This is a genomic window from Streptomyces sp. NPDC039480 (assembly GCF_055597165.1).
This window is the reverse complement of the sequence record NZ_JBVITX010000001.1, coordinates 457597-514530: the sequence shown is the minus strand read 5'-3', so window position 1 is coordinate 514530 and position 56934 is coordinate 457597. Positions and strand designations below refer to the sequence as shown.

General features: G+C 71.6%; 49 protein-coding genes and 1 tRNA gene (2 of these 50 cut by a window edge). 24 read left to right on the top strand and 26 right to left on the bottom strand.

Features of this window, described 5'->3' with window-relative positions:
• Window positions 1-211: the 5' portion of a DUF5133 domain-containing protein gene (locus tag ACZ56E_RS02010; protein ID WP_471209860.1), read on the bottom strand. It extends 17 nt beyond the left edge of the window; only the first 211 of its 228 coding nucleotides appear in the window; it begins with the start codon at window positions 209-211; the stop codon falls past the left edge of the window.
• 126 nt (window positions 212-337) lie between these two features.
• On the opposite strand from ACZ56E_RS02010, the gene ACZ56E_RS02005 reads away from it, so the two are divergent.
• From ACZ56E_RS02005 to ACZ56E_RS01990, 4 genes are all read left to right on the top strand, one after another.
• Complete coding sequence (locus ACZ56E_RS02005) at window positions 338-859, top strand: DUF6328 family protein (RefSeq protein ID WP_471211479.1); 522 nt, start codon at window positions 338-340, stop codon at window positions 857-859.
• 201 nt (window positions 860-1060) lie between these two features.
• Window positions 1061-1765, top strand: coding sequence for a HemK2/MTQ2 family protein methyltransferase (locus ACZ56E_RS02000; RefSeq protein WP_471209858.1), 705 nt, complete (start codon window positions 1061-1063; stop codon window positions 1763-1765).
• Entirely contained in the window at window positions 1749-2015 is a 267-nt protein-coding gene (locus tag ACZ56E_RS01995) for a CDGSH iron-sulfur domain-containing protein (RefSeq protein WP_468604015.1), read from the top strand. Before ACZ56E_RS02000 ends, ACZ56E_RS01995 begins: the two co-directional genes overlap by 17 nt.
• Window positions 2012-3064, top strand: a complete 1053-nt coding sequence (locus ACZ56E_RS01990) for an iron-containing redox enzyme family protein (RefSeq protein WP_471209855.1) — start codon at window positions 2012-2014, stop codon at window positions 3062-3064. The genes ACZ56E_RS01995 and ACZ56E_RS01990 overlap by 4 nt, the downstream gene beginning before the upstream one ends.
• A 3-nt stretch (window positions 3065-3067) precedes the next feature.
• Here ACZ56E_RS01990 and ACZ56E_RS01985 read toward each other — a convergent pair whose 3' ends face one another.
• The 4 genes from ACZ56E_RS01985 to ACZ56E_RS01970 all read right to left on the bottom strand — a co-directional run bounded on the left by ACZ56E_RS01985 (window position 3068) and on the right by ACZ56E_RS01970 (window position 5810).
• Window positions 3068-3769 (bottom strand): DUF6766 family protein, encoded by a 702-nt coding sequence (locus tag ACZ56E_RS01985; RefSeq protein WP_471209852.1) that lies wholly within the window; start codon window positions 3767-3769, stop codon window positions 3068-3070.
• 83 nt (window positions 3770-3852) lie between these two features.
• A complete protein-coding gene (locus ACZ56E_RS01980; protein WP_471209850.1) occupies window positions 3853-4257 on the bottom strand; it encodes a hypothetical protein in 405 nt (134 codons plus the stop codon).
• 172 nt (window positions 4258-4429) lie between these two features.
• Entirely contained in the window at window positions 4430-4843 is a 414-nt protein-coding gene (locus ACZ56E_RS01975; protein WP_471209847.1) for a hypothetical protein, read from the bottom strand.
• Between the two features lies 1 nt (window position 4844).
• On the bottom strand, window positions 4845-5810 hold the full coding sequence (locus tag ACZ56E_RS01970) for an LLM class F420-dependent oxidoreductase (RefSeq protein WP_468604005.1): 966 nt from the start codon (window positions 5808-5810) through the stop codon (window positions 4845-4847).
• Window positions 5811-5942: 132 nt separating this feature from the next.
• Here ACZ56E_RS01970 and ACZ56E_RS01965 point away from each other — a divergent pair, with 132 nt between their 5' ends.
• The 3 genes from ACZ56E_RS01965 to ACZ56E_RS01955 all read left to right on the top strand — a co-directional run bounded on the left by ACZ56E_RS01965 (window position 5943) and on the right by ACZ56E_RS01955 (window position 8667).
• On the top strand, window positions 5943-7079 hold the full coding sequence (locus tag ACZ56E_RS01965; protein WP_471209845.1) for a glutamate--cysteine ligase 2: 1137 nt from the start codon (window positions 5943-5945) through the stop codon (window positions 7077-7079).
• 98 nt (window positions 7080-7177) lie between these two features.
• Entirely contained in the window at window positions 7178-7804 is a 627-nt protein-coding gene (locus ACZ56E_RS01960; protein WP_471209842.1) for a TetR/AcrR family transcriptional regulator, read from the top strand.
• Window positions 7801-8667 (top strand): alpha/beta fold hydrolase, encoded by an 867-nt coding sequence (locus tag ACZ56E_RS01955; protein WP_471209839.1) that lies wholly within the window; start codon window positions 7801-7803, stop codon window positions 8665-8667. Before ACZ56E_RS01960 ends, ACZ56E_RS01955 begins: the two co-directional genes overlap by 4 nt.
• A gap of 587 nt (window positions 8668-9254) precedes the next feature.
• Here ACZ56E_RS01955 and ACZ56E_RS01950 read toward each other — a convergent pair.
• From ACZ56E_RS01950 to ACZ56E_RS01930, 5 genes are all read right to left on the bottom strand, one after another.
• On the bottom strand, window positions 9255-9572 hold the full coding sequence (locus tag ACZ56E_RS01950) for an SCO5918 family protein (protein WP_471211477.1): 318 nt from the start codon (window positions 9570-9572) through the stop codon (window positions 9255-9257).
• 76 nt (window positions 9573-9648) lie between these two features.
• Complete coding sequence (locus tag ACZ56E_RS01945; RefSeq protein ID WP_471209837.1) at window positions 9649-9933, bottom strand: CBS domain-containing protein; 285 nt, start codon at window positions 9931-9933, stop codon at window positions 9649-9651.
• A gap of 61 nt (window positions 9934-9994) precedes the next feature.
• Window positions 9995-11479 carry a DEAD/DEAH box helicase gene (locus ACZ56E_RS01940; protein WP_471209834.1) on the bottom strand — a complete coding sequence of 495 codons (1485 nt, stop codon included), beginning with the start codon at window positions 11477-11479 and terminating at the stop codon, window positions 9995-9997.
• 181 nt (window positions 11480-11660) lie between these two features.
• The gene (locus ACZ56E_RS01935) at window positions 11661-11864 is read right to left on the bottom strand and encodes a cold-shock protein (protein ID WP_042169227.1); all 204 of its coding nucleotides are present in this window, start codon (window positions 11862-11864) and stop codon (window positions 11661-11663) included.
• A gap of 316 nt (window positions 11865-12180) precedes the next feature.
• Window positions 12181-14031, bottom strand: a complete 1851-nt coding sequence (locus ACZ56E_RS01930) for an APC family permease (RefSeq protein ID WP_471209830.1) — start codon at window positions 14029-14031, stop codon at window positions 12181-12183.
• Between the two features lie 288 nt (window positions 14032-14319).
• On the opposite strand from ACZ56E_RS01930, the gene ACZ56E_RS01925 reads away from it, so the two are divergent.
• From ACZ56E_RS01925 to ACZ56E_RS01895, 7 genes are all read left to right on the top strand, one after another.
• On the top strand, window positions 14320-15474 hold the full coding sequence (locus tag ACZ56E_RS01925) for an aminotransferase class V-fold PLP-dependent enzyme (protein ID WP_471209827.1): 1155 nt from the start codon (window positions 14320-14322) through the stop codon (window positions 15472-15474).
• Between the two features lie 449 nt (window positions 15475-15923).
• Window positions 15924-17267, top strand: a complete 1344-nt coding sequence (locus ACZ56E_RS01920) for an ATP-binding protein (protein WP_471209824.1) — start codon at window positions 15924-15926, stop codon at window positions 17265-17267.
• Between the two features lie 2 nt (window positions 17268-17269).
• Window positions 17270-17686, top strand: coding sequence for a roadblock/LC7 domain-containing protein (locus ACZ56E_RS01915; RefSeq protein ID WP_468603987.1), 417 nt, complete (start codon window positions 17270-17272; stop codon window positions 17684-17686).
• Window positions 17683-18039: a DUF742 domain-containing protein gene (locus ACZ56E_RS01910; protein ID WP_398298970.1), complete on the top strand. Its 357-nt coding sequence runs from the start codon at window positions 17683-17685 to the stop codon at window positions 18037-18039. Before ACZ56E_RS01915 ends, ACZ56E_RS01910 begins: the two co-directional genes overlap by 4 nt.
• A complete protein-coding gene (locus tag ACZ56E_RS01905; protein ID WP_468603984.1) occupies window positions 18017-18628 on the top strand; it encodes a GTP-binding protein in 612 nt (203 codons plus the stop codon). Before ACZ56E_RS01910 ends, ACZ56E_RS01905 begins: the two co-directional genes overlap by 23 nt.
• Window positions 18625-19833 (top strand): cytochrome P450 family protein, encoded by a 1209-nt coding sequence (locus ACZ56E_RS01900; protein WP_471209820.1) that lies wholly within the window; start codon window positions 18625-18627, stop codon window positions 19831-19833. Before ACZ56E_RS01905 ends, ACZ56E_RS01900 begins: the two co-directional genes overlap by 4 nt.
• A 13-nt stretch (window positions 19834-19846) precedes the next feature.
• The gene (locus tag ACZ56E_RS01895) at window positions 19847-21079 is read left to right on the top strand and encodes a cytochrome P450 family protein (RefSeq protein ID WP_471209817.1); all 1233 of its coding nucleotides are present in this window, start codon (window positions 19847-19849) and stop codon (window positions 21077-21079) included.
• Window positions 21080-21125: 46 nt separating this feature from the next.
• Here ACZ56E_RS01895 and ACZ56E_RS01890 read toward each other — a convergent pair whose 3' ends face one another.
• The 3 genes from ACZ56E_RS01890 to ACZ56E_RS01880 all read right to left on the bottom strand — a co-directional run bounded on the left by ACZ56E_RS01890 (window position 21126) and on the right by ACZ56E_RS01880 (window position 24958).
• A complete protein-coding gene (locus ACZ56E_RS01890) occupies window positions 21126-22439 on the bottom strand; it encodes a cation:proton antiporter (RefSeq protein WP_471209814.1) in 1314 nt (437 codons plus the stop codon).
• A 111-nt stretch (window positions 22440-22550) separates the two neighbouring features.
• Complete coding sequence (locus ACZ56E_RS01885) at window positions 22551-23825, bottom strand: MFS transporter (protein ID WP_471209811.1); 1275 nt, start codon at window positions 23823-23825, stop codon at window positions 22551-22553.
• Window positions 23826-24109: 284 nt separating this feature from the next.
• Complete coding sequence (locus ACZ56E_RS01880; RefSeq protein ID WP_471209810.1) at window positions 24110-24958, bottom strand: hypothetical protein; 849 nt, start codon at window positions 24956-24958, stop codon at window positions 24110-24112.
• Between the two features lie 385 nt (window positions 24959-25343).
• On the opposite strand from ACZ56E_RS01880, the gene ACZ56E_RS01875 reads away from it, so the two are divergent.
• A complete protein-coding gene (locus ACZ56E_RS01875) occupies window positions 25344-26150 on the top strand; it encodes an SDR family NAD(P)-dependent oxidoreductase (protein ID WP_471209808.1) in 807 nt (268 codons plus the stop codon).
• Window positions 26151-26237: 87 nt separating this feature from the next.
• Here ACZ56E_RS01875 and ACZ56E_RS01870 read toward each other — a convergent pair whose 3' ends face one another.
• On the bottom strand, window positions 26238-28427 hold the full coding sequence (locus tag ACZ56E_RS01870) for a hypothetical protein (RefSeq protein WP_471209806.1): 2190 nt from the start codon (window positions 28425-28427) through the stop codon (window positions 26238-26240).
• 212 nt (window positions 28428-28639) lie between these two features.
• Here ACZ56E_RS01870 and ACZ56E_RS01865 point away from each other — a divergent pair, with 212 nt between their 5' ends.
• Both ACZ56E_RS01865 and ACZ56E_RS01860 read left to right on the top strand, forming a co-directional pair.
• On the top strand, window positions 28640-28942 hold the full coding sequence (locus tag ACZ56E_RS01865; RefSeq protein WP_471209803.1) for a trypco2 family protein: 303 nt from the start codon (window positions 28640-28642) through the stop codon (window positions 28940-28942).
• Window positions 28943-28981: 39 nt separating this feature from the next.
• On the top strand, window positions 28982-32581 hold the full coding sequence (locus tag ACZ56E_RS01860) for an ATP-binding protein (protein ID WP_471209800.1): 3600 nt from the start codon (window positions 28982-28984) through the stop codon (window positions 32579-32581).
• A 127-nt stretch (window positions 32582-32708) separates the two neighbouring features.
• On the opposite strand, the gene ACZ56E_RS01855 is transcribed toward ACZ56E_RS01860, so the two are convergent.
• Window positions 32709-32782: transfer RNA gene (locus tag ACZ56E_RS01855), tRNA-Pro, on the bottom strand.
• 107 nt (window positions 32783-32889) lie between these two features.
• On the opposite strand from ACZ56E_RS01855, the gene ACZ56E_RS01850 reads away from it, so the two are divergent.
• Window positions 32890-33411 carry a DUF309 domain-containing protein gene (locus tag ACZ56E_RS01850; protein WP_471209797.1) on the top strand — a complete coding sequence of 174 codons (522 nt, stop codon included), beginning with the start codon at window positions 32890-32892 and terminating at the stop codon, window positions 33409-33411.
• Between the two features lie 115 nt (window positions 33412-33526).
• Window positions 33527-35617: a DHA2 family efflux MFS transporter permease subunit gene (locus ACZ56E_RS01845; protein WP_471209794.1), complete on the top strand. Its 2091-nt coding sequence runs from the start codon at window positions 33527-33529 to the stop codon at window positions 35615-35617.
• Window positions 35618-35795: 178 nt separating this feature from the next.
• Here the strand turns inward: ACZ56E_RS01845 and ACZ56E_RS01840 are convergent, their stop codons facing one another.
• The 3 genes from ACZ56E_RS01840 to ACZ56E_RS01830 form a co-directional block, all read right to left on the bottom strand.
• A complete protein-coding gene (locus ACZ56E_RS01840; RefSeq protein WP_471209791.1) occupies window positions 35796-37313 on the bottom strand; it encodes a long-chain-fatty-acid--CoA ligase in 1518 nt (505 codons plus the stop codon).
• Between the two features lie 1196 nt (window positions 37314-38509).
• The gene (locus tag ACZ56E_RS01835; RefSeq protein WP_471209788.1) at window positions 38510-39697 is read right to left on the bottom strand and encodes a thiolase family protein; all 1188 of its coding nucleotides are present in this window, start codon (window positions 39695-39697) and stop codon (window positions 38510-38512) included.
• A gap of 114 nt (window positions 39698-39811) precedes the next feature.
• Window positions 39812-40315 (bottom strand): MarR family winged helix-turn-helix transcriptional regulator, encoded by a 504-nt coding sequence (locus ACZ56E_RS01830; RefSeq protein WP_471209786.1) that lies wholly within the window; start codon window positions 40313-40315, stop codon window positions 39812-39814.
• A 91-nt stretch (window positions 40316-40406) separates the two neighbouring features.
• Here ACZ56E_RS01830 and gap point away from each other — a divergent pair, with 91 nt between their 5' ends.
• Window positions 40407-41411 carry a type I glyceraldehyde-3-phosphate dehydrogenase gene (gene gap / locus ACZ56E_RS01825; RefSeq protein ID WP_471209783.1) on the top strand — a complete coding sequence of 335 codons (1005 nt, stop codon included), beginning with the start codon at window positions 40407-40409 and terminating at the stop codon, window positions 41409-41411.
• Between the two features lie 36 nt (window positions 41412-41447).
• Here the strand turns inward: gap and ACZ56E_RS01820 are convergent, their stop codons facing one another.
• Genes ACZ56E_RS01820 through ACZ56E_RS01810 form a run of 3 tightly spaced genes read right to left on the bottom strand, consistent with a single transcriptional unit; the run spans window position 41448 to window position 45540 of the window.
• Entirely contained in the window at window positions 41448-42668 is a 1221-nt protein-coding gene (locus ACZ56E_RS01820; protein WP_471209780.1) for an NAD(P)/FAD-dependent oxidoreductase, read from the bottom strand.
• The gene (locus ACZ56E_RS01815; RefSeq protein WP_471209777.1) at window positions 42665-44080 is read right to left on the bottom strand and encodes an FAD-dependent oxidoreductase; all 1416 of its coding nucleotides are present in this window, start codon (window positions 44078-44080) and stop codon (window positions 42665-42667) included. Before ACZ56E_RS01815 ends, ACZ56E_RS01820 begins: the two co-directional genes overlap by 4 nt.
• A complete protein-coding gene (locus tag ACZ56E_RS01810; RefSeq protein ID WP_471209774.1) occupies window positions 44080-45540 on the bottom strand; it encodes an FGGY family carbohydrate kinase in 1461 nt (486 codons plus the stop codon). The genes ACZ56E_RS01815 and ACZ56E_RS01810 overlap by 1 nt, the downstream gene beginning before the upstream one ends.
• A gap of 258 nt (window positions 45541-45798) precedes the next feature.
• On the opposite strand from ACZ56E_RS01810, the gene ACZ56E_RS01805 reads away from it, so the two are divergent.
• Complete coding sequence (locus ACZ56E_RS01805) at window positions 45799-46791, top strand: hypothetical protein (RefSeq protein WP_468603952.1); 993 nt, start codon at window positions 45799-45801, stop codon at window positions 46789-46791.
• A gap of 44 nt (window positions 46792-46835) precedes the next feature.
• Complete coding sequence (locus tag ACZ56E_RS01800) at window positions 46836-48362, top strand: amino acid permease (RefSeq protein ID WP_471209770.1); 1527 nt, start codon at window positions 46836-46838, stop codon at window positions 48360-48362.
• Window position 48363: 1 nt separating this feature from the next.
• Here the strand turns inward: ACZ56E_RS01800 and ACZ56E_RS01795 are convergent, their stop codons facing one another.
• The 3 genes from ACZ56E_RS01795 to ACZ56E_RS01785 all read right to left on the bottom strand — a co-directional run bounded on the left by ACZ56E_RS01795 (window position 48364) and on the right by ACZ56E_RS01785 (window position 51196).
• Window positions 48364-48921, bottom strand: a complete 558-nt coding sequence (locus ACZ56E_RS01795; RefSeq protein WP_471209767.1) for a GNAT family N-acetyltransferase — start codon at window positions 48919-48921, stop codon at window positions 48364-48366.
• A gap of 34 nt (window positions 48922-48955) precedes the next feature.
• Window positions 48956-49687: an SDR family oxidoreductase gene (locus ACZ56E_RS01790; protein WP_471209764.1), complete on the bottom strand. Its 732-nt coding sequence runs from the start codon at window positions 49685-49687 to the stop codon at window positions 48956-48958.
• Window positions 49688-49825: 138 nt separating this feature from the next.
• A complete protein-coding gene (locus tag ACZ56E_RS01785; protein WP_468603946.1) occupies window positions 49826-51196 on the bottom strand; it encodes a radical SAM protein in 1371 nt (456 codons plus the stop codon).
• A 225-nt stretch (window positions 51197-51421) separates the two neighbouring features.
• Here ACZ56E_RS01785 and ACZ56E_RS01780 point away from each other — a divergent pair, with 225 nt between their 5' ends.
• The gene (locus ACZ56E_RS01780) at window positions 51422-53218 is read left to right on the top strand and encodes a translation initiation factor 2 (RefSeq protein ID WP_471209761.1); all 1797 of its coding nucleotides are present in this window, start codon (window positions 51422-51424) and stop codon (window positions 53216-53218) included.
• A gap of 23 nt (window positions 53219-53241) precedes the next feature.
• Here ACZ56E_RS01780 and ACZ56E_RS01775 read toward each other — a convergent pair whose 3' ends face one another.
• A complete protein-coding gene (locus tag ACZ56E_RS01775) occupies window positions 53242-54300 on the bottom strand; it encodes a helix-turn-helix domain-containing protein (protein WP_471209758.1) in 1059 nt (352 codons plus the stop codon).
• A 216-nt stretch (window positions 54301-54516) separates the two neighbouring features.
• Here ACZ56E_RS01775 and ACZ56E_RS01770 point away from each other — a divergent pair, with 216 nt between their 5' ends.
• Entirely contained in the window at window positions 54517-54900 is a 384-nt protein-coding gene (locus ACZ56E_RS01770) for a hypothetical protein (protein WP_471209756.1), read from the top strand.
• On the opposite strand, the gene ACZ56E_RS01765 is transcribed toward ACZ56E_RS01770, so the two are convergent.
• A protein-coding gene (locus tag ACZ56E_RS01765; protein WP_471209753.1) for a hypothetical protein crosses the window boundary here: on the bottom strand, window positions 54888-56934 show its 3' portion. 101 nt of this gene lie beyond the right edge of the window; 2047 of the gene's 2148 nt are visible here — the last part of the coding sequence; the start codon falls outside the window, past its right edge; the stop codon is at window positions 54888-54890. The two genes, ACZ56E_RS01770 and ACZ56E_RS01765, sit on opposite strands and share 13 nt — an antisense overlap.

Sequence of the window (56934 nt, the reverse complement as noted above, 5' to 3'; positions counted from 1 at the left end):
AGTCGTCCATGGTCCTGGCGCCCGGCAGCCGGTGGCCCGCCGCGACGACCGCGGCGTCGATGTCACTGGTGCCGGTGGCCAGGCACAGGCTGTACGCGATGTCCTCGTACGCCTGCCGGCTCTCGGCACCTCCCTGATCGGCGCGGAGCACGGCCAGCGCCTTGTAGCGCTCCAGCAGGTCTTCCAGTACGACGGGGTGCGCCAGCAGCACGGGGGTGCCTCCCTCGGGGTCGGGTACAACGGTTGCTCAACGTCCCGCCTGCCCCCGCGCGTCGACTCGAATCACCATGGTTGCTTCCGTTTGTCGATCGGCCGGTTCGTGGTCAGACTCGGTGATGTGGACGCGTCGAACAGCAAGCCCGCGGGACGGCCCGAACCGGAGACCCGGGACGACGGCCGCCGCGAGACCGAGAGCGAACGCGCCGACCGCCGCTGGACCGAGCTCATCCAGGAAGTGCGGGTGGCGCAGACCGGCGTGCAGATCCTGTTCGGCTTCCTGCTGACGGTCGTGTTCACGCCGCGGTTCCCCGAGTTGAGCGACACCGACCGGACGATCTACATCGTGACGGTCCTTCTCGGCTCGGCGACGACGGGCGCCCTCATCGGGCCGGTCTCGTTCCACCGCGTCGTGTCGGGCCGAAAGATCAAACCGCAAGCGGTGGTGTGGGCGTCCCGGCTGACCTTCGTGGGGCTGATCCTCCTCCTCTGCACACTGACGACGGCGCTCCTCCTCATCCTGCGCGTCGCCACCCACGACTCCGTGGTGCCCTGGCTGGTGGCCGGCGTCGTCGCCTGGTACCTCCTGTGCTGGTTCGTGCTGCCCGCGTGGGCGCGGCACCGGTACACGACGGCGGACTGAGCGCGTCCGCACGGCGATCAGGTGTGGATCACCGCGCCCGGGGCACCCAGTGTCAGGACCAAGCAGGCAGCAAATCCACACTGTTCGCAATAAGTCACCGTAAATAACTACGGGTCACTACTCGGGTGGTGGCAGGTGACGAACGGGCGGAGTGTGGGAGGAGGGGCCTCTAGTGCAGTTCCCACAGACGGGAGATGCCACATGACCACGCACACGCGGTCGCCCATCGCGACACCGACGCGTCCGGCACGGCCGGGGCGTCTGGTCGCCCTGCCCGGCGTATACGCACCGCAGTACGACACCGAGATGCTGGCCCGCGCCCTGTACCGCGAGCGCATCGGTGACGTCACTTCCGTACTCGACCTGGGAACCGGCTCCGGAGCACTCGCCGTGACGGCGGCCCGGATGGGAGCGCGGGTGACGGCGCTCGACATCTCCTGGCGCGCGGTGCTGTCCACCTGGCTCAACGCGCGGCTGTCCAAGCAGTCGGTCACCGTGCGCCGCGGCGACATGACCACCGGGGTGCCGAGAGGACCGTACGACATCGTGGTCAGCAACCCGCCCTACGTCCCCTCTCCGTCACCGCTGCTCCCCCGGCGCGGCCCGGCGCGCGCCTGGGACGGCGGACCCGCCGGCCGCGCCGTCGTGGACCGCGTCTGCGACGCCGCCCCCGACGCCCTGCGCGTCGGCGGTGTCCTGCTGATGGTGCACTCCGCGCTGTGCGACGTGGACGCCTCGCTGGAGCGGCTCGCGAGCCGGGGCATGGAACCCTCCGTCGTGGAGCGGGAGTTCATCCCCTTCGGACCCGTGATGCGCTCCCGCGAGTCGTGGCTGCGCCGACGCAACCTGCTCGGCGAGACCGACACCTGCGAGGAGTTGGTGGTGATCCGTGCCGAACGCCGCTGACCGTCCCCGCCGCGTCACGGTCGACCGCGACGGGCCGCTCCTGGTGGAGGGCCCGGTCGAGGTCGTGGGTGACGACGGGACCGTCTCCGTCTCACGGCGGTTCACGGTCGCGATCTGCACGTGCCGCCGCAGCCGTACGTACCCGTGGTGCGACACGAGCCACCGCCGACGGGTGAAGCAGCACGCGGACAAGCCGTCCGCGCAGGAGACCGAAGCGACGCACACCGAGGAGACGGAGGCCTCGTCATGACCGCCCCCGCCGAACTGCGCCCCACCGTTCCGCCCCGCGCCGAATCGCGGTCCCGCAGCCCCAAACTGCCGTCCCCCCGCGGCGATCTGTCCCGCGGCGTGCTCGCCGCCCTGCGGGACGGTGGCCCGGTCCCCTCCCCTCGGGACGCCGAGCGCGCGGACCCGTACGGAGACGATCTCCAGCTCGCCCTCTACGTCCTCTACGAACTCCACTACCAGGGGTTCGCGCAGGTCACCGACGACTGGGAGTGGGACCCCGCCCTGCTGGCCCTGCGACGCGCGCTGGAGCGTCGCTTCATGGATGCCTTGCGCGCCGACGTGCCCCCGGGTGAAGACGCGGAACAGGCCCTGTCCGAGCTCCTGGTGGAGCCGGTCGGGCACGACGAGTCGAGCGTCAGCCACCACCTCCAGCGCGACGGCGAGCTCTGGCAGCTCAGGGAGTACGCGGCGCTGCGCTCCCTGTACCACCTGAAGGAGGCCGACCCGCACGCCTGGGTCATCCCCCGGCTGCACGGCCGGGCCAAGGCGGCGATGGTGGCCATCGAGTACGACGAGTTCGGCGCGGGCCGCGCCGACGACATCCACGCCGGGCTGTTCGCCGAGCTCATGGCCGACCTCGGCCTGGAGACGTCCTACGGCCACTATGTGGACGCCGCCCCCGCCGACGTCCTCGCGACCGTGAACCTCATGTCCCTGTTCGGCCTGCACCGCGCCCATCGCGGAGCGCTGGTTGGGCACTTCGCCTGCGTCGAGGTGACGTCGTCGCCCGGCTCGCGACGGCTGGCGGCGGCGCTGCGCCGGGCGGGCGCGGGGCCGGCCGCGCAGCGGTTCTACGACGAACACGTGGAGGCGGACGCCGTGCACGAGCAGGTGGTGCGCCGCGACGTCGTCGGCGGCCTCCTGGCCGCTGAGCCCGCACTCGAGGCCGACGTCGCCTTCGGGGTCCGCGCCACCGGCTTCCTTGAGGACCGCCTCGGCGCCCGGCTCCTCGACGCGTGGCGGCGCGGGAGCAGCGCGCTGCGCGTCCCGCTGCCCGGCACGGAGGGATGAGCCTCAGCCGCCTTCGACGCCGGTCGCGCCGTGCGGGGAACCGACCGGCTTCGACTCCGGGGAGCCGCGCTGGCGCAGATAGACGGAGAAGACGGCCATCGATCCGACGGCGAGGAGCTCGGACTGCCAGTTCTGCAGGGTCCTGCTCCAGAAGTCGGCGGCGCCGAGGTACTCGAACCAGCCGATGGGAGCCTGGAGTTCACGCAGGTGCTCTTCGTTGTACGCGGCCGTCCCCGCGACGGACTGGGCCAGCCAGGAGAGCAGGAACAGGGCGCACATGAGGGTGCCGAGCGAGCGGGAGTACCAGGCCTGGCGCGTGCCGCCGGCGGCGGCCCAGCGCGGCGAGTCGTGCTGGGCGTGTGCGCCGATCCTCTGGTCCTCGTCGGACTCGGTGCCCGCCTTGTGGAGTTCCTTGGATTCGGGCGAGCCGCGCTGGAGCAGCCAGACCGTGCCGAAGATGTAGAGGAAGAACTGCAGGTACTCGGACTGCCAGTTCTCCATCACGTCCACGGCGAAGTCGGAGCTCAGGAGATAGCCGCCGAAGCTCATCGGGGCCAGGTCCTCGGCGGCGAGGTGGTTGTTGAAGTCGGCGTGCCCGGCGACCGCCTGTCCGGCGAGCGTGAGGAGGAAACCGGCGCCGAAGGCGAGGGTCAGGCTGTTGTCGTGCAGGAAGCCACGAGCGCCCTTCGCGCGTCCCGGCCTCATCGCTGCATCAGCCCCAGCACCGTGCAGTAGACCAGCCCCGCGGCCACCATCAGCAGATACACCGTGAACATCGCCCGCACCGGTCAACCACCCTTGATCAGACACTGATACGGCTGCTCGCGGCGCTCGGTGCAGCCGGCGGCCGTGACCTTCCAGCCGTCCGGGAAGGACGAGAGGAAGAGCGTGTCGCGGTCGGTCACGACGCGTGCCTGGCGCCCGTACACGTCGACGTGCCGCACCTCGGTCGCCGTGGGCAGCCCCGCGTCGGGCAGGGCCCGCGCGCAGGGCAGTTCGGCGGACCGCTCCAGCTCGTCGCGGGTGCCGGGGGCGAGCGCCACGCAGCCGCGCGCGGCGCCCGGGGCGCGCAGGCCGACCGCGAACCGGGTGGCCGCCCGGGCGGCGCCGTCCTCGCGTGCCCCGACGTCGCCGCAACCGCTGAGGGTGCAGCACCACAGTGCCGCGGCCACGCCCCACCTCGTTCCGCGCACCGGTTCTGCTCTCCTTCGCGGTCCCGTCGGCTCGTGACTGCCGCACCGCGACGGTGGTCCGTCAGGGTGCAGGCCCTCCGACGATGCCGTCACTCCGTCCCGGCACGCGGAACCCGCACGTCCGACACGCGGACGCGCACCCGAACGGACGGCACCCGTTCGGCCGTCCCCGTCAGCCGTCCCCGGGCGGCGCCCCGTGCTCGGGTCCTGTCAGCCTGAGCTGCACCTCGACCTCCTGGTCGCCCGAGACACTGCCGGTGGTCGACACGACGAAGGCCGATTCGAGTGTCCTGCGCAGGCGGGCGACCGCGACCGGGCCGCCCTGCAGGTCAGCGGTGACCGAGCCCGCGAGCAGTACGCCCGGTACGGAGTCGGGGCTGTGGGCGGCGCGGAAGCCGCCGGTCCACACGGCGGGAATCTCCTCCCCCGTCTGGCGTGGCGCGTCGCTTCCGCGGTCGGACGCGAAGTGGGTGCGCAGGACGTTGAAGACGGTGTCCGCGTCGGCCGGTGAGCACTCGCCGAGGACCACTTGCACGAGGTCAGCGGACGGGGAGTGCGGTGTACGGGAAGCCGCGGTCTCCGGCACGTCACAGCTCCCGCAGCGCGGGCAGGAGCTTCTTCTCGGCCCACTCGATGAAGGGACGCTGCTGGTCGCCGCCCACCTGTACGAGGGCGACCTCCGTGAAGCCCGCGTCGACGAAGGGGCGTACGGCGTCGACGAAGTCGTCGACACTGTCGCCGCACGGGATCTGCTGGGCGATGTCCTCCGGAGTGACGAACTGCGTGGCGCCGGCGAACCCGGAGGGCCCCGGCAGCTCGGAGTTGACCGGCCAGCCGCCGACGGACCAGCGGAACTGGTCGTGGGCGCGGGCCACCGCCGCGTCCTTGTCGGTGTCGTAGCAGACGGGCAGCTGGCCGACCCGGGGCTTGCCGCGGCCGCCGTGCTCGTCGAAGGACGTGAGCAGGTCGGCCTTGGGCTCGGTCGCGATGACGAGGTCGGCGAGCCGCCCGGCCAGCGCGCAGGACCGGCCGCCGGAGACGGCGATGCCGATGGGCGGCAGTTCGTCGGGCAGGTCCCACAGGCGGGCGTTCGCCACGTCGAAGTGGTCGCCCTGATGGTTGACGTTGTCGCCGGTGAAGAGCGCGCGGATGATGTCGACCGCTTCTTCGAGCATGTCGAGGCGGACGCGCGGGGAGGGCCAGCCGGCCCCGACGACGTGCTCGTTCAGGTTCTCGCCCGAGCCGAGCCCCAGCCGGAAGCGGCCCTCCGAGAGAAGCTGCATCGTCGCGGCCTTCTGCGCCACCACGGCGGGGTGGTAGCGGACCGTCGGGCAGGTCACGTACGTCATCAGCGGGATGCGCGAGGTCGCCTGCGCCGCCGCGCCGAGCACGCTCCACGCGTACGGGGAGTGTCCCTGCGTGTCGAGCCACGGAAAGTAGTGGTCGGAGGTGACGGAGAAGTCGAAGCCGGCCCGCTCCGCCGCGACCACGTCGTCGACGAGGGCGCGCGGCCCCGCCTGCTCGGTCATCATTGTGTAGCCGAATTGCACCATAAAGGATCGGTTTGCCGAACTGCTCCCGCTGAAACATCCGACGAACGACTGCTCCACCGTACGGATGCGGACAGCAAGTGGGGGTACCGGGGAACCACAGCCCGGACGGTCATGGAAGAGAGGCAGGCCCCTTTGCGCACTGTAGGAGTGGAGGAGGAACTCCTCCTGGTCGACCGCGAGAGCGGCGAACCCCGAGCTCTTTCCTCCGCGGTTCTGGCGCGAGCGGCCAGGGACACCGGCGAGCGCCCCGGCACGGAGAAGCACGCGGACGACTACCGCGAGCCCGAGGACGAGGCGTTCGAGAAGGAGCTCCAGAGTCAGCAGCTCGAGTTCGCGACGCAGCCGCGGACAAGTATGGACAGCCTCGCGGAGGAAATCGTCCGGTGGCGCGGGGAGGCGGCACGGCACGCGGGCGACGTGGGCGCCGCGGTCGCCGCTCTCGCCACCTCGCCCCTGCCGGTGAGCCCGTCCATCAACACGGGCAGCCGCTACCAGTGGATGGAGGAACAGTTCGGCCTGACCACCCAGGAGCAGCTGACGTGCGGCTGCCACGTCCATGTGTCGGTCGAATCGGACGAGGAGGGCGTGGCCGTCATCGACCGCATCCGCCCCTGGCTCCCCGTCCTGGTCGCGCTGAGCGCCAACTCGCCTTTCTGGCAGGGGAACGACAGCCTGTACAGCAGCTACCGCAGCAGGGTGTGGGGCCGCTGGCCCATGGCAGGCCCCACCGAGCTCTTCGGCTCCGCCGCCCGGTACGAGGAACAGGTCGCCCAGATGGTCGCCACCGGGGTGCTGCGCGACCGGGGCATGGTCTACTTCGACGCCCGGCTCTCCCACCGCTACCCCACGGTCGAGATCCGGGTCGCGGACGTCTGCCTGGAAGCGTCGACGACCGTCCTGGTCGCGACGCTGGCGCGGGCGCTGGTCGAGACGGCCGCGCGGGATTGGCGGGCCGGCCGGCCGCCGCTCGCGCACGGCATCGACCTGCTGCGGCTCGCCGCGTGGCGGGCCGCGCGCTCCGGCCTCGACGACACGCTGCTGCACCCCGTCACCATGCGGCCCGGCACGAGCGCCGAGGTGGTGAACGTGCTCGTCGACCATGTGCGGGACGCCCTGGAGGACTCCGGCGACCTCGACATGGTGCGCGCGGCCACGGCGGACCTCTTGAAGAACGGCAACGGAGCGCGGATCCAGCGGGACCTGCTGCACCGGACGGGCAGCCTGCGGGACGTGGTCACGGAGTGCGTACGCCGCACCCAGCTGACGTGAGAAGCGGCTCGCCGCCCTCTTGACACTTTTAGAGACCTCTCTACTTTTAGAGGGGTCTCTAATTGTTTTCGTGTCACGTGGCGGAGGGGTGTACGCGTATGCCGAAGGTCGGAGAAGGCGGTCTGCGTGAGCAGAACAAGGCCCGGCGGCGGTCCCTGATCCTCGAGGCGACGCGGGCACTCCTGCGGGACGGCCCGGATTCGGTGCTCAGCACCGAGCGGATCGCCGAGCGGGCGCAGGTCGCCCCGGCCACCGTGTACAACCTGATCGGGCCGCGCGAGAAGGTCTGGGAGGCGCTCGCCGCCGGGTTCATGGATGAGCTGGAGCGCCGGCTGGCGGTGTCGGGAGCCGGTGGCCCGCGGGACGTCGTGAGGTCGACCGTCCAGCTGTTCGTGGACGACCCGGTCGTGTCGCGGCGCATGGTGCGGGAGTGGCAGGCCAGTGGTCTCGTGTTCGACCGCAGTCCGCTCAGCCGGCTCCGCCGGACGATGGCGGAGGCCCGGACGCACGGCCTGCTGCGGGCCGACATCGACACCGACGCGCTGGCGGCCCTCGTCGCCGCCTCGTGCGTGGGCGCGCTGCATCAGTGGGTCGCCGGTTTGATCGACGACGGGCAGTTCCTGGCGCGCGCCCTGTTCGCCCTGGACGTCGCGCTCGCGGCGGCGGCCTCGGACCCCTGCCGCGACGAACTGCTGGCACCGCTGCGGACCCGGGGCACGGCATGACGCCCGGCACCGCGCCACGGACCCGGCACTTCGTGGGCCGCGACGGCATCCGTCTGGCGGCGGACGTCTGGGGCGAGGCGTCCTCGCCGCCCCTCGTCCTGCTGCACGGCGGCGGCCAGACGCGCCACGCCTGGGACAGGACCGGCCCTCGGCTGGCCGCCCTGGGGTGGCATGTCGTCGCCGCCGACCTGCGCGGGCACGGCGGCAGCGCGTGGTCGGCCGACGGTGACTACGACCTCGACCTGTTCGCCGACGACATCCGGGCGCTCGTCACCGGCATCGGCGGCCGCCCGGTGCTCGTGGGCGCCTCGCTCGGCGGCCTCGGTGCACTGTTGGCCGCCGGTGAGCCGCCCGGGGCGGCGGTTCGCGCGCTGGTTCTCGTCGACATCGCCCATCGGCCGGACCCCCTCGGGGCCCACCGGATCGTCGAGTTCATGCGCCGTCGGCCGGACGGATTCGCCGACATCGGGGAAGCGTCCGCGGCGGTCTCCGCCCACCTGCCCCACCGGCCGCGTCCGGACGACCCCGAGCGGATACGGAACAACCTGCGCCGCCGCGGCGACCGCTGGGTCTGGCACTGGGACCCCCGGCTGCTGGACAGCTTCGAGGGCCGGATGGACCCACCCGGTATGGCGGAGCGCCTCCTCGACGCGGCGCGCGGCGCCGACGTGCCGATCCTGCTCGTCCGCGGCGGGAGCAGCGACGTGCTGCGTCAGGACATCGCCGAGCAGTTCTGTGCCGGCGTCCCCCGGGCGCGGTGCGTCGAGGTGGCCGGTGCGGGGCACATGGTGGTCGGTGATCGGAACGAGCGGTTCATCGAGGCGGTCGTCCCGTTCCTCGTAGGGGCGATCGCCCGATCGTGACGTGCGGGTGTGTGGGCGGCCGGCACGCGCCGGGCATGTGGAGGGCCCCGGTGCCGTGTGACACCGGGGCCCGAAGGAACTGCAACACCATCAGCCGACCTCAGTACTGCGTCGGCTTTCCGTATCCGCACGGCCGTCCGTCGCACTGACGGGGGTGCGGGGATCGCGAATGCGTGACCGGAGACCACCTGCCTATCGATGTCCTGCGGTACCCGGGTGCAGATTCCGCCCGGGCGATCCTGACGGCGCTCGTTTCCTCCGTTCTTCCCTCTCTGTACTCATCCGTGGCCTCTCACAGCGCCACTTCGGCAGTCGGCCCGTCGCCCATCCCGATCCACTCCGGCTCCGAGCCCCATCGCCGTACCGCTGCCCGGCAGTTCGTGTCTGCCGGGCCTTTCTCGATCTCAGCTACGGAAGAAACCATAGACGCGTGAGCACCCAATGTCTACTCCAGCGAGCATAGATTTTTCGTTCCCCCTCGATGAGGTAATCGGGCCCACCGATCTATGGATGCCGAACGCGGTGAGGGCCTGACCGGCACGTGCCGGTCAGGCCCTCACTGCTGTTCCGGTGGTCGCTCCGGCTGGTCAGGCCGGCAGAGGCACACCCAACAGGGCGGACGCCCGCGCGACCGGGCCGCCGAGCCCGGCCGGGGCGGCCGTGGCGGCCGCGGGCAGGGTCCGGCAGGTGAAGCCGAGCTGGGCCATGGCCCGGAGGACCTCTCCCGCGCTGAAATCACGGGGATCCTGCCGGGTGATGACCCGGCCGACCTGTTTGGCGGGGTAGTGGCGGCGTCCGATGATCACGGACGGGCCGGCGACCGGCTCGGGCTTGACGCCCTTCATCGTTTCCAGCACCCCGCTCTTGGTGAGGTCGAACGGGAAGCGAGCGATGACACAGCGCATGAGACCTCGCATGGGAGCGTGGGGAGGATGGAGAGAGGGTGGGGAGGAAGGCCGGGACGGCCCGTGACGGGCTGGTTCAGTGGACGGGGGCGGCGGTGAGGTCCCGCAGGCGCATCAGGTCCGTGTAGCCGGAGCCGTCACGGACAGCCGTGAGCCCGGCCCGGGTGACCAGACCGGTGCGCCGGCCGTCCTCGTCGCAGACGAGCAGGTGCCCGACGCGGGCGCCGGCCATGACGGACAGCGCCACCTCGACGGTCATGTCGTCCCAGACCCGCGGTCCCGCATCGGCCGCGGCGTCGCCGGACGGCCCGCGTACGGGCTCGGCGTCCACCGGCCGGGGATGCGTCTGAACCAGCGTCAAAGGTGCCTCCTGAAAGCGGGGGTCGATGGCCGGGCGGGGTCGCCGCCCGGAACGCGAAGGGCTACGCCGCGGCGTCGACGGCGGGCCGCTGCGCGGCGGCGCGCCGGGCCGCCGAAGCGGGGCGGCGGCGACCGCGTGCGGCCGTGCCGCGCTTGGGGCGCTCGGTGACCGGCGCGGTGATGACGACCGGGATGCCCGAGGGAGCCTGGGCGCCGGTGATGCGGTGCAGCTCCTGCTCGCCGGAGCGGACCTGGGTGATCTGCGGGCGGATCCCGGCGTCCGACATGAGGCGGACCATGCCGCGGCGCTGGTTCGGGGTGACCAGGGTGACGACACTGCCGGACTCACCGGCACGGGCGGTACGGCCGCCGCGGTGCAGGTAGTCCTTGTGGTCGGTCGGCGGGTCCACGTTGACGACGAGGTCGAGGTTGTCGACGTGGATGCCGCGGGCGGCGACGTTGGTCGCCACGAGCACGGTTACGTGTCCGGTCTTGAACTGCGTCAGGGTGCGGGTGCGCTGGGGCTGCGACTTCCCGCCGTGCAGCGCGGCGGCCCGTACACCGCTGTTGAGCAGGTCCTGGGTCAGCCGGTCGACGGCGTGCTTGGTGTCCAGGAACATGATCACGCGGCCCTCGCGGGCGGCGATCTCGGTGGTGGCCGTGTGCTTGTCGGCGCCCTGGACGTGCAGCACGTGGTGTTCCATCGTCGTGACCGCGCCGGCCGAGGGGTCGACCGAGTGGACGACGGGGTCGGTCAGGTAGCGGCGGACCAGCAGGTCGACGTTGCGGTCCAGGGTGGCCGAGAACAGCATCCGCTGGCCCTCGGGCCGCACCTGGTCGAGGAGCGCGGTGACCTGCGGCATGAACCCCATGTCCGCCATCTGGTCGGCCTCGTCGAGCACGGTGATGGCCACCTGGTTCAGCCGGCAGTCGCCACGGTCGATGAGGTCCTTGAGCCGGCCCGGGGTCGCCACGACGATCTCGGACCCGGTGCGCAGCGCGCCGGCCTGCCTGCCGATCGACATGCCGCCCACGACCGTGGCGATCCGGAGCCGGACGGCGCGGGCGTACGGGGTGAGCGCGTCGGTCACCTGCTGGGCGAGCTCGCGGGTGGGGACCAGGATCAGACCGAGCGGCTGGCGGGGCTCGGCGCGCTGTCCGGCGGTCCTGGCCAGCAGGGCGAGGCCGAAGGCGAGGGTCTTGCCGGAGCCGGTGCGCCCGCGGCCGAGGACGTCACGGCCCGCCAGGGAGTTCGGCAGCGTCGCTCCTTGGATCGGGAAGGGGACGGCCACACCCTGCCTGCCGAGTTCGGCGAGCAGCGGCGCGGGCATGTCGAGATCGGCGAAGCCCTCCACGGCGGGCAGCGCCGGGGTGATCGTCTTGGGGAGAGCGAACTCACCCTGCACGGGGGCGGGCCGGCGGCTGTACCCACCGGACCCACCGGATCGGCGCGGGGCCGCCGCTCCGAAGCGGCTGCCGCCCTTTCCGGCGTCGGCGCCCCCATTACGGGTGCGAGCGAATCGGTCGTTCGTACGTGTGCGGTTCATGCGGAACCTTCCTCGACGCGGTGCATACCAAGGAATTCTTCCGGCGATGAGCGGCACAGAGAATCACAAGAAATGGACCGAATGGAACGTGAAAGCGAAAATGCTTTACGGTTGTAAAAAGAATGCAGCTGGGGCCCGCACCCCGAAGGATGCGGGCCCCAGCTGCAAGTGCGCGTTCGCGTCAGGCGGGAACGATGTTCTCGGCCGTCGGGCCCTTCTGGCCCTGCGCGATGTCGAAGTTCACCTTCTGGCCTTCGAGCAGCTCGCGGAAGCCCTGGGCGGCGATGTTCGAGTAGTGGGCGAACACGTCAGCGCCGCCACCGTCCTGCTCGATGAAGCCGAAACCCTTTTCCGCGTTGAACCACTTCACGGTGCCAGTAGCCATGTCATATCTCCTTTGGGGCAGTACATCGGCGTCCACACTGTGCGGACGCCGTGTCGCCGTGATGATTGACCCCGCCCGGAAAAATGACCGGAAATACAAGAGTGCACCCACCGGCACGGCCGGTCAGGGGCACTTGAAGTTCGGGAACCACAACTGCAACTGAGATCGACAGTAGCACGCTTAAGGGGGCCTGCACACGGCGGAAAATCCCGCTGCTCCGCTGTACTAAAAACCCTCACTGCGGGGGTCGTTAAACCCTCATACGGCGGTCTCATATATTGATCGTCCGGGACCCGACTTTTTCGGGAAATTGTCCTCAGGTCAGCCGGAAGCGGAGGCGGCAGATCGCCGCGTCCGTGTCCCGGCGTACGGCGTGGGCGACGACCGTGCCCCGCTGGTTCTGCAGGATGCGCTGCCAGAGGTGGGCCGGCTCTGTCTCGGGGATGAGGACCGTGACCCGGGTGCCCGGGTGGTAGTCGTAGATCCTCCTGACGTACTCCGCGACGGGGCGGCCCACCGTGCGGTGCCGGGACCTGAGCTCGATCAGGTCGACGCCCGGGTTCCACAGCTCCCAGTCGCGGCGCAGCGCGGCCGCCGCCTCGCGGTCCTCGGGCTCGTCGTACGTCACGGTCACCGCCCGCACCTCGTCGCCGAGCGACACGGCCGCGTTCAGGGCCTCGCCGGTGAGCTTGGAGAGCCCGCCGACCGGGACGATGACCAGGGAGTGGTCGCGGTGCGGGGGCTCGGGCACGCGGCCGATGCCGAGGCGCTCGCCGATCGTCGCGTACGCGCGGTGGACGGTCTCGAAGGAGAGCACGAGCAGCGGCAGCGCGACCACGATGAGCCAGGCGCCGTCGTGGAACTTGGTGGCGGTCACGACGATCGCACTGATCCCCGTGAGCGCGGCGCCGAGGCCGTTGAGCAGCGCCTTGGACCGCCACCTGGGGCCGCGCTCGCGCCGCCAGTGCAGCACCATGCCGGTCTGCGCGACGGTGAAGCCGACGAAGACGCCGATCGCGAAGAGCGGTACGAGCGTGTTGGTGTCGCCGCCGGAGAACAGCAGCAGGGCGGCCGAGACGGCAGCGAGCGCGAGCACGCCGTGCCGGTGCACCTGGCGGTCCGCCTTCAGGGCGAAGACGTGCGGCAGGAAGTGGTCGCGGGCGAGCAGTTTGAGCAGGACGGGCAGGCCGCCGAAGGAGGTGTTCGCGGACAGCGCGAGCAGCACGGTGGTCGCGAACTGGATGACGTAGAACGCCCAGTTGTGCCCGAGGGAGGCGTCGGCGAGCTGGGCGAGGACGGTGACTCCGTCGACCGGCCGCAGGCCGAAACGGGAGATGAGCACGGCGAGCCCGATCAGCATCGCGCCGAGCAGGCCGCCGAGGGCGATCTCCGCGTGCTGGGCGCGCCTGGCCCGCGGCTCGCGGAAGGAGGGCACGGCGTTCGCGATGGCTTCGACACCGGTGAGCGCCGAGCAGCCGGAGGCGAAGGCCTTGAGCAGGAGCAGGGCGCCCACGGTGGTGGCGTTCTCCGTGAGGACGGCGGCATGGCCCTCGGCGGTCGCGGTCGAGACGGGCGCGTCCCGGAACAGGCCGACGGCTATCAGCGTGAAGATCGCCACGACGAAGACCGCGGTGGGCGCGATGAAGACCTTCGCGGACTCGACGATGCCGCGCAGGTTCACGGCCGTGATCAGGACGAGCACGCCCAGGCAGAGGACCAGCCGGTCGTCGTACAGGGCAGGGAAGGCGGAGGTCAGCGCGGCGACGCCGGCGGTGACGGCGACCGCGACGTTCAGCACGTAGTCCAGGACGAGCGAAGCCGCGGCGACCAGGCTCGTCCGGCGCCCCAGATGTGCCTTGGCCACGGCGTAGGAACCGCCGCCGTCCGGGAACGCGGCGATCACCTGGCGGTACGAGGCGACGAGGACGGCGAGCAGGCCGGCGATCGCGAGGGTCACGGGGAGCGTGAACCCGAGGCCGTGGCCGCCCGCCGCGGCGAGCACGAGCACGATCGCCTCGGGTCCGTACGCCACGGACGCCATCGCGTCGAGGGAGAGGGCGGCGAGTCCGGTGAGGGCCGTAAGCCGGTGCTTCTCGCCGGTGTCCGGGGTATCCGGCGGTTCTTCCGCGGCCGGGACGGTGCTGGACTCGACAGTCGGAGCGGACATGTACGCGTACTCCTTCACGCGCCCTCTCAGGCCGTACGTGCCCTCTCGGGCAGTTACGTGCCCTGTCGGGCTTCGCGTGCCCTCTCGGGCAGTTCATGGGCAGGTGCGCTCAGGTTCCGTCCGTTCGGGCCGGCGGGAGCCCGTCCCTTACGGGTCCTTCATGTCGCGGGCCGCATTCCATACGCGGCTCTGACGACGAACGGCTCCGGAGGCGAGAACGCGACATCCTCGGAAGCGGTGTCGGCGGACGCCTGCGGCCGTCGCCGTCTCCCTGAGACGATCGTCGGCGTGCCCGACATCACCCCCACCGCCCCCGTCGAATTCCCCGGCGGCGCCGACTTGTTCCGGCTCGGCGCCGATGTGGCCCACCTCAACCACGGGTCCTTCGGAGCCGTCCCCGTCCCCGTCGCCCGCGTCCACCGGCGTCTGACGGAGGAGGCCGCCGCGGATCCGGACGCCTTCTTCCTCGGCGTCCCCGACCGGCTCGCCGAGGCCCGCGCCCGCATCGCGGTCCACCTCGGCGCCGACCCCGACGGAATCGCCCTCGTCACCAACGCCACCGAGGCCGCCGGGCTCGCCCTGGACACCCTGCGGCTCACGCCCGACGACGAGGTGCTGGTCACCGACCACGGCTACGGCACGGTCGTCGCGGCCGCCGCCCGCCGGGCCCGTGTCGTCACCGTGCCCCTCGACCCGGCGCTCGCCGACGCAGAGGCGGTGCGCAAGGCCGTGCTCGCCGCTCTCACCCCCCGCACCCGGGTCGCGCTGCTCGACCAGATCAGCTCGCCCACCGCCCGGCCCATCGCCACGCCGGAGCTCCTCGCCGACCTCGCCGCGCGCGGCGTGACGACCGTGGTCGACGGCGCCCACGCCCCCGGCATGCTGCCCGATCCCCTTGTCGGAGCGCCCGACTTCTGGTTCGGCAACCTCCACAAGTGGGCGTACGCCCCGCCGGGCAGCGCGGTCCTCGCCGTGGCCCCCGCCCACCGGGACCGGGTGCCGGCGCCCGTGCCGTCCTGGGAGGACGACCGCGGCTTCCCCCGCGCCGTCGAGTACCGGGCCACCGCCGACTACACCGGCCTGCTCGCCGCCCCGGAAGGCCTCGACCTCATCGCCGCCCTCGGGCCCGGCCGCGTACGCGCCCACAACAGCGCCCTCGCCGGCTACGGCGCCGAACTCCTCGCAGCGCTGCCGGGGCTGAGGCCCCTGCCCGCCGACGAGCGGCTGGCCATGCGGGCGCTGCGGCTGCCGCCGGGTCTGGCCCGCACCCAGGCCGAGGCGGCGGCGCTGCGCGAGGAGATAGCCGGCCGGCTCGGTTTCCGCGTGCTGATCTGGCCCTGGCCGGGTGGCGGCGGCATCCGCGTCTGCGGGCAGATCTACAACGTATCGGCGGAGTACGAACGCCTCGCGGCGGCGCTGCGCCCGTTGCTGGACGGGCGGTGACCGGGTCGCCCGGCATGGCCCCAGATCATCTGGACCACGAGCGGTGAACACGACAAGATATCGTTGACGAGCGACGCCAACTGGCTCTTTTCAGCAGCCAATTGGCTGAAAACGTATGCCGTGGGAAGTCTGCCACGACCGAGGAAAGCCAGGAAGTGCTGATGAGTGCAGTGAGACAGGCCGGGCCCTCGAGACTGCCCCGACGCGCCCACTGGCTCGGCTTCCCACAGACGCCCTAGTCGGCGTCCGCCCCGCGGCGGCCCGGCCCATGACGGCCCGGCCACCTGCCCGTGCGGTGCCCGGGCGCGCCCCACGCGTCGTGGCAGCCGTGCGCACCGGATGCCACCGGGCGGACCGCGGGCCGCGGCACGTCCCGCACCTGCCACAGTCACCCCGTCCAGTCGGCGGCACCTGGCCACCTCACCCCCTTGAGACCTCTAGAGGACGTGATGACAGACCTGATACAGGCCACCACCGTGGTGCCCTCGGTTCTCGCCCTGGCCGCCGGCGGCGCGGCCTGGCGGTTCTGGGACCAGTACCGAGGTGAACGCGCCACCAGCAACCGCCTCCGTGGCGAGGCCGAGGAGAACGCCAGGCGCCAGCGCGCCACCGAGGCCGTCCTCGCGCAGTTCGCCGGCGGTGTGATTCCCCGGCTGGGGGCGGAGGCGGAGCGTCTCGGCACCGGCCACGGGGTCGACATCGAGCTGCCCGAGGCGCTGGTGAACACGGTGCTCGCGCAGCGCCTCGCGGAGCTGGCCGACTCCGCGGCCCACACGGTGCGCAAGGTCCAGTACGACGCGCAGACCAGCACGAGCGCCCAGATCGCCGAGGTCCGGGAGAGCGCTCACGACGAGGTCGCCCGGGCGCGGCAGAGCGCCGAGGAGTCCAGCAGGGCGGCCGTGCGTGCCGTCTCCTCCGCGATGGTGGGCATGGCCTCCAAGCTGAGCCAGCGGGTCAGTAACGGTGTGCGCCGGCACGAGGGCGACGAGGCGTACGAGACGCTCGTCGGCATCGACCACCCCACCCAGCAGATGCTGCTCGTCGCCCAGAACTACGTGGTCCTGTCCGGAGGCAAGTTGTCGCGTCGCTGGCCCGCCACCCCGCTGACCGATGTGGTGCGGGCCGCGATGGGCAGCATCGAGGAGTACGAGCGCGTCGAGCACCAGGAGCTCGACGTCACGCTGACCAGCCGGGCGGTCGGACCGGTCGTCCACGCCCTCGCGGTGCTCCTGGACAACGCGGTGCGCTACTCCCCCTCCTCCGCGCGCGTGCACGTGGCCTTCCAGGAGGGCCACCACGGCGTCTCGGTCATCGTGGACGACGCCGGTCTGCGCATGAACGAGGAGCAGCTGACCTGGGCCAGGAGGATCCTGACGGGCACTCAGCGCGACGACATCAACCAGCTCGGCGCGCACCCGCAGACCGGTCTGCGGGCTGCCGCGGCCCTCGCCGCCGACTACGGCTTCCGGATCGACCTGGAGGCGCCGAATCCGTTCGGCGGCACGCGCGTGTACATGTTCATCCCCAAGAGCCTGCTGACCGCGTCCGCGGCGCCCTCCCCCGCTCCCCCGCCGACGGCCGAGCCGTCCCCCGCCAAGCGCACCACCGCGAGCGGGCTGACGGTCCGGTCCCGGTCCGCGGCCGGCCGGTCGCGGACGTCCGCCGCCGCGAGCCCGCGGGCGGCGGCGCCCGAGACCGCGGCGCCGGGGCGGCCCTCCATCGCCGCCGCCTGGGCGCAGGGGACCCGCAGCGCACGTACCGAAGACCCCACCACCACGCACGAAGGAGCCTGACCGTGACCACCGGCAACGAACTTGGCTGGCTGCTGGACCGCTCACTGGGGTCCCTCGACGGCGTCCGGCACGCGGTGCTGATGAGCTCCGACGGTCTGCTGCACTCCCGGACGTCCGGGATCGGACAGGACGAGGCGGAGAAGTTCGCCGCGATCACCGCGGCCGTCCGCGCCGCCGCGCTCGCCTACGACGAGGAGACCGGCGGCGGGGGCACCCGGCAGGCGCTGATCGAGCTGACCAACCACGTCGGCCTCATCACCCAGGCCGGCGGCAACACCATGCTGTCGGTGCAGACAAGCGGCCCCGACGCGGACATCGGCCTGATCACCCATCACATGCTGGAGCTGGCCCAGCGGGTGGGTCATGAGATGAAGGTCGCGCCGCGGCAGCCCTCCGAGCCCGGCCTGCCGACGACGTGAGCGGACCGCGGCGGGACCCGGACCTGGTCAGGCCGTACGTCCGTACCGACGGGCGGGTCCGCGCCGATCCGGCGGTGCGCCTGGAGACCGTGGTGATCGCCGCGAGCGGGTCGAGCGAGGGCCTGGGGGCGGACGCCCGGCGGGTGATGGGCCTGTTCACCCACGCCGGGGGCGGCGGCCTGGCGGTCGCGGACATCGCGGCCGCCCTGGAGTTCCCTCCTTCCACGGTCCGCATCCTCGTCTCCTCGCTCATCGACGAAGGCCTGTTGACGCGCCCTGTCGCCGCCGGTGACGACCAACCCCAAACCGATCTGCTCCAGGAGGTACTGCGTGGTCTCCGCGCCCTCGTCTGACGGCCTCATCTATGTGCCACCCGGCGTGACCCGGTCCGCGAAGATCGTGATCTCGGGGAGTTTCGCCGTCGGCAAGACGACGTTCGTGGGCAGCGTCTCCCAGATCCCGCCGTTGCGCATGGAGGAGCGGATCACCCAGGCCAGTGCCGGGGTGGACGATCTGGCACGGACGCCGCGGAAGACGACCACGACCGTCGGCATGGACTTCGGGCGCCTGCATCTGAGCGAGTCCCTGGTGCTGTACCTGTTCGGCACTCCCGGTCAGGGGCGGTTCCGTCCCATGTGGGCCGGGCTGACCGAGGGTGCCCTGGGGGCGCTGGTCCTGGTCGACACCCGCAATCTGGAGGCCTCCTTCGAGATTCTCGCGCTGCACGAGGAACAGGGCACTCCGTACGCCGTGGCGGTCAACCTGTTCGACGGAGCGCCGCGTTACGACCTGGCCGAGATCCGGCAGGCCCTCGACCTCGACCCGCGCACGCCCTTGACGACGTGTGACGCGCGGGAGAGCACCTCCAGCGTGCTGGCCCTGATCACCCTCTGCGAGTACCTGTCCGACCTCCACGCACCCGTTTTGGAGCCCCGCCCGTGACCAGCCCGACCCCGACCGACGCGGCGACCGAGCGCCGGACAGCCCTGTACGACGCCGAGTTCGCGGCCGACCCGCACGCGGCGTACGCGCGGATGCGGGCCGAGTTCGGGCCGTTCGTCCCGGTGGACCTCGTGCCCGGGGTCCCCGCGACCCTCGTCGTCGGCTATGCCCAGGCCCGGCGCATCCTCAACGACCCCCTGCGGTTCCCGGCCGACCCGCGGGTGTGGGAGCAGTCCGTCCCCGAGACGTGCCCGGTCCGCCCGATGATGGAGCACCGCCCCAACGCGCTGCGCTCGACCGGTCCCGAGCACACCCGCTACCGGTCGGCGAACACCGCCGCGATCGACGCCGTCGACCAGCACGAACTGCGCACGCTGGTCGAGCGGGTCGCCGACGCGACCATCGCCGAGTTCCGCGACTCCGACGGCGCCGATCTGCTCATGCAGTACGCCTGGCCCATCGCCTTCCGGGTGCTGAGCGCCCTGCTCGGCTGCCCGGACGAGGTGGGCCGCCGCATCGCCGACGGCATGGCCAAGATCTTCGAGGGGGTGGACGCCGCCAGCGGCAACGAGATCCTCGCCCAGGCGGTCGCCGACCTGGTGGTGCTGCGCCGCCGGCAGCCCGGGGACGACATCACCTCCCGGCTCCTCGCGCACGCCGCGGAGCTCGACGACATGGAGATGGCGCACCAGCTCGTCACGCTCTACGGCGCCGGCATCGAACCCCTCACCAACCTCATCGCCAACACCGTCCTCAGGATCCTCGTCGACGACCAGTTCTCCGGTGACCTGCACGCGGGCGGCTCCTCCGTGCGCGAGGCGCTCGACACGGTGCTCTACACTGACCCGCCCCTGGCGAACTACTGCATCAGCTACCCGCCGCACCCCGTCGACGTGGACGGCTTCCTGCTGCCCGCGCACCAGCCGGTCGTCATCTCGATGGCCGCCTGCAACAACGACCCCGCCCTCGGGGAGCAGCGCATCGCGAGCAACCGCGCCCACCTGTCCTGGAGCACGGGCCCGCACGCCTGTCCCGCGCGCCCGCACGCCTACCTCATCGCCGAGACCGCCATCACCCACCTGCTCGACGCGCTGCCCGAGATGGACCTCGCCGCCGCCCCCGACGACCTGGTCTGGCGCCCCGGGCCCTTCCACCGGGCGCTGTCCGCCCTGCCCGTCCTGTTCCCCACCGCCGCATCCGTCTGAAGGGACCACCACCATGGCCGTGCCCACGCAGCCGATCATCCTCGACCCCACCGGAGCCCGCGCACACGACGAGCACCACCGGTTGCGGGCGCACGGCCAGGCCGTCCGTGTCGACATCCTGGGCGTGACCGCCTGGTCCGTCACCGACCCGGCGCTCCTCAAGGAGCTGCTGACCAGTCCGAACGTCTCCAAGGACGCCCGCGCCCACTGGCCGGACTTCAACGACACGGTCCAGCGGTGGCCGCTGGCGCTGTGGGTCGCGGTGGAGAACATGTTCACCGCGTACGGGGCCGACCACCGGCGTCTGCGGCGCATGGTCGCCCCCGCCTTCAGCCACCGCCGCATCACCGCGCTGCAGGAGAACATAGACACGCTCGTCACCGGCATCCTCGACCGGCTGGCCGCGCTCCCGCCCGGCGAGACCGTCGACCTGCGCGAACACCTCGCGTATCCGCTGCCCATCGCGGTCATCAGCCGGCTCATGGGCGTACCGGAAGGACAGCAGGACTCCTTCCGCCGGGTCGTCGACGGCGTCTTCGACACCACCCTGACCGCCGAGCAGTCCGAGGCCAATACCAAGGCGCTCTACGAAGCCCTCCACCTGCTCATCGCCGCAAAACGCAGCGAGCCCGGCGACGACATGACCTCCCTGCTGATCACCTCGCGCGACGAGGACGAGGAGGGCGGCATGTCGGAGGACGAACTGCGCGACACGCTGCTGCTGATGATCAGCGCCGGGTACGAGACCACGGTCAACGTCATCGACCAGGCGATCACCCAGCTGCTCACCCACCCCGAACAGCTCGCGCTGCTCCGGTCGGGCCAGGTCGACTGGAGCGAGGCCGTCGAGGAGACCCTGCGCCTCGAACCGGCCGTCAGGCACCTTCCCCTGCGGTACGCGGTGACCGACGTCGCGCTGCCCGACGGCCAGACCATCGCCCAGGGCGAGGCGATCCTCGCCTCCTACGCGGCCGCCAACCGCCACCCCGACTGGCACGGCGAGAGCGCGGACGACTTCGACATCACCCGCACGGTCAAGGAGCACCTCGCCTTCGGCCACGGCGTCCACTTCTGCCTCGGCGCCCCGCTCGCCCGCCTCGAGGTCATCACGGCCCTGCGCCTGCTCTTCGACCGCTTCCCGGGGCTCGAACTCGCCGTGCCTGCTGCCGAGTTGAAGCCGCTCGGCTCCCTGCTCAGCAACGGCCACCAGACCTTGCCGGTACGCCTCCGTCCCGCGCAGTCCTGACGAGGAGGGAGCCGGCGTCGCGCAGCGGGTCGGCCTCGGCACCCCGCTACGAGCCGCCCCCGGTGCCGTCCACCGCGTGGTCCGTCGCCGGCTCCCCCTTCCGCGAGGGCCGAGTGGTGGTCCTGCGCCGGTCCAGCCGGGACACCACCGGCCCGGCGGTGAGGCCGTGCAGTACGACCGAGACCAGCACGGTGAAGGTCACCACCGCCCACAACTCCCTTTCCGGCACCGGGAAACTCTGCTGACCCAGTGCGTAGGCGAGGTAGTACAGCGATCCGATGCCGCGGATGCCGTAGGCGGCGACCACCCACCGCTCCCGGCCTCGCACCCGGCCGCCCAGCAGCCCCGCCCAGCCGGCGAGCGGCCTGATCACCAGCAGGAGCAACAGCCCGGTGACGGCGCCCTGCCAGGTCAGCGGTGCCAGGCCGCCCAGCGCGATGAAGGCGCCGAGGAGGAACAGCAGGACGGCGGTGAGCAGGCGCTCGACCTGCTCGACGAAGTCGTGCAGTACGTTGTGGAAGCCGTGCGCGCGCTCGGCCGCCCGGACGGTGCACGCGGTGGTGAAGACCGCCAGGAAGCCGTAACCGCCGGCGAGTTCGGTCACTCCGTACGACAGGAAGGTGGCGGCGAGCGCCACGAACCCTTCCTTGTACTCGGACAGGCGCAGCGCGGTCGCACGGGTCCGGAAGAACAGCCAGCCCAGCAGCCGCCCGATCAGCAGTCCGCTCAGTACGCCGACGACGCACTTGAAGACGACGTCCTCCACCGCCCACGCGCCGACCCAGTCGGCCGACCAGCCGGCTCCCGCGGCGGCGGCGAGCGCGATGGCCGCGTAGGTGAGGGGGAAGGCGAGGCCGTCGTTGAGCCCCGCCTCGCTGGTGAGGGCGAAGCGCACCTCGTCCTCGTCGTGCTCGTCCCTGGTGGGCTCACCGACCCGTACCTCCGAGGCGAGCACGGGGTCTGTGGGTGCGAGGACGGCCGCGAGCAGCAGGGCGGCGGCGGGCGGCCAGTCCAGCAGCCACCATGCCGCCAGTGCGGTGACGGCGACGGTCAAGAACATCGTGATGCCGAGCAGTCGCCAGGTCGATGACCACAGCCGTGGGCCGACGGGCCTGTTCAGGGCAAGCCCTGCGCCCATCAGGGCGATGATGACGCAGACTTCGGTGACGTGCTCGGTGAGCAGCCGGTGCTGCATGGGGTCGACCGCAGGCAAGGGCAGCGGCAGCAAATAGACGGCGATACCGCCCACCAGGAACACCACGGGCAGCGACAGCGGCCGTCCGGCCACCACCCGGGGGAGCACCGCCGCGAGCAGCGCTCCCGCTCCCAGCCACACGAACACGCCGTCGGCAAGCGTCACTGTGCTGTGCCTGTCCTTTCCCTGACCCACAACCCATACCTCACACGGGCTGCACCGCACCACACGGCTCACCGTTCCATGTGCCCTGGTGAGGGCGCCTTACGCGGTGTTTCACGCGGCCTCGGACAGGGCGGACCGGTCCGTCCGTGCCGCGTGGCGGGTGGTTGCCACGAGGCCGGCCATGGTGCCTCGTCCATCGTGGCGCGGCCACAGGAGAAGAGCACTGGCCGTGCCCGCTCCGGCGAGGACGGCGAGGACGGACCAGGCAAGGGTGAGGCCGGCGCTCGTGCCGAGCCATCCCGCGACGGGGTAGGTGATCAGCCAGGCCAGGTGCGACAGGGAGAACTGGGCGGCGAACGCCTCGGGGATCGCGTTCCGTCCGACGGAGGCACGCAGGACCTTGCCGGTCGGGGTGATGACCAGTGCCATGCCGATGCCGATCACGGTCCAGACGATCGCCGTACCGGTCCAGGTGGCGAGACCGGCCGCGATGAGCGTCACCGCGGCGCTCGTGCCGCCGACGAGGACTCCGGCGCCGGTCGTCATGACGGTGCGGGCGGAGATCCGGTCGAGGACGCGGGGCAGGACGAGGGCGGCCAGGAGGGTGCCGGTGCCGGAGGCGGCGAGCATCCAGGCGACGTGCGACTGCGAGCCGCCGAGGTCGTCGCGTACGTAGTTGACGGTGTTGACGACGACGATCGACCCGGCCGCCGCGACCACGAGGTTGAGCGCCATGATGCCGCGCAGCCGCGGCGTCCTGAGGAAGGTTCTGATCCCCGCTGTCGCCTTGTCCCATGCCTTGGTGTGGGTGCTGGGGCGCGCCTCGGGGATGTGTGCCGACAGGACGAGCAGGGCCGAGACGAGGAATCCGGCGGAGGTGCCGAGGAACAGCCGGTCGAAGCTCATGAAGGTGAGGGCGACGGCCGCGAGCACGGGGCTGAGCAGGCTCTCCATGGTGGAGGCGACCTGGGAGGCGGAGAGCGCACGGGTGTAGTCGGATTCGTCGGTGACGATGTCGGGGATGACGGCCTGGAAGGTCGGGGTGAACGCCGCGGAGCCGGCCTGGAGCAGGCCGATCAGGACGTAGATGTGCCAGACCTCGGTGACCAGTGGCAGCGCGAGGACGACGGCGCCGCGGACCACGTCGAGGAGGACCAGGAGAGTCCTCCTGGGGAGCCGGTCGACGTACGCGGCAGCCAGCGGGGCTATGACCACGTACATGACCATCTTGATGGTGAGGGCGGTGCCGAGGACCATGCCGGCGCGCGGTCCCGCGAGGTCGTAGGCGAGCAGCCCGAGGGCCACTGTGGTCATCCCGGTACCGAACAGGGCGATGACCTGGGCGCCGAACAGGTGACGGTAGTCGCGGATGGCGAACAGTCGCATGGCGGATTCCTTCCGTGTCCATGCGGCGGGGCCCGGCCCCGGACCGGCGGCCGCGCCCCGCACTGACAGGCGGGGGTACCTTCGCTACGCATCGGTGCCGCACTGACATGTACGTCGAGGCACAACCGGCATCCCTGGACGGCCTGGACGGCCTGGACGGCTTTCGAGATAGGTCCGCTGATCCCGCGGTCGAGTTTCGCTCGCCCCATGGCTGAGCTGGAGGTCGGGTGTGAGCCGGGTCAGTCTGGTCGGACGGGTCATGACGCTGCCTCCGGTGGGGCGGGTCAGTGGTGGGCGTGATGTCCGTGGTGGTGGCTCGCGTGCTCGGGCGTGGCGTCCGAGTGAGGGCTGGCTTCGGTGGTCCGTACGGTGAACTCGGCCGTCCGCACGACGCCTTCGTGCTGGAAGTCCAGGTACAGCCGGTAGGTGCCGGCTGTGGGTGCGACCGCCATGAAGGTGATGTCGGGCCCCGGCGCGGTGGTGCCGTCACCGGGTTCGCCCTCCGGGTGGACGTGGAGGTAGCCCAGGTCGCCGACCCGCAGGGCCACCAGGTGCCCGTACGCGGCCAGGTAGGGCTGGAGGTCAGTGACGGGGCGGCCGTTCCCGCTGACGGTGAGCGTCAGTTGGCTCGCCCTGCCGGGCAGGAGTTCACCGTCGAGCGCGACGGTGTAGGCGCCGAGTTGCGCGATCCCGGTGGCCTCGGGCAGCGACTGCGGCTCGTACGGCCCGGCGACCGCGACGTCGATCCCCAACGTCATGGTCCCGTGGTGGCCGGCCGGGTGGATGTCGGCGAAGAACCGCCAGTCCCCCGGCTCCAGGGCCAGTTCGACGCTCCAGGTGCCCTTCTCGTCCATCACGGGGTGCACGTGCTGGAACCCGGCCGTGTCGCGCCGGACGGCGATGAAGTGCAGCTCCTTCTCATGCTCGGCCTCGAACTCGGTGACCGGCCGCACGTCGGGGCCGATCACACGGAAGCTGACCGGCTGGATGCCGGCCGAGAGGATCGTCGAGTCGAGCTCGAGGGTGTAGCCGCTCTCGGAGACAGACAGCCCGCCGGGCTGGGCTGCGCCATGGCCGCCATGGACGCCGTGGTCACCGTGGTTGGCCTGCTCGTGGCCGGAGTGCTTCTGCATGACGTCTCGTCTCCCTGGATGTGCTGCGCTCTCTGGCGTCGTCCGTTCAGGACGACGATCAGAACCATATACCCCCCGGGGGTATTCCGCACCTGGTTGTATGCGGGCTCGGGGCTGAGATGAAGATCCGTCAAAGCTGCGTCAGAGAAGGCCCGCCGACCTTGCCCGGGCCTGGGACACGGGATTCGATGGGAGGCATGAACAGCGCGTGGCTCCTGCTCGACCGGCCGCCTCATCAGGCCTCGCCGTGTCGCATGCCCCGCTGCCCGGGCGCGTCCGCCGCTCCACGCTGACGCCAGCCCGCCGCACCGCTGTCGCGGGGCGCCGTGACCGTACCGGTCCGGCGCCCCTTTCGCGTACCACCCAACCTACCCCTGGACGAACCATGCCTTCTTCCCTGTCCGGACGCACCGTTCTCGTCACCGGCGCCACCTCCGGCATCGGTCACCAGACCGCCCGACTCCTCGCCGAACAAGGCGCCACCGTCCTGATGCACGGGCGCACCGCCGAGGAGGCGCACGCCGCCGTCGCCCGGCTCGTCGACCTGTCCGGAATGCCGGCTGAGCGGCTGTACGCGTACGGGGCGGACTTCGCCCGCCTGGAGGAGGTCAAGCGACTGGCCGCACGGGTCACGGCGGCCCACCCGCACCTGGACGTGCTGGTCAACAACGCCGGCATGGCGGCCCCGGAGCGGCACACCGTCACCGCCGACGGCAACGAGATCGTCTTCCAGGTCAACTTCCTCGCCCACTACCTCCTCACCCACCGCCTCGAACCGGCCCTCACCAGCGCCCCCGGCGGCCGGGTCGTCAACGTCTCCTCCGCCCTCCACCGCACCGGCTCCATCCAGTGGAACGACCCCCACCGCACCCGCCGCTACTCCCGGCTCGCCGCCTACGCCCAGTCCCAGCTCGCCCTCACCGTCTTCGCCGCCGACCCGCGCGTCACAGCGGTCTCCGTCCACCCCGGCATCTGCGACACGACCCTCCTGCCGCTGTACGCCCACGAAGGCGTCTCCCCCGCCGAGGGCGCGACCCATGTCGTCCGGCTCTGCGACCCGGCGGTCGAGATCGTCAACGGCGCCTACTACGACCGCGACCAGCACGTCGCACCGGCCCCCGCCGCGACCGAAGACCGCACGGTCAAACGCCTCAACAAACTCGCCGACCTGCTGGTCGGCCACCCGGCCTGAAAGGAATCAGCGGCAAGTCCACACACGCCCGCAGGAGGAGGGCCCGCCGCCTCAATCCATGGGCGCTGGTCCCCCAGGTAGGGCCACCTAGCCCTCGACCCGGCGGCGAAGGTCGCCGACGACCTCACGCCAACGCCACTGCCCGTCCCAGTTGACGTTCTCGTGGCCGCCGGGTTCCCAGCCCGCGAGCTCTTCCAACTGCTCGCGCAGGGCTTCCGGTTCGATAGGAGGGCGGTAGGTGCGCTCGTCGTCGAGTTGGCCGGCGATGTCGTGGAGTTGGTGGGCAGCGCGGTAGTAGGAGAGTTGGGTGTCGGTCAGCCGGCGTGCAGAGTAGCCGCCGCACTTGCTGCACCAGTCCCAGTCGTCACGGGCCAGCAGGTCGGAGACGCAGAGGAGGTCGTCGCTGTGCGCGAGACCTCTGTCCCGTGTGTGGCGGCAGAAGGGCGAATGTCCCTTGCCTTCGAACGCGGGATACGCGTTCGTGGCGTAGATCTGCACCGGTCCCAGAACGCCCAGTGGTAGGCCGCTGCCGCCGCGCCAACGGTCGGTGCTGGGCGGACGGAACGGCGTCAGGTCTAGGGGGCCCGGCGTGAGCAGGCCCTCCCAGACCGCGATCGACAACGTGCCGGAGCGACCGGTGTCGAGGCTGCGCAAGTCGGGAACGCCGCGTGCCATGGCGAGCAGCCGCAGACTGTGTTCCTTCGCCCGCTCCCCGTGCGCCCACCGGAGAGCTGCCTGAGCCCCGGCCTCGAGACCCAGGTCAGCTCCGAAGCCGTCATCCTGTCCTGAGCTGTCGTGGCCCATGTGAGGGCCCTCGTCGGCTTCCGGCGTAGGGGCGACTTCCTTGATCCACGGGCTGAGCAGCTTTTCGGGAAGATCCGACGCACCGGCGACGATGACGCCCAGCCAGCCCTGCTCAACGCGCTTCTCGATGGCCTGGAGGGGCAGAACCTCGGCTCCTCCGCTCGTCGAAAAGACGATGTAGAGCTGGTCGGCGGCGTATGAGTAGTTTCGCAGCGCCCGCAAATGAGCAACGGTAACGGGCTGGCGATCGAAGACAGCGGTGTCGTCGAAGACCCCGGGCCGCACGGAGCCAGGATGCGCTTCGGGGACGGCCTCCACCGGCCCCGCTTCCGCTCCGGCCTCGCAGACGAGGGCGCTCGATGGTGCGAGGAGTCTGTCGGCGACGAGGGTGGGGAGCTTCAGCGTCAAGGTGCGTCGACTCCAGTCGGCGGTCACGGTCCAGGCCACCACCACCCCGAGGGTCCACCGATCCAGGCCGTCCAGGACATCACGTGCATCCCCGCGCGAAGGCTCCTCCCTGTCCTCCGGCAAGCGTGCCGTGACCCACACTCTCGGTGTCGAATCCGTCGCCGCGGCAGCGGCGCGGGCCTCGTCCTCCCACGTCTGGATGAGGCGGCCGGCTCCTTCCAGAGCTTCCGCGTGCCCCTTCTTGTTGGACCTGATGCCCTCCACCAGGTCATAACGCCTGAACTCCCGGGAGGCCGGCCCTTCCCAGCCGCCTTCGGCCGCGCACTGCCACCTGCGCCACAGCGCGCCCAGAGCGGTGGAAACCTGACTGCGGTTGCCGAGCACCGCGAAGGCAGGATCGTCGGCGGGCAACGCAGGCGTTCCCAGTTCCGCTGCCGCAGCGGCTACGACGAGGCCGGCCGGCTCCACGAAGAAGGCCGCCTGCGCCCAGAGACTCTCAAGGTAGCCCTCCTTCGCCAAAAGGTGAGGCCGGGCCCAGTCCGTCAGCCAGGGGAAGTGGGCGATGGCGGCCAGCGCTCGGTGAAGGCTCCCCGCGGCATGACGCCAGCGGGACAAGACCTGCTCCTGCAGCTCGCCGGCGTCCCTACGCGCTTCCCACCGCCCGTCGTCGTCCTCGTCGTCCTCATCAACCTCCGTATGCCGTTCGGAGTGGAGGAGCTCGGCTGCGGCCCTCACCTCGTCCTGAGTCCAGTACACGTCCTCGTCCGGCTCGACATAAGCCTGCAGTTGGTGAAACAGTCCCGCTCCGCCGAGCGCTCCCATGAGGATGCCCAGCCCGGATGTCGGCCGGGCCTTTGGGCCCCAGTCCGCGCAACCCGAGCAGAATCTGTCCACCACGTCCGCGATCAACGGGAGCTCGGTCGTCACCACGTCGGTCGTACGGAGCCGGCCGCATTCCCTCCGGACATGCAATCTGGCGTTCTTGCCCTTGGCCGAATAGACGGTGATCTTGGTGCCCTCGAACGGCCCGAGCGGTACATCGGCTGCCAGCATGCGATCGCGCACGAACTCCCCCTCCTCTTGCCTCGCGAGCTTAGAGCCGAGCAGTGATACAAGTGCACTTGCCTGTCGGCGAGAGTGGCGGCGCCGCAACGCCGCCTTCAACGCCTTCAGGGCCGACCCTCTACCATCGATGGGCGATCACGTAGGCCGTCTTCACCACCATCGACGTGTGGGCACGAGGGCGGCCGGGAGCGGTTCGGAAGAGGGGGACACTGGTGGAGATCGGCCTGGCGGAGACAATCAAGGCACTACGTGGTGAGTTGGCGCAGGCGATGGCAGACGCCGAGGATCAACCGGTCCGGCTTCGAGTGCAGTCCGTCAAGCTAGACGTACAGGTCGCGGTGACAGCATCGGCAGAGGCCCAGGGCGGGGTCAAGTTCTGGGTGTTGTCGGCCGGCGGCAAGGCGGCCGGGGGCGTCTCCACCACACACACCCTGTCTTTGGAACTCTCGGCCGAGACGGCTAACGGCGGCTCCGTCCTGACAGATTCAGGGCGTGGAGCCGTTCTGGAGGACTGACCTCGTGGATGAGTCGGTCCTCCAAGAGTGGTGCCGGCTGTGGCTGATCTGATCGCCGCGCAGCAGCCCTTGGATCGTGTGGCCATGGTGGTGCGCCGCGGATCCGACGGCGTCCCTCGATTCGCTGCTTCCGGATTCATGCTCGCCTCGCGACTGGCCATCTGCGCCGGCCACGGCTTCACCCAGCCCGGTGACAGCTATGAGGTGAGACTTCCAGGGCAGTCCACACAGAGGCTTCAGGTCACCGCGGTGCTGCGGCACCGGATCGACGAGGTGGACCTGGCCCTCCTGGTTCTCGGAGGGGGCGGGCCCGTCATCCCTCCCGCCCGGTGGGGCGTCCTGCCCCGAACCGTGGAGGCGGTCCCGTTCATCGCGATCGGGTTCCCCGGCCATGCGTCGCGTCAGGAAGTGCCTGAAACCCGTCAGTTGACCGGGGAGATCCTTCTGGGCTCCTTCCTGGGGAGCCACGAGATGGAGCTGTCCCTCAGCAGCCCTGCGCCGGTGGCGGCAAGCGGATCTCCCTGGCGGGGGGTGTCCGGGGCAGGGGTCATCACGCAAGACGGCGTTCTCGTCGGCGTGTGCACGAGCCACCACGTTCCATCCGGCGCGGCGAGCCTCACGGCGACCGACCTCTCCCAGGTGTCCCAAGACCCTGAATTCGTACGCCTGCTGGCCGAGCACGGGGTGGAGCCGATGCCGCCGGAGGACGTCGTACCGACGCCTTTCGACCCAGCCGCGCGCGGTCGCGTACACACGCATGCCGAGGTCGTGCGGCGCCTGCTCGGACGACGCAGTTTTCTCGACGAGGAGCACCTGCCCTTCATCCATCCTGGGATGGATCACGCGTCGCATCCGGACCACCTGTTCGCCCGGCTGAGCGCCGGCCGTTCACGAGGGGCGCTGCTGGTGGGACCAGCCGGTTCGGGCAAGACGCGGACGTGCTTCGAGGTCGCGCACCGGGCGGACCGCGCGGGCTGGCAAGTCTTGCACGTCCAGCCCGACAGCGCCGTAACGGTCGACGACGTGGCCGCATCCATCTTCTCGTGCGCCCGCCGGCGGGTGCTGCTGGTACTGGACTACCTAGACGTCTGCTCACAGGTCGACCTGCGCGCCCTCGCCGAAGTGCTGATCCCGGAGGCCAAGCGACGTGGCGTGACCGTGACGTGCCTGGCCTCTGTGCGGCCCGGATCCCTGCACACGGTCCAGCTCCGTGGCAGCAGCCGAGTGCTCGACGAGATCTATGTACGCGAGGACTGGCCACACCAGTCCGCGATCATCGACCAGGTGGTCCGCCACGCGGCACCTGAAACCGTGCGCCGATGGGGAAACGAGGCGCTGTCCCAGATCTGCGGGCGGCGTCCGGTGATCGCGCTGTTGATCGCGCGGGCGATCGAGGAGCAGGGGCTGGCCCGGCCCACACCGGGGGCGGCGGCATCGGTCCGGCCCGGCGAGCTGCTGGACTGGCTGCGCGAGGGCATGCGCCGGGACGCGCTCGCCACGAGCCCCACGCTCAGCCCCTCCCCCTTGGGTATCACCACACCTGCCATCGAGCAGCTGGCCTTCACCGTGGCGGTCGCGGCGAGCCCGCAGTCCCGGATGGTCATCGAACAGGCCATCGACACATTCCTCAGGGTGGCTGGTGGGCTGAACGTTCCGTTCGGAGGGCGGCGCGTCGTCGACACGCTGATCTCTCTTGGGTGGCTCGATGAGGTTGACGGTCAGCTGGTCGTGGTGCACGACATCGTCACTGACGAACTCCTATTGCAGTCACTGATGCCCTCTCCTGGATGGAGCATCGACGCAGCCGCTGCCGGTGCACTCTTTGACGCGTTCACGCAGCATGCACGTACATTCTCCGTATTCACCGGCCATCTCCGACGGCTGGCCGTCGACATGGCAGCGCATGGCCCCGCCCATCGGATCGCTGCCCTGGAACGCTTTTGCGGGGAATGGCTCACGGCCCGGGTGGATCCGCTCGGCCACCTCTTGACGGACGCCGGTGACGACGGCGGTCAGGCGCTGCTGACGATGGTGACCAGCCGGCCCTGGCAAGGGTTCGACCGCTCTGTGTGGAACACGCTGGTTGCTCCCTGGCTCTCCCGCGCCGAGGCCGACCACACGGCGCAGCCGTTCCTTACCGCCGCCCTGAGGGGCACGGATCCCGCTCCGACGTTCCTTGTCGAGGCTTCCGTCGGATGGCTCGATCGCTGGGGCGGACAGACCGACACGGAGCATCTTCTGCTCGCGCTGATCGAGCGCCCCGACCTGCCGCCGAGGACCGAGGACCTGGTGGTCGACTCCACCCTCGCTTGGGTGTCTTCCCGGCCCGACTGGCGTCGTACGCCCGCGCTGTTGAAACGCCTGCTCGGCATGGACCACGCCAGGGATCGACTGGAGAGAGTGGTCGCGGGCGTACTGGCGTGGCTCACTCCCTACCGATCCCTCGGAGTCGCACCCGTGATCCGTGCATTCCTGCAGCGTGCGGACATCGACCCGCTGGCCCGCCGGAAGCTCGTAGACCAGGGCCTCGTGTGGCTGCGTTCTGATCTGCGCCCGGGCTTGAACATCGGTCCGGAAGTGTGTGCTCTACTCGAAGACGACGACCTCCCGGACCCGGACCGCGCGACATTGATCCGAAGCGCACTGGACTGGCTGGAGAAGGGACAGGTGTACCCGAGCACTGGCCGGGTCGTGCAAAGACTCCTGTCCACGCACGGGTGCCCGCCGGAGCTGCGTCCCAGGGTGATCGCCATCGCCCGCTGGTGGGCGTCTGAGGGCCCTGCCGACCACCCAACAGGCTCCCGCGTCGTGGGCACGTTGCTGTCCGCCGGCAGCGGGGCGGACGCCGCCGCCCTTCTCCTCGAACACCTGAGGTCGCAACCTGACGCCCAGTCTGAGCCGGCCATACTCCTTCGCCTGCTCATCCACTGCGAGGAACTCACCCAGGACCAGGCTCGGGCCGCCGTCACGCTCGCCTTCACGTGGCTCGACAGCCACCCGGAGCACGAGGCGTTCGGTTCCGTTCTAGGCGCTCTCCTGCGCGTGCCGGGCCTGCCGTCCGCACAGCTACAGCGTGCCATCCGTCTCGGCTGCGCCGCGCTCCTCGCACGTCCAGATGATCACGTGCTCATGGCCGCCATGCTCAGCCAGCGCGACGGGCTGACGCGCGATCAGGCACGATCCCTTGCGGACGTCAGCCTGCGGTGGCTCGCCTGCCATGGCGGCAAGGTCCAGCGCCCGGTGCTCGCCTCATTCCTCACACGCCTCGACCTGTCCGTCGAGCAGGCACGCACCGGCATCGACATCGCTCTGGACCGTCTGAGCACCGACCGGTCGATGAAGTCCCGCTCCGTGCTCTCCGGTGTCCTGCGCCACCCGGCCCTCGACGAGAGCCGACGGTCCCGCGCCGTCGACAGCGCCCTGAGCTGGCTCGAAGAGCACGACACGGGGCCGAAGGTACGTCTGGTCATCGAGGATCTGCTCTCTCTCCCGGCACTCTCGCCGAGCCAGAGAGGCCACGTGATGCGCCTGGCAGCCAGCTGGTTGTCCCGGTACGAAGACCTGCCGTACGCAGAGGCCGAATCCGCCTGGCTAGCATCGGCAGGCGCTCCGTCCACGCTGCCGACTTGTGACCAGTAGCGCGCACCTTGACTGGGGTCAAGGTGCGTCGCAGGTCCTGGGGATTGGTCCCCAACTGGTCCCAAAAACGATCAAGGGGCCGTTTCAGATTTCTCTGAAACGGCCCCTGACCTGCGACTCTTACGAGTCGGGACGACAGGATTTGAACCTGCGACCCCTTGACCCCCAGTCAAGTGCGCTACCAAGCTGCGCCACGTCCCGTGGTGTTCGGCGCGGTGTTCCGCGTGATCACAGGTAGAACTCTACCCCACGTGGACAGGTGCTTCGTCCTCCGGTGACCGCCGTCAGGCACGCGCGACAATCGTCGTATGAGCTCTGGACCTGGACCGTACGAAAGTGGCCGTGAGCGGGACCGCGACGAGGAAGGGCGGGCCCGTAACCAGCGGCCTCGTGACGGGCTCGGGCGGCCGTTGCCCTATGGCACCGATGGCGTGCCGCGGCAGCCGGAGGGGGTCGTCCGCGCGCCCGAGGAGTCCGTGGCCGAGGCGCAGGCGCTGTTGGACGCGGGGCGGCCCTTCCACGCGCACGAGGTGTTCGAGGACGCGTGGAAGTCCGGGCCCGAGGCGGAGCGCGGCCTGTGGAAGGGGCTGGCCCAGCTCGCCGTCGGTCTCACGCACTCCGCCCGCGGCAACACCACGGGCGGAGCGCGGCTGCTGCTGCGCGGCGCCGCTGCCGTCTCCGAGTGGAGTGCGCAGACCGGGCAGGACCGGCCGTACGGAATCGGCGTCGCCGAACTGGTCACCTGGGCGGAGACGTTGGCCGGGAGGCTGGAACGGGAGGGGTCTGCGGTAGATGCGGCGTCCTATGCGCCGCGGCTGCGTGGCGCATAGGACGCCGTAGGGGCGGGGGAGGAAGTAGGGGGTTCGGTGGGGGCTGAGCGGGGGACGTCACCGCACCGGACTCGCCCCGCATGCACATGGACGGGGGCGGTGTGAGGGTGGCTGTGTGACGACGACGACCACCGATCAGTCGGCCGATTCCGCCTTCGTCGAGGCGCAGGCGCCGCCCGTGCTCGACCGGCGGCGCCGCAATGTCGTCTTCGTGACGATCATGCTGGGGATGCTGCTCGCCGCCCTCGACCAGACCATCGTCGGCACCGCGCTGCCGACGATCGTGTCGGATCTGGGCGGCGCGGAACACATGTCGTGGGTCGTCACGTCGTATCTGCTCGCGGAGACCGTGGCGACGGTCCTCGTCGGCAAGTTCGGTGACCTGTTCGGACGCAAGGTCGTCTTCCAGGTGTCCGCGGTCATCTTCATCACCGGGTCGTTCCTGTGCGGTCTGTCGACGAACATGACGCTGCTGATCGCCTGGCGGGCGATGCAGGGCATCGGCGCGGGCGGTCTGATGGTCACGTCGATGGCGTTGATCGCCGATGTGATCCCGTTGCGGGAGCGCGGCAAGTACCAGGGTGCGATCGGGGCCGTCTTCGGGGTGTCGACGGTGATCGGGCCGCTGCTGGGCGGGCTCTTCACGGACCATCTGACGTGGCGCTGGGCGTTCTACGTCAACGTGCCCATCGCGATCGTCGTGGTCCTCGCGGCCGCGCGCACGATCCCCGTCGTGAAGTCGGCGGTGCGGCCCGTCATCGACTATCTGGGCATCGCGCTCGTCGCCGTCGGCGCGAGCGCGCTGATCCTGGCGACGAGTTGGGGCGGCAACCAGTACGCGTGGGGGTCGCCGACGATCATCGGTCTCTTCGTCGGCGGGCTGGTCGCGCTGGCGCTGTTCTGTGTCGTCGAGACGCGGGCCGCAGAGCCGATGCTGCCGATGCGGCTCTTCGCCAACCCCGTCTTCACGGTCTGCTCGGTCCTCAGCTTCATCGTGGGTTTCGCGATGCTCGGCGCGATGACGTTCCTGCCGACCTACCTCCAGTATGTCGACGGCGACTCGGCCACCATCTCGGGTGTGCGCACGCTGCCCATGGTCGTGGGGCTGCTCATCGCGTCCGTCTTCAGCGGCAACGTCGTCAGCAAGACCGGCACGTACCGCATCTTCCCGATCGTCGGTGCGCTGGTGATGGCTCTCGGGCTGTATCTGCTGTCGCTGATGGGGCGGACCACCAGCACCTGGCTGGAGTCGCTGTACATGTTCGTGCTCGGCACCGGTATCGGGCTGTGCATGCAGGTCCTGACGATCGCCGTGCAGAACACCGTCGCGTACACGGACCTGGGCACCGCCACGTCCGGAGTCACCTTCTTCCGTACGCTGGGCAGCTCGTTCGGCACGGCCGTGTTCGGCACGATCTACGCCAACACCCTCGCGCCGAACCTGAAGGACGGGGTCGCCGAGGCGGCGCGGGGCGGTGGTGATCCGGCCGAGCTCGGCAAGGCGGCGCAGAGCCCGGGCGGGCTGCACGAACTGCCCGCGGCCAGTGCCGAGCCCATCATCAAGGCGTACGCGGACACCCTGCAGACGGTCTTCCTGTGGACCGTCCCTGTGGCGCTCCTCGGGTTCCTGGTGGCGCTCTTCCTCAAGCAGGTGCAGTTGCGTGACAGCGCCCGCATGGGCGCCCCTGACATGGGCGAGGGCTTCGCGCAGCCGTCCAGCGGCGACTCCGGGCACCTGCTGGAGCGGGGCGTCGCCAACATCATCCGGAATGTGGGCATGACCACGGCCCGCGGCATCATCCGGGACTCCGACACCCGTCTGGACATCGCGGGCGCCTGGGCGGTCATGCAGGTCTCGCTGTTCACCCGGCTGGTCGGGTACGCCAGTCTGGGGCTGATCGCGGCCCGGCGCAGGATTCCGCCCGAGGTGCTCGTGCCCGTCTTCGACCGCATGGTCGAGGAGGGGTATCTGACCCGTACGGACGCGTACTTCTCGCTCACGCCCGCCGGGGAGCGCGAGGCGGAGGTCACCTCCAAGGCGTGGTCCGCCTGGCTGGGCGAGGAGATCACGAAGGACATCGGCCGGCCGCCGGACAAGGAGCTCGCCGCGGCGGTCGACGCGATCGCCAAGCGGCTGCTCGCGGAGGATCTGGAGCACGGGCTCTCGCCCGAGACGACGGGCGCCACCACGGTCGGCGCACGCTGAGGGGCCCCTGGGGCGCTCAGGGGCCCGTGTACTTGCCGAGCAGGGCGCCCGGCAGGGGCTCCGCCTCGGCCCGCATGAGGAAGACCGTGCCGGCGACCCGTGCCGGCGACCACTCCCCCGGCGACAGCGGGGAGCAGCCACCAGAGGGTGCGTCGGCGGCGCCGCGGTCAGGGCTTTCCTACGCGCTGTAGTGGGCGCGGAGCTCCCGCTTGAGGACCTTCATGCTGGGGCCGAGCGGCAGTTCGTCGAGGAACTCCACGAGGCGCGGGTACTTGTGCCGGCCCAGGTGGTCCTTGGACCACTCGATGATCTCCCCGGCCACCTCGGGCGTCGCGTCGCCGGCCGCGACGACCACGGCGCAGATCTCCTCGCCGTGCACGGGGTCGGGCAGGCCGATCACGGCGGTCTGGGCGACGGCCGGGTGGCGCATCAGGACCTCTTCGACCTCGCGCGGGTAGACGTTGAAGCCGCCGCGGATGATGACGTCCTTCTTGCGGTCGACGATGGTCAGGAAGCCGTCGGCGTCCTTGGTGCCGAGGTCGCCGCTGCGGAACCAGCCGTCGACCAGGGCTTCGGCGGTCGCCTCGGGGCGCCCCAGGTAGCCGGAGAAGACGTTGTGACCGCGGATGACGACCTCGCCGAGTTCGCCGGTGGGCAGCAGTTCGACGCGGTCGTCGAGGTCGGCGCGGGCGATCTCGACGTCGACGCCCCACAGCGGGTGGCCGATGCTGCCGGGCTTCGTACCGAAGTCGGGCTGGTTGACGGAGGCGGTCGGGGAGGTCTCGGAGAGCCCGTAGCCTTCGTAGACGGGGGTGCCGAAGGCCTTCTCGAAGCGTTCGAGTACGGCGACGGGCAGCGAGGCGCCGCCCGAGATGCAGATCCGCAGCCGGGGCAGCCGCTCGGCGGCCTCGGCGGCGGCGACGAGGCCCACGTACATCGTCGGGACGCCGTGGAAGGTGTTGACGCCCTCCGCGACCATCAGCTCGATGGCACGCGCCGCGTCGAAGCGGGGCAGCAGGACGAGGGTGGCGCCGGCCCGCCACGTCGAGTTCATGGAGACGGTCTGGCCGAAGGCGTGGAAGAGCGGGAGCGCGCCGAGGGCGGTGTCGTCGGGGCGGACGTCGTTGGCGTCGAAGGCGTTGACCGTCGCGTTCATCACCAGGTTGAAGTGGCTGAGCACGGCGCCCTTGGGGACGCCTGTGGTGCCGCTGGTGTAGAAGACGACGGCCGGGTCGTCGGCGTCGCGTGTGACGTATGTGGTGAGGGGCTCGGTGGTGCGTGCGAGGGTCTCAAGGTCGCCCTCGGGGCCGAGCCGCAGCATGCGCACGCCGGTGGCCTCGGCGGCCGCCCCGCCCATCGCGGCCTGCGCGGGGTGACAGAGGAGCAGGGTCGCGCCGCTGTCCCGCAGGACGTGCTCGACCTCCTCGGCGGAGAGCAGCAGATGCACGGGTACGACGACTCCGCCGGCGGCGAGGACGGCGTAGTACGCCTTCGGGAACTCGGCGGTGTTGGGCGCCATCAGCGCCACGCGGTCTCCCGGCCGCACGCCGAGCTCCGCGAGAGCCGCGGCCTGGGCGCGGGCCTCGCGCCACAACTCCCGGAAGGAGAGGCGCTGTTCACCCTCGACGAGGGCGATGCGATCCGGGTGACGGCGGGCGGGCTCGGCGAGAATCGCGGCGAGAGACAGCGTGGCCATGAGGGAGGATGCTCCGTTTCGGTGGGGCGGGCGTGGGCTTTCGGGGGGGCTGCTGGGGGTTCAGGGGGCTGGCGCGGGTCTTCCGTGGGGCGGGCGTGGAGCTTTCGGAGGGGCTGGTGGGGGGAGCAGGGAGCTGGTGCGAGTCTTCCGTGGGGCTGGTGGGGGTCTTTCGGGGGGCTGGCGCGGGACTTCCGTGGGGCGGGCGTGGAGCTTTCGGAGGGGCTGGTGAGAGGAGCAGGGAGCTGGCGCGGGTCTTCCGTGGGGCTGGTGAGGGTCTTTCGGGCGGCTGGCGCAGGTCTTCCGTGGGACGGGCGTGGAGCTTTCGGAGGGGCTGGTGGGGGGGGAACAGGGAGCTGGTGCGAGTCTTCCGTGGGGCTGGTGGGGGTCTTTCGGGCGGCTGGCGCGGGACTTCCGTGGGGCTGGTGCGGGGCTAAGGAGGGCTTGGCGTGAGTCTTTCGTGGGGCTGACGGTGGGTCGTTCGCCGGGCCTTGCCTGCGTGGACGGCGAGTCTGGGTCGGCTTCTCGACGGGGCGGGGGTTCGCCCCCGTTGGTAGAGGCCGGCGGCGCGTTCAGGGTTGAGTCGCCTCGCCGGAGGGGCGGGGCCGCGCTTCGCCAGAGGGGCGGAGCCGGGCCTCCCCGGAGGGCGGGGCCGGCCCTCCCCGCATAGGTCGCGTCTTGTGCCTGGAGGCGGGGCCGTGCCTCGCCGGAGGAGATGGGGCCACGCCTCCCCCGGTTGGGGGTCGTGCCTCGCGCCCGAGGGCCGTTGGAGCGTGACCCACCGAAGAGGGGCCGTGCCTCGCCTGGGGTTGGGGTGCGCCTCGCCGGGCCGGGTCGCACCTCGCGCCTGAAGGCGGGGATGTGCCTCGCCGGAGGGTGGGGTCATGCCTCCCCTGGTTGGGGCGCGCCCCGCGCCTGAGGGCGGGGGCGCGTGCCTCGCCGTAGGGGGCGCGTGCCTCGCCGGAGGTGTTGAGGCACGCCTCGCCGGGTCGGGCGTGCCTCGCCGGGTCGGGTCCTGCCCCGCCGGGTCGGGCGTGCCTCGCCGGGTCGGGTCCTGCCCCGCCGCATCGGGCGTGACTCGCCTGAGGAGGCAGGCCCTGCCCGAGGACGGTCACGGCCCGAGCCCGTCTCCCCTGCGGCAGCAGACACGTACCCGCTGCCCCCGGCGCCTCCCGCGCCCCCAACCCGCCCGCCGCGACTCAGTCGCGTTCGACCAAGAGCGCGCTCCCCTGGCCCACGCCCACGCACATCGTGGCGAGGCCGCGGGTCGCGCCGGTGCGGCGCATTCTGTGCAGGAGGGTGGTGAGGATGCGGGCGCCGGAGCAGCCGAGTGGGTGGCCGAGGGCGATGGCTCCGCCGGACGGGTTGACGAGCTCCGGGTCGATGCCGAGTGCGTCGACGCAGGCGAGCGCCTGGGCCGCGAACGCCTCGTTGAACTCCGCCTCTTCGAGGTCGCCGATCTCCCAGCCGACCCGGGCGAGCACCTTCCGCGTGGCGGGCACGGGGCCGATGCCCATGACGTCGGGGTGGACGCCTGCCGAGGCCCCTGCCGCGTACCGCCCGAGGGATTCGAGGCCGAGGTCGTTGAGCGCCTCCTCGCTGACGAGGAGCAGTCCGGCGGCGCCGTCGTTCATCGGCGACGCGTTGCCCGCGGTGACGGTGCCGTCCTTGCGGAAGACCGGCCGCAGCCCGCTCAGCTTCTCGTACGAGGTGTCCTCGCGCACGCACTCGTCCGCGTCGACGACGACGCCGTCCGGGCGGGTGACGGGGAGGAGTTCGTCGTCGAAGTGGCCGTTCTTGCGGGCGGCGGCCGCACGCTGATGACTGCGGAGCGCGAACTCGTCCTGGCGTTCGCGCGGGACGCCGTGACGCTCGGCGACCTCCTCCGCGGTCTCCCCCATCGCGAGGACCCCGTGCAGCTCCTTCATCCTCTTGTTCGTGAGGCGCCAGCCGAGGCGGGTGTCGGCGGTCTCCATGCGGTGCGGCAGCGCCTCGTCGGGGCGGGGCAGCACGAAGGGCGCGCGGCTCATCGACTCGGAGCCGCCCGCGAGGACGATGTCGGCCTCACCCGCGGCGACGGTACGCGCGGCGGTCGTGACGGCTTCGAGGCCCGAGGCGCACAGCCGGTTCACGGTCGCGCCGGGCACGGACTCCGGGAGGCCCGCGAGGAGGGCGGCCATCCTCGCGACGTTGCGGTTGTCCTCGCCCGCCTGGTTGGCGGCGCCCCAGTAGATGTCGTCGATCCGGGCGGGGTCCAGCTGGGGGATGTCGGCGAGGAGTCCCCTCACGACGCCCGCTGCGAGGTCGTCGGGGCGGACTGAGGAGAGGGCGCCGCGGAGCTTGCCGATGGGGGTGCGGCGGGCGGCGGCGAAGTGGACGGTGCGCACGATACGGCTCCGGATCGTTCTGCGAGGTCTCGCTGCGTAAATTAGCGCTGCTAGTTTTGGAGTCTATGCGCGAGGTGGGGGCCATGGGAAGGGTGTCCTACGCCTCACCCCGCCTCACCCCGCCTCACCCCGCCCCAGTTCCGCAAGGCGCGCCAGGGCGGGCAGGGCCTCCGCCACGGCCGTGCGCTGTTCCGGGGTCAACTGATCGACGAGCGGCGCGAGATGGCGCGTCCGGTCCTCGTGACGGGAGCGGCCGATCCGGCGGCCCTTCTCGGTGAGGTGGACGAGGACGGCGCGTCCGTCGGTCGGGTCCGGGCGGCGCTCCACCAGGCCGTCGCGCTCCAGGCGGGTGACCAGCTGGGTGATGCCGGGCTGACTGACCTGCTCGGTCCTCGCCAGCTCGGTCAGCCGCTTGGGACCGCCGCCGAACGCGAGGGTGTCGAGCACCGACAGCGTCGTGAACGGCAGCTTCTCCAGGACCGGGAGGCGGATGTAGAAGCGGTTGAAGTTCTCGATCGCCGCCGTGAACTCCTCCACGTCCAGCTCGCTGTACCGGCCGCCGATGCCGGTGTCGCGGCTCCGGTTGCCGTCGCTCTGATCGTCGCCGTGGTCGTACATGTCAGCCACCCTCAAGAATTACATTGCATGCTTATGTAAGCTGCTTATATTGTTCTGGATCACGCCTCGACAGCGCTAGGAAGAGAGTTCCATGACTGTTCGTATCGGCATCAACGGCTTCGGGCGAATCGGGCGCAACGTCTTCCGGGCGGCGGCAGCACGGGACACGGACCTGGAGATCGTCGCGGTCAACGATCTCGGCGACGTGCCGACCATGGCGCACCTGCTGGCCTACGACTCGGTCCTCGGCCGCTTCCCCGGCGAGGTCACCGCCGAGCCGGGGGCGATCCGCGTCGGCGACCGGACCGTCCAGGTGTTCGCCGAACGCGACCCGGCCGGCCTGCCCTGGGGAGAACTCGGCGTGGACGTGGTCATCGAGGCGACGGGTGTCTTCACCGACGCCGACCGGGCCCGCGCGCACGTCGAGGGCGGCGCGAAGAAGGTGGTCATCGCGGCCCCGGCCAGTGGTGAGGACGTCACGATCGTGCTCGGCGTGAACGACGACGCCTACGACCCCGAGCGGCACACGATCATCTCCAACGCCTCGTGCACCACCAACTGCCTGGGCGTCCTGGCGAAGGTGCTGCACGACGCCGTGGGCATCGACTCGGGGATGATGACCACCGTCCACGCCTACACCCAGGACCAGAATCTCCAGGACGCCCCGCACAAGGACCTGCGCCGCGCCCGCGCCGCGGGCCTGAACATCGTCCCGACCTCCAGCGGCGCCGCCAAGGCCATCGGCCTCGTCCTGCCCGAACTCGCGGGCCGCCTCGACGCGTTCGCGCTGCGGGTCCCCGTCCCCACCGGTTCGGTCACCGACCTCACCGTCACCACACGACGGTCCACGAGCGTCGAGGAGATCAAGGAGGCGTACGCGGCGGCGGCCGCGGGACCGTACAAGGGAGTGCTGTCGTACACCGAGGCTCCCATCGTCAGCACCGACATCGCCGGCGACCCCGCGTCCTGCGTCTTCGACGCCGAGCTCACCCGCGTCACGGGACCGCAGGTCAAGGTCGTCGGCTGGTACGACAACGAATGGGGCTACTCCAACCGTCTCATCGACCTCGCCCGGCTGGTCGGCGCCTCCCTGTAGTCGACATCAGGCGACATCAGGCGACATCAGCGGACATCAGGCCAGGGCGACCCGGACTGCGCCGCCCCGCACATCCACCCTCGCAGTCCAGCTTCCGGAGACCCGGAACGGCCGGTTCGGGACGGCCGGGCGGCGCGGGCGGGCGCGGTGCAGGGTTCTGCCGTCCTGTGTGACGACCAACGTGGGCCGCGCGACGAACTCCGTGGTGCGGAGGGTGAATTCGACCGTCTGCTCGTCCGGGCAGAGCCGGTTCGGGGCGATCCAGGCGAGCGGTGCCGCGACCCGCAGCGGCACCGAGGCCGAGGGCCAGTCCCCGTCGGAGAGATAGCGCCGCACGGCCGCCGCCGCCAAGGCCCCCTCGCGCGCCACCACGCGCGCCGGCTCGGCGGCGTGCAGCACGTTGCCCACCGCGAAGACGCCGCGTTCGTCCGTGCGGAAGGCGCTGTCGACGGCGGGGCCCCGCGTGCCCGGATCGAGCAACAGACCGCCGCGCCGGGCCAGTTCGTGGTCGGGGACGAAGTCACCGGTGAACACGACCGTGTCGCAGGGAACGTCCGCCGTCCTGCCGTCCCGGTGCCGCAGCCTCACCCCCGACAGGCGGCCGCGCCCGAGGAGTTCGGCCACGGTGGCGTCCGTGAGCAGCGGCACCCCGCGCCGCAGCCGGGCGTCCAGGGCGCGGGCGGGCGGCGCCTGGTGGCGCCGGTGTTCGGTGACCTGCGCGGTGACGGAGACCCCGGCCCGCCGCAGGGTGTCCAGGGCGGTGAAGCTCACCGGTTCCGCGCCGACCACGACGGCCCGCGTGCCGATCCGCTGCCGGTGGAGGTGGACGGCCTGTTGGAGTTCGCCGGTGGTGTAGACCCCGGCGGGTCGCGTCCCCGGCACCAGGCGTGCGGCGCGCGGCCGCTCCCTGGCGCCCGTGGCGAGGACGACCGCACGGGCGGTGATCCGTTCCAGGCCCCGGGGGCTCGTGGTGTCCAGGGTGAGCGGCGCCGCCCAGGACGTGACGGTGACGCCGGTCCGCAGCACCGCGCCGGTGCCCACGGCCGCCGCCACGCACCGCTCCGCGTACTGCGGTCCCGTCATCCCGAGGCGTCCGAAGCCGCCGTGCAGGCAGTGCCGCGGCACTCCGCCCGCCTGCCGCTCGCGGTCCACCACCTCGACCTCGCCGACGCCCGCCGCGGCCAGCCCGACCGCCATGGCGAGGCCCGCGGGTCCGGCGCCGACGACCAGCACGTCGACGATCCGCTCGCGCCTCATCCGGTACCCAACTCCGCACCCCGTTCGTAGAGTTCCCGCACCTCGGCACCGCAGTAGAAGCCCTGGCAGCGTCCGCCCCGCGCCCGGGTGCGCCGCCGCAGGCCGTCCAGCGAGCCGGGCGGCACCGTGGCCGCGAGGGCATCCCGGATCTCGCCGCGCGTCACCCGTTCACAGTGGCAAACGATGTCGCCGTACGCGGGATCGGTGGCGATGAGATCGGCGCGCTGATATGGGCGGGGGAAGGCCTCGCCGAGGTTCGGCATCCGGACGGGCGGCAGGTCGCGGGGGCCGGGCAGCTCCAGGCCCGTGGCGGCGAGGAGTTCGGCGACGTGTGCCGCGATGGCCAGGGACGCGGTGAGGCCGGTGGAGCGGATGCCGCCGACGGTGACGTAGCGCTGTTCCTTGTGGGCGCCGATGCGGTAGTCGTCGTGCTCGGTGGCGGCGCGCAGCCCGGCGTAGACCGCGGTGACCTCCTCGTCGAGCAGCTCCGGGAGGATACGGCGGCCCTTCTCGCGCAGCGCGGCGATGCCGTCGACGGTCGACCCGGTCGCCGCCCTGTCGTCCGACTCCTCGGCGGTGGGCCCCAGAAGGACGTTGCCGTACACGGTCGGGGCCACGAGGACGCCCTTGCCGAGCGCCGTGGGAACGGGCAGCAGGATGTGCCGCACCAGGTCGCGGGCGAGCTTGTCGAAGACGAGGAGCTGGCCGCGGCGCGGGGTGACGGTGAAGTCGTCGTGGCCGAGCAGCCGGTCGACGGTGTCGGCGTGCAGGCCGGCGGCGTTGACGAGATACCGGGTCCGCACGGGGCCGCGGCTCGTGGTCAGGAGATGGGTGTCGTACGTCGTGTCGACGTCCTCCACCCGGCAGTTGAGGAGCAGGTCGACGCCCGCGCGCACGGCCTGGGTGGCGTAGGCGAGGGTGGTGGTCCAGGGGCAGATGATGCTCTCGCCGGGGACGTCGAGTGCGCCGAGGGCGCCGGGGCCGAGGTGCGGCTCGCGCGCCCGGACCTCCGGGGGGCCGATGATCCGCGCCGCGTCGTACCCGTTGCGCTCCGCTTTCTCCAACAGGCCGGGCAAGGCTGCCAGTTGTGTGTCGTTCCAGGCGACGAGGAGGGCGCCGACCGGCTCGACGGGGATTTCGGACTCCGAGGCGTACGCGGCGAGCAGCCGTCGGCCCTCGCGGACCAGGCGGGACTCCAGGGATCCGGGTACCGCGTCGAAGCCGGTGTGCAGGATCGCCGTGTTCGCCTTCGACGTGCCCTCGCCGACGTCGTTCGAGGCCTCCACCAGGGCGATGCGCAGGCCGGGGTGGCGGGCCAGTTCGCGGGCGACGGCCGAGCCGACGACTCCCGCGCCGATGACGGCCACGTCGTACGTCACGTCGGGCGGCGTGCCACGCCTGGTCAGCGCCATCAGGGCGTACGTTCCAGGAGTGCCGTCACCGCCGCGTCGAAGCCCGCGAGGCGTTCGGCGGCCCGGTCCGCGTCGATGCGCGGTTCGTAGACGGCGGCGGGCCGCCACTCCGGGACGGCGTCGGCGACGGCGAGTGCGGGATCGAGACCGATGCGGGCGACGGCTGCCGCGCCGAGGGCGGTTACGTCGGGCAACGCCGATACTTCGACGGGCAGTTGGAGCAGGTCGGCCTGGGTCTGCATGAGCAGGGCCGAGCGGGTCAGGCCGCCGTCGACCCGCAGGCTCGTCAGGGGCTGTCCCAGGTCGGCGGCGACGGCGTCGGCGAGCGAGACGACCTGCGCGGCGACGCCCTCGCAGAGGGCGCGCACCAGGTGGCCCGCGGTGGTGTCGAGGCCGAGCCCGGTCAGCGATCCGCGCAGGTCACCGCGCCACCAGGGCGCTGCGAGACCGGCGAGCGCCGGCACGAAGGTGACGCCCCCGGCGTCCGGGACGGCGGAACCCACAGGGTCGATGTCCTCGGCGCCCGCGATCACGCCGAGGTCGGTGAGCCAGCGGACGGCGGACGCGGCCGTGTAGACCTGCCCGTCGAGGCAGTAGCTGCTCCGGCCCGCGAGCCGCCAGGCGACACAGCTGACGAGCCCCGAGCTGCCGCGCCGCGGTCGCGCCCCGGTCTGGGCGAGCAGGAACGCCCCTGTTCCGTAGGTGCACTTGGCGCTGCCGGGGGTGGTCACGTCCTGGGCGAGCAGCGCAGCCTGCTGGTCGACGAGGAGGCCGGTGAGGGGGAGTTCGGGGCCGAACGCGGTGGTCGTGCCGACCGGTCCCGCCGCGTCGACGACCCGAGGCAAGCGCTCGTCGCCGAGGCCGTAGAGCTCCAGGGCCCGCGGTGACCAGGCGACGGTGTCGAGGTCGAGGAGCTGGGTGCGGCCTGCCGTCGCGGCGTCCGTGACGTAGGCGCCGGTGAGGCGGTGGACGAGCCAGGCGTCGCTGGTCGTGACCACGCCGCGCCGGGTCAGGTGGCGGCGTATCCACGCCATCTTGGGAGCGGCGAAGTACGGATCGAGGGGCAGGCCGGTGAGTTCCCGCAACTCATCTGCGTGATCTGCGAGTTCGGCGCAGACCGACTCCGCGCGGCGGTCCTGCCAGACGAGGGCGTCGGTGAGGGGCCGCCCGGTCTCCGGATCCCAGGCGAGGACGGTCTCGCCCTGGTTGGCGAGGCCGACGGCGGCGACCGGTTCGCCCGCGTCCGCCAGCGCCGCGCGGCCCGCTTCGACGACGGACGAGAACAGTTCGGCGGGGTCGGCCTCCACTAGGCCGCCGGGCAGGAAGCGGGGGCGTACCGGCGCCGCGCCCGACCCGATCACACCGCGCTCCGGGCAGACGACGAGGGCCTTCGTCCCGGAGGTGCCCTGGTCCACGGCGAGCACGGGGCGCTGCGCCGGGGGCCGCTGATAGCTGATCACCGCGGGAAGACTGCTACAGCGGCCCGGAGGGCGTCAAGGGATCGCGGTGACAGATGACGCCCGTCAAATGATCGCTCGGCGCGCCGTGTTGACAGAACGGGGTCACAAAAGATCCGGGAAGTGCCGTGGAACCGGAAGGGCCGGATCTACACTGTCCGCCGAGCCCCACCAGCCCACCCACGTGCCCGACGCCAACTGGCTTGCCGCTTCGCCCTGTTAAGCGTTCGAACTCCGCCCTCTTCCCCCGACAGAGGTCTCATGCCCATGCCGTTAGGCCGCCCGGTGTACCACCCGGCAGGCCACGACGAAGCGTTGCGCGCGGTGCTCCAGGACCTCAGGACCGGCCGCTGGGTCTCCACGCGCAATCTGCTGACCGAGACACCCGACTGGGGGCTGTGGACACAGCGCACGCAGATCCTGGGTGCCGCCGTCGCCGGGTCCGACGTGGTGCGGACCTGGCGCGCCGAGGAACCGCGCAGCGCGTCGGCCGCCGTGCTGCACACCCGCGTCCTGGTGGAGCGGGCCCTGCGCGCCCACCGCACGGGGCACCGCCGGACCAACGACCTGTGGCGCGAGGCGGTCGCGGCCTGCGCCGACGCCTCGGCCATGTCGCCCGAGGACCCCGTGCCGTGGATCTGCCTGCTCGCCCTGGCCCAGCTGGACGTGGGGCAGCGGTGGGACGAGCACCGGGTGGCGCCTCCGGAGCCGATGCTCTTCCCCGGCCCCTGGCAGCTCCTCGCCGAGGCCGACAAGCGGGACCCGGGCAACCGTGAGGCGTACCACCGGATGCTGCAGTTCGTGTACGGGCGCCGCGCGGAAGGGCCGCTCACCGAGGCGTACAACTTCGTGCAGTGGGCGTCGGCCGCGGCGCCCGCGGGATCCGCCCTGCATCTGCTGCCGCTGTACGTGCGGGTCGAGCGGTACCGCAGGGAGGCCGGGCAGGAGCAGGCCCTCGATCTGCACTGGATCTCCGAGGACGCCACGCGCGCCGCGCTCCTCGCGCTGCAGCTGTGGTTCGACCACGCGGCGCCCGCCACGACCTCGCTCGTGGACCTGAACCACTTGGCGCACGCGCTGTGGGGTGCCCACCAGTTCCACGACGCGTCCCGCGTGTTCCAGGCCCTCGACCCCTTCTACACGACGGTGCCGTGGACGTACCGCACCCACTCCCCCGGCGACGCGGACGCCGCCGCCGAGGTCTTCGTCCAGGCCCGCACCCGCTGCTTCAGCGCCTCCCGGGGTCCTGGGTAGCCCCGCGAACCCCACCCTTCCCCCACGCCACCGGAGGTCCCACCGTGTCCCACACCACCTGGTCGTCGAGCCCCGTCCCAGCGCCACGCCAGGACGAGGAGGAACGGCTCAGAGAGCTCGGCTACCAGCCCGTCCTGGCCCGCCGCATGGGCGGCTTCGGCAACTTCGCCATCAGCTTCTCCGTCATCTCCATCCTGTCCGGCTGCATGACCCTGTACGGCTTCGGGCTGCTCACCGGCGGCCCCGCCGTGATGCTCTGGGGCTGGGTCGGCGTCGGCCTGTTCGTGCTCTGCGTGGGCCTCGCGCTCGCCGAGGTCACCAGCGCGTACCCGACGTCGGGTGCCCTCTACTACATGGCCGACCGGCTCGGCGGGCGCCGCTGGGGCTGGTACACGGGCTGGCTGAACCTCCTCGGTCTGCTCGGCGCGATAGCCGGCATCGACTACGGCGCCGCACTGTTCACCGGCGCGTTCCTGAACCTGAAGTTCGGCTTCACGCCGACGCCGGAGAAGACGTTCCTGATCTTCCTGTGCATCCTGCTGCTGCACGCCGTCCTCAACCTCTTCAACGTCCGCCTGGTGAGCCTGCTCAACTCGGTCAGCGTGTGGTGGCACCTGGCCGGCGTCACCGTGATCGTCGGCGCCCTCGCGATCGTGCCGGACCACCACCAGTCGCCGTCCTTCGTCTTCGGTGAGTTCTTCGACGGCACAGGATGGGACAACCCGCTCTACGTCACCGCCATCGGCCTGCTCCTCGCGCAGTACACCTTCTCCGGCTACGACGCGTCCGCGCACCTGTCCGAGGAGACCTCCAACGCGTCGGTGTCCGCGGCCCGCGGCATCGTGCGCGCCATCTGGGCCTCCTGGATCGCCGGTTTCGTGCTGCTCACCGGGCTGACCTTCGCGATCCAGGACTACGCGGGCACACTCGGCACCGACACCGGGGTGCCGCCCGCGCAGATCATGATCGACGCGCTCGGCGAGTCCGGGGCGACGGCGCTGCTGCTCATCGTGATCGTGGCGCAGCTGTTCTGCGGCAACGCCGAGACGGCCGCCGCGAGCCGCATGGTGTTCGCGTTCAGCCGCGACAACGCGCTGCCTGGGTCCGCGCTCTGGCGCAAGGTCAGCGCCCGCACCCAGGTGCCGGTGCCCGCGGTGTGGCTTTCGGTGGGCCTGGCCGCAGTGATCGCCCTGCCTTCCCTGTACTCGGCGACCGCGTACACCGCCGTGACCGCCATCAACGTCATCGGCATCACACCCGCGTACGCCATCCCGATCTACCTGCGCCTGCGCGCCGGTGACCGCTTCCGGCCGGGGCCGTGGAACCTGGGCCGCTGGAGCAAGCCCATCGGCTGGATCGCGGTCGTCTGGGTGGCGTTCGTGACGGTCCTGTTCTGTCTTCCGCAGGTCTCGCCGGTGACGGCCGAGACGATGAACTACGCGTCCATCGCGCTCGCCGTGGTGCTGCTCCTCGCCACCGTGTGGTGGTTCGTGGCGCGCCGCTCCTACAGCACTCCGCAGGCGTACGGCTCGGACCGCGAACAGGCCGAGGTCGCCGAGAACATCGTCTGAGCTAGCAGGCCGGGCGGTCGTTGAGGATCTTCTGGAACAGCCGGTGGTCGCGCCAGGCACCGTTGATGTGCAGGTACTTCGGCGCGATCCCGTACTCCTCGAAGCCGCACTTGGTGAGCACGCGCTGCGAGGCGGTGTTGTGGAGCAGGGTGCCCGCCTCGACGCGGTGCAGGCCGAGCCGGGTGTCGGCCACCTCGCAGACGTGGCGCGTGGCGGCGGACGCGATGCCACGGCCGACCTGTGCCGCGTCGGTCCAGTAGCCGAGCGCCGCGCTGCGGACCGGGCCGAGCACGATGTTCGACAGGGCGGCGTGACCGACGATCTCGCCGCCCTCGACGAACACCCAGTGCGCGGCCCGGCCCGCCCGCATCTCCTCCAACTGTCCCCGGACCCGGTCCGCCTGGCCCTCGACGGTGTAGAAGGCCTCGGTCCTTTCAGGATCCCAGGGCGCGAGGTGGTCGCGGTTGCGCCGGTAGGCGCGGGCCAGCGCCGCCGCGTCGTCGTACGAGACGGCCCTGATCAGGACGTCCCCCGTGAGTACTGCCTCTCCGCCGACCATGCGAACCAGCGTACGAGAGGCCGACGCGGGAGCGTCAGCGGCCGCCCGCGACCCTCAGCACCGTCCCTGTCGCGTACGAGGCGTCGTCCGAGAGCAGCCAGGCGACGGCCGCCGCGATCTCCGACGGCTGGCCGGCGCGGCCCAGCGGGATGCCCGCCGCGAGCTTCGCGGGCCGCTCGGGGTCGGCGTGGAAGTCGGTCCAGATGACACCCGGGGCGACGGCGTTGACGCGGATGCCGTCCGCCGCGACCTCCTTGGACAGGCCGACCGTCATCGTGTCGACCGCGCCCTTGGCGGCGGCGTAGTGGACGTACTCGCCGGGTGCGCCGAGGGTGGCCGCGGCGGACGAGAGGTTCACTATCGCGCCGCCGCCGGTGGCCCTCATGTCCCGCACCGCGCGCCGGGCGCAGAGCAGATATCCGAGTACGTTCACGTCGAGCGCCCGGCGCATGCCCTCGGCGTCGGCGTCGGCGAGGGGGCCGACGGGGCCGCTGACACCGGCGTTGTTGACCAGTCCGGTGACCGGTCCGAGCTCGGCGGCGGTGTCAAAGAGGCGGTCGACGTCGGCCTCGTCGGCGGTGTCGACCTGGACGGTGACGCAGCGGCGGCCGGCCGCGCGGACCGTTTCGGCGGCCTCTTCCGCGGCGGCCTCGTTCGAGCGGTAGCCGATGACGACGTCGTGGCCGTCCTCGGCGAGACGGGCGCTGACAGCGGCGCCGATGCCGCGGCTGCCGCCGGTGACGACAGTGACGGGGTGGGGCTGCACGGGGGACCTCCGGCTCTGGGTGGCTGACTGTCGCGCCGCCCGGACGCGGGGGTCGCCCGCGTCCGGATCACGCCGTCATCCTACGAAGCGGTGATCTTCGTCAGAGCCGAGGGCCGCCGTCGACGCGGCCGTGCGGGGCTACGGGGCCTCCGCCGGGATCACGGCGTCCTCCGGGGCCGCCTTCTCCGCGGGCAGGCTGTCCATGAAGGAGCTGACCGAGAAGACCGCGTTGCCGGGGCCGGCCGGGCCGTAGCCGGGCGGGGACGAGAGGCCGTTGGCCTCCATGGTGGCGCGGTAGGCCTCCAGGAGCCGCACGTGGTACTCCAGGGGCGCGCCCTGCGGGTTCGCCTTGCCGAGCGGGGTCGTCGGCTCCGGGCACCAGGTGGTGAAGCGGGGCGTGATGCCGCGCGACATGAAGTACTGCAGCCCCTCGACGGTCGAGTCGATGGCCTCGTCGACGGTCTTGAAGCCGAAGGGCTCCGCCATCTCCACGCCCGCCACGAAGTTCGGGATCACATTGCGCGGCCCGAAGACCTCCGCGGAGTCCAGGATGCGGCGGTGCCACTCGTCGCGGCCGACGTAGCGCTCCTTGCCGGGGCAGTACCGCTCGAAGAGGTAGGGGTCCCACACCTCGTAGTTGGGGTGGTAGATCCGCACGCCGTAGTCGTGGAAGCGCTGCACGTCCGCCTTGGGCAGGGCCTGGGCGACGACCTTGCCGATCCAGCGGCCCGGGAAGCGCTCCTCGATGGCCTTCGCGTACTGCCCGTAGAAGTCGGCCTCGTCCTTGCCCTGGAGCTGCGTGGTGATGGCGCCGCCGGTGAGCGTGTACGCGGTGGACGACTTGTTCGTGTCGTACTTGTCGATGATGGCGAGGGCTTCGAGGACCTCGTCCATCGGCTTCACGCCCGTATAGGGGCGGCCCGCCGCCTTCTGCTGGCGCCAGTTGTGGTTGATGTCGCAGTACTGGCACTCCTCCTTGGCGCCGAAGTACTGGCAGACCCGGAAGACCGTCAGATAGATGAGGTAGCCCCACTGGATGGTGGGCGCCACCTCCATCACCGACTTGCCGTTCTCCAGCGTGTGCCGGTAGTAGTCCGGCATCGGGGGCAGGCCGACGTCGGAGATCCGCACGCCGTCCAGGTAGAGGCCGAGCACGCCGTTGTCGTCGGCGGCCACGCGGTACGGCGACGCCGGGTTCACGCGGACCGAGACGACGGTGCGGCGCAGCTCGTACGGGCCGCCGGTGAGGACGATCTCCTCCGGCGGGCGGCGCAGCGCGGCGGCGCCCAGCTCGGGGAGCGTGCCGTGGTCGAAGGAGAAGATGAAGTACGACTTCGGCTTGACGTCACCGTCTTCGTTGTCGCTGAGCGCCGACTCGTCGAAGGCGATGCCGCCGCGCAGCAGATCCTCCTTGATCACGGCTTCCCGCGGGACGTGCGGGAACCGCTCCATGAGTGACTCGATGAGCTGGGTACGGCTCTCGGTACGGCTCTCGCTGCGGCTTGGCATGGGCCGGGCACCTCGGATCCTGTCGATCGATCTGTTCCGTCCACGCTAATACCCTGCCGATCCGTTCCGGATCCGACTCCGGTCGCAGGGCGCATCCGCCGCAGGTCTATCCTGCGGGCCCGGCCGGGCGATCCGGGTACGATCTCCGGCATGCCGCCCGCCGACCCCCACATACCCGCACCGAAGTGCGGAAACGGGCCACACGCCATTCCGCCGCAGACTAGGATGAACACTCCCGAAGCGGGCAGCGGGCAGCGGGCAGCGGGCAGCGGGCAGCGGGCCGTCGCGTCCCGTCCCATTTCGTCGCGGGTGCCTCCCGGGGTCGGGAGCAGCGGCGAGAAGCACGTGCTGTTCGCCGCCCGGTCGGCGACCGCCCTGCACCGGCTCCTCGACGTGCTCCCCGTCTTCGCCGGTGACGACCGCATCCGCCGCCGCTTCGCCCTCGTCCCCGGTTCCGACTTCGGTGCCGACGCCTTCGCGGCCGTCGAGCGGGCGGGCGGCCGCACCATTCCGTGGGCCGAGGCCGTCACCCGCCCCCACGACCTGATCCTGGCCGCCAGCCCCAAGGGCGGCCTCGCCGAGCTCCGGGGACCGCGCGTCCTGCTGCCGCACGGCGCGGGCTACAACAAGGCCCTGGGAGAACAGTGGGGAGAGGAGGGCCCCGGCGACTCCGCGTCCGGCATGGCCCCGGCGCTCCTGATGCCGGGCGGCCGGCCCCTCGCCCGCCTCCACGCCCTGGCCCACCCCTCCCAGGTCGACCGTCTCGCCACCGAGTGCCCGCCTGCCGCGGCGCGCGCCACGGTGACCGGCGATCCCACGCTCGACCGGGTCCTCGCCTCCCTCCCGCTGCGCGAGCGCTACCGGGCCGCGCTGCGCACCCACGGCCGGCGACTCGTCGTCGTCACCTCGACGTGGGGCCCGCACTCCCTGATCCGGCGCCACCCCGGACTCCCCGCCCGGCTGGCGGCCGAGCTCCCCCACGACACGTACCAGCTCGGGCTCGTCCTGCACCCCAACGAACACAGCAGGACCGGCGGGTTCGACCTCGCCCAGGACCTCGCGCCCGCTCTGGACGCGGGCATGGTCCTGGCCGGCCCCCACGAGGAGTGGGCCGCGCTGCTCATCGCCGCCGACGTGGTGGTCACCGACCACGGCTCGGCGGCGCTGTACGCGGCGGCGGCCCGCGACGTTCCGGTGATCGCCGCGGGGGACGGCGGCGGCGAGCTGATACCGGGCACCCCGATGGCCGAACTCCTGGCCCGCGTACCGGCGTTGACTTCAGCGGACAGACCGACCACGGCCGATCTGGAGTGCGCCCTTGCCGCGCACAGACCCGGTGTCCCTGCCGCGGCGGCCGGGCAGGCCTTCGCCGAGCGCGGCCAGGCCGTACGCCGGCTGCGCGAGGAGCTGTACCGCGTCCTCGGCCTGACCCCTCCGGACGCACCCGCCGAGCCCCGCCTCCTGCCGGACCCGGCACCCCCCGCCCGCACCCTCGCGGCCTTCGCCGTACAGGTCGACCGGCGAGGCCCGCACCTGCACATCGAACGCCGCCCCGCACGCTCCGACGCGCCCGCCCACCACCTGGCGGCCGAGGACGGCCGGGCCTCCGACAACCAGCTGCAGAGCGCAGGACTCCTGTTCCGCCGCGCCGGACACCCCGCCGACACCCCCGCCGGCCACCCCGTGCGGGGCGAGACCTGGACCGTCGACGGCTGGACGCGGCACGCGCTCGACGAGTACGGCGGCACGCGCACGGCCGCCGTCGCACTGAGCGCCTCGCACTGCGTCCTGCGTCGGACCGGCGGCACCCTCCTCTCCGTCCGCATCGCCCCGCACCGGGAGCCGGACGGCCGCCTCCTCCGCGCGGACCCGGCAGCGGTGCTCTCCGGCGTACACGCCTGGCTCGTGCACCACCCGGAGCCACCGACCACCCCGGTGTCGATCCCCTGCGTCATCGCGGACCGCACCCACCACGCGACACTGGCGCCAGCCACTCCTGCGGAGGGGCTGCAGGAGATCTGAGCCCTCGCTCCCGGGGAAGTGCCTCACGGAGGCGAGATCAGTTCGATCAGGAACTCCTGGTCGGCGGCGCCGGAGCAGCGGCCCTGGACGATCTCCGCACCGGCTTCGGTGTCCTGGTCGCGCAGGCTCAGACACCGGCCGGTGAGGACAGGGTGAAGGCGGAAGTGCGCCGCGGCGGCCGGGCCGAGGGGGTTGATGCGGAACTGCTGGGCCCGGTCCTCGTCGGAGCAGTCGTCGCGAGGTTCGAGCAGGTCGCGGCCCGGCCCCTTCCGCAGGACCGTCAGGCAGCCGATGCCGTACTTCGGGTGGTGCCACTGGATCTGCACGACGTCCTTGCGCAGTGGTTCGAGGAACACGCGGGGCTGGACCGCCTTCCCGCAGGGTTGCTGGGCGGCGACAGCGGTTTCGTAGTCGCCGGTGCGGTCCTTGCCCTCCGTCACGCAGAGCTCCGGCGTCCGGGCGGGGTGGATGCGTGCCCAGCTGCCCACGGCCGGGATGCGCACCCCGGTCACGGGCATCGCGGCCGGCACGGCCGTCGGCTCCGACGCGTCGAAGAGGTTGCCGACGGCGAGGGTGCCGGCGACCCCGAGGCCCACGGCGGCGGCCAGAGCGGCGGCCGCGTGCCACCTCGGGGCGCGCCCCGGGACGGGCGCGGCGATCCGGTCGTCGCCCTTGGTGTCGCCGGTCGGTGCGTGCCCGTCGGTGGCGAGGCGCCGGCGGACCTCGAGCCACCGGCGTACTTCCTCGTCACCGAGGCCGCACGCGCGGGTGAAGGCCTCGACGAACCGTTCCCGGGGCAGGGTGACGCGCCCGAGGGTGGTCGCGATCGTGCTGGCGGGCAGGGTGTCGCCGTGCGCGGTGGCCTTGCTCTCGAGCTGGCGGTAGGTCAGTCCGGACCATGTCCGCATCACGCGGAGTGCCGCCGCGAACTCGGTCGCGGTGCTGACCTGGCCCGGCTGCGGCGCTTCGGCCGGCTGCCCGGCCGGGACACCCTCGTCCCGGCTCGTCACGGCGTCGCCCGAGGCCGGCCGACAGTCCTCGCCCTCGGGCGGCGGACTCGTGTTCGGAAGTGTGCGGAACACGATGAGCACCGTTCCGAACAGGCTCGAACGCCGTTCGGCCTTGTCGGCGCGGTGAGCAACGGGCAGCGTCTGCCCCGACCGGTTCCGACCGCCATGCTGCCGCCCCCTTCGACGCCTGAGCACAGGCAGGCGGCCAACTTACGCACCGCCGCTCCCGGTCGGCAGGTTTCATCAAGTCATTGTCATCGTCCGGCACATCGATCTCCAAGGAGCATCATGCGTACTCGCACCTGGTTCGTCGGACTCGCGGCGGGATCCGCCCTGCTGGCCGGCGGTTCGGTCACCACCGCGCAGGCGGCTCCCGCCGGCGGGGAACCGCCCCGCTGGTCTCCCAGCGGAGTCCAGAGCTGTTCCTCCCACTCCCACCGCGACATCGACCCCGGCGGCGGGGAGACGGTCAGCACCCAGACGCTGCGCCGCAGCGGTCCCCACAACACGTGCGGCAGCAATCCCGTCCACAGCACAGCGGTCAACTACCACTGCTACACGACGAACGAGTCCGGAAACACGTGGACCTATCTGACGGTCCGTTCGACCGGAGCCCAGGGCTGGGTGTACGACGGAAACCTGACGAACGGTGGCAGCACCTACCCGTGCTGAGCTGACGCCTCACCGAGGTCGTCCAGGCCGCCGCCCCGCTCCCGCACCGCGCGCGCCGCCGTGCGGAACTCCGTGGCGGCGGTCGCGTCCCCGGTCTCCGCGGCCAGGTCGGCCAGCGCGTCCAGAGCCCGCAGTTCCTCGCGGGGGGACTCGCTGAGGCGGGCCTCCTGTAGTGACTCGGCGTAGAGCGCCATCGCCTCGTCGGGGCGTCCGAGGCGCCGCAGCACGCGGGCGAGCGCGGAACCTGTGCGGGAGGTCAGGCGGGCGCGGCCGAGGTGCTCGGCCTGGGTGTGCGCGGTCGTCAACAGGTCGGCCGCTCGGTCGAGTTCGCCCAGTTCGGTGAGGGCCTTGCCGAGCAGGTACGTCTGGAGCATGGCTCCGTAGGGGTTTTCGATCTCCGTGTGGATGCGGCGGGACGCCTCGAAGTCCGCCGCCGCTGCCGCCCACTCGCCCCGGGCGGAGCTGAGCAGCCCGCGGAACTCGATGACCGAGGCGCGCAGTTTCCTCTCCCGGGGGTCGTTCCCCAGCGTCTCGGCGGCCGCCGACGCGAGGCGGAGTTCCGTCGCCGCGTCGTCGAAGCGGCCCCGCTCCCACAGCGGGCGCGCCAGCTGGCAGCGCATGCGGATCAGTGCGGTGAGCGGGCCACCGGCGCGCAGCGCGGCGTCGCGTCCCGTGGTGAAGGTGTCGATGACCTGGGTGAGCCGGGGGTGGTCCATGTAGTGGGTCCACAGGGGTTCGCAGAGCGCCCAGGCCTCCGCGTCGAGTCCGTGGGCGTGGGCGACGCGTACGCAGTCGTGGAGCGCGAGCCGTTGGGCTTCCAGCCAGTGCAGCGCCTTCGCCTTCCGCTGCTTCTCGCTGTCGGCGGCGGTGATCCCGAACTCCGCGTCGGGGGTGTTCGGCGTGTCCTGGAGGGGCGGGATCGGCTCGGCGAAGGTCATCCGCGAGCCCGCGCGCAGCGCGTCGGCGCGCTGGGCCTGGCGGAGGTACCAGCGGATGACGCGCCGCCGCCCCTCCGCCGCCTCAGCGGCGCTGCGTTCCCGTTCCGCCCGGCGTGCCGCGTGGGCGCGCAGCAGGTCGTGCAGGCGCAGCCGTCCGTCCCGCTCCCGGGCCAGGAGGCTCGCCCTTACCAGCTCGTCCAGGGCGTCCTCGGCCTCGTCCTCTCCCCTGCCGAGCAGCGCGGTGACCGCCTCGGGGTCGATCCAGGGGCCTGGGTGCTCGACGAGCAGCCGGTAGAGCGTGCCGGCGCCCGGGGTGAGGTCCTGGTACGCGGCGTCCCACACGGCCTCCACCGTGGGCACCCCCTTCGCGTCGAGTTCGGCGGCGAGCTGCGCGGTGAGGCGTGCGAGTCTGCGGGTGCGGTGCTTGCGCAGCCACTCGGCGGCCACGTGGAGGGCGGCGGGCAGGCCGCCGCAGATCCGGGTGAGTTCGGCGGCCGACGCGGGGTCGGCGGCGAGCCGCGGGTCGTCGACGATACGGCGCAACAGCCGTTCGCCGTGCGGCTCTTCGAGCGGTCCCACGGGGAGCTCCAGGTCGACGCCGCCCTCGACGTCGTAGAGCGTCTGACGGCTGGTGGCGACCACGACGCTCTCCGCCGACGACGGGAGGAGCTGGGTGATCTCGGTGCCGGAGCGGACGTTGTCCAGGACGAGGACGAGGCGCCGCTTGCCGGTCTGCTCCCAGTACTGCTTGCGGCGCCGTGCCGGTGCCCCTTCGAGGAGGTCGGTGACCTTGAAGGAGCGCAGCAGTTCGCCCATGACGTCGGCCAGGTCGGCGCCGCCGTCGGGCCGGTGGTCGTCGAGGTCGACGTAGCGCACCACGTAGGCGTGCTCGTCGGCGAGGCGGTGGGCGAGGTGCACGGCGAGCGCGGTCTTGCCGACGCCGTGCACACCGGTGACCGAGACGACCAGCGGGCGCCCGGCCGTCCGGGGTCGGGCGGCGACGTCGAGCACGCGTGAACGCTGTTCGTCGCGGTCCTCGAAGTGCCGGACGTCCGGCGGCATCTGATGGGGCATGAGGCAGTCCTCGGGCGGCGCG

Bases quoted from the DNA above. Each gene is read 5' to 3' on its own strand.
- ACZ56E_RS01875 (WP_471209808.1), top strand. From the start codon at position 25,344: ATGCCTTCTTCCCTGTCCGGACGCACCGTTCTCGTCACCGGCGCCACC.
- ACZ56E_RS01830 (WP_471209786.1), bottom strand. From the start codon at position 40,315: ATGTACGACCACGGCGACGATCAGAGCGACGGCAACCGGAGCCGCGAC.
- ACZ56E_RS01795 (WP_471209767.1), bottom strand. From the start codon at position 48,921: ATGGTCGGCGGAGAGGCAGTACTCACGGGGGACGTCCTGATCAGGGCC.
- ACZ56E_RS01935 (WP_042169227.1), bottom strand. From the start codon at position 11,864: ATGGCTACTGGCACCGTGAAGTGGTTCAACGCGGAAAAGGGTTTCGGC.
- ACZ56E_RS01940 (WP_471209834.1), bottom strand. From the start codon at position 11,479: ATGAACCGCACACGTACGAACGACCGATTCGCTCGCACCCGTAATGGG.
- ACZ56E_RS01805 (WP_468603952.1), top strand. From the start codon at position 45,799: ATGCCCATGCCGTTAGGCCGCCCGGTGTACCACCCGGCAGGCCACGAC.
- ACZ56E_RS01920 (WP_471209824.1), top strand. From the start codon at position 15,924: ATGACAGACCTGATACAGGCCACCACCGTGGTGCCCTCGGTTCTCGCC.
- ACZ56E_RS01930 (WP_471209830.1), bottom strand. From the start codon at position 14,031: ATGTCCGCTCCGACTGTCGAGTCCAGCACCGTCCCGGCCGCGGAAGAA.
- ACZ56E_RS01850 (WP_471209797.1), top strand. From the start codon at position 32,890: ATGAGCTCTGGACCTGGACCGTACGAAAGTGGCCGTGAGCGGGACCGC.
- ACZ56E_RS01895 (WP_471209817.1), top strand. From the start codon at position 19,847: ATGGCCGTGCCCACGCAGCCGATCATCCTCGACCCCACCGGAGCCCGC.
- ACZ56E_RS01950 (WP_471211477.1), bottom strand. From the start codon at position 9,572: ATGCGCTGTGTCATCGCTCGCTTCCCGTTCGACCTCACCAAGAGCGGG.
- ACZ56E_RS01780 (WP_471209761.1), top strand. From the start codon at position 51,422: ATGAACACTCCCGAAGCGGGCAGCGGGCAGCGGGCAGCGGGCAGCGGG.
- ACZ56E_RS01770 (WP_471209756.1), top strand. From the start codon at position 54,517: ATGCGTACTCGCACCTGGTTCGTCGGACTCGCGGCGGGATCCGCCCTG.
- ACZ56E_RS01820 (WP_471209780.1), bottom strand. From the start codon at position 42,668: ATGAGGCGCGAGCGGATCGTCGACGTGCTGGTCGTCGGCGCCGGACCC.
- ACZ56E_RS01840 (WP_471209791.1), bottom strand. From the start codon at position 37,313: ATGGCCACGCTGTCTCTCGCCGCGATTCTCGCCGAGCCCGCCCGCCGT.
- ACZ56E_RS01785 (WP_468603946.1), bottom strand. From the start codon at position 51,196: ATGCCAAGCCGCAGCGAGAGCCGTACCGAGAGCCGTACCCAGCTCATC.
- gap (WP_471209783.1), top strand. From the start codon at position 40,407: ATGACTGTTCGTATCGGCATCAACGGCTTCGGGCGAATCGGGCGCAAC.
- ACZ56E_RS01985 (WP_471209852.1), bottom strand. From the start codon at position 3,769: ATGAGGCCGGGACGCGCGAAGGGCGCTCGTGGCTTCCTGCACGACAAC.
- ACZ56E_RS01815 (WP_471209777.1), bottom strand. From the start codon at position 44,080: ATGGCGCTGACCAGGCGTGGCACGCCGCCCGACGTGACGTACGACGTG.
- ACZ56E_RS01885 (WP_471209811.1), bottom strand. From the start codon at position 23,825: ATGCGACTGTTCGCCATCCGCGACTACCGTCACCTGTTCGGCGCCCAG.
- ACZ56E_RS01970 (WP_468604005.1), bottom strand. From the start codon at position 5,810: ATGGTGCAATTCGGCTACACAATGATGACCGAGCAGGCGGGGCCGCGC.
- ACZ56E_RS01990 (WP_471209855.1), top strand. From the start codon at position 2,012: ATGACCGCCCCCGCCGAACTGCGCCCCACCGTTCCGCCCCGCGCCGAA.
- ACZ56E_RS01960 (WP_471209842.1), top strand. From the start codon at position 7,178: ATGCCGAAGGTCGGAGAAGGCGGTCTGCGTGAGCAGAACAAGGCCCGG.
- ACZ56E_RS01880 (WP_471209810.1), bottom strand. From the start codon at position 24,958: ATGCAGAAGCACTCCGGCCACGAGCAGGCCAACCACGGTGACCACGGC.
- ACZ56E_RS01955 (WP_471209839.1), top strand. From the start codon at position 7,801: ATGACGCCCGGCACCGCGCCACGGACCCGGCACTTCGTGGGCCGCGAC.
- ACZ56E_RS02000 (WP_471209858.1), top strand. From the start codon at position 1,061: ATGACCACGCACACGCGGTCGCCCATCGCGACACCGACGCGTCCGGCA.